The following is a 55,793-nucleotide window of genomic DNA, read 5'->3' on the forward strand; positions in this document are numbered from 1 at the left end:
TCGGGGCGCGTCATCTCAGGCACCTCGCTGGAGCTTGGCGCGGATGGACTCGATGCGGGACCGGAGGTCGGGCTGCTCCTTGGAGGCCGGCTCGTTCTTCTCCTTGAGCTTGGGGAACGAACGGACCTGCGCGGCGAACTGCTGAAGGACGTCGAGGATGTCGCCGAGGGTCGCGTAGCCCTCGGGGAAGCGGAAGGAGAGCGTGGTGGTGACCCACAGGACCGCGTCGTCCAGGCGCCGGAGTTCGTCCTCGGTCAGGTAGTCCGGGGTGGCGTCGGAGGGGCGAAGCTCTCCGGCCTGGTGGAACGTCCCGGTCCGGGGGTTGCGGTAGTCCCGCTTGTAACGCTCGCCGCCGACCTGAGGGCGCGTCTGGCGAATGGCCGCCGGGGTCAGGCCGAAGAGGATCTCGTAGAGGGCCGTGCGCACGTCCCGGAAGTCCTCCCGGTCTCCTCCGGCCTCCCAGATGGCGTGCCGGATCTTCCGGTAGTCGCGGATCTCCAGCTTCCGTACGAGGACCAGGTCATCGACGGTCTGCACCATCTGCTGGGGCATCTCCTGGAGCTGGGCCAGCGGGGCGTCGGCGTTGACGACGAAGCCCTCGCGCTCGATCTGCTCCAAGAGGTCGTAGACCTGGTCTCTGTACTCGGCGGCCTTCGGGAGGTCGGAGCGTGAGACCAAGTGGTAACAGCCCCGCCTGTAGATGACCCTCATGGTCTGAGGTCCACCGGCGGTGGGGATGGTCTCCTGACCGACGTAGAGGGGAGGTGCGGATGACCTCCCCTTCATGGATTCCTGGGCCTTCTTCAGGCTCTCCACGAACTTGGCGGTACTCGTCCGGTAACCCAGACCCTCGCGGAGGTCGGCGGCCACGATGAAGCTGGCCTGGTGCTGGGTGCTGAACCCAGTTCGGAGGACGGTGTCCGGGAAGATCTCCTGGATCGCCCGGAAGATGCTCGGGAGCTGAACGACGCTCACGTGAGCCCTTTCGACTCAACGCATGAGGGAGGTCCCCATGCAGGGCCTCCAGCGGAGTCGTATCGCCTCGGTGGCGACGAAATGAATATAGCACGGAAAGGGCTCGTAATACATTCTCCCGCGAGATCTATCGCCGTGCGATGTCACTCTAGGAATTCCTGTAGTAACTATCTCTCCAACAATTCCCGGGGTAATTCAGCGGTTGGCGGACGGGCTATCCGCGTGCGTACCATGACCGTAGACGCAACGAGGCCCCCGGGGCTGGTAACCCCAGGGGCCGCGTCAGAGGGCCGTTTTTAAATTCGGCCTTCGGTTGGTCCGGGAGGTCCTCCACCTCTCCGAGACCGGCACTCCGTCCACGTCCAAGAGACCGGAGCACCAATGAAGTTGTCCCCCGATTCTAGCGTCCAGGACGCCTTGGGTCGAATCGCTCCCCAGGAATTCCCGGAGCGATTCCTTCCCATCCTCGATGTCCTTGCCGAGCACCCGGACTCCGTCCAGGAGTGCCGCATGGCTTTCGCGCTCCTCCAAGGGCCCGTCAAGGGCATCCGGGCCCTCTCGATCGTCTCGGGCCTCCACCAGGAGCAGGTCTGGGAGATTACGTCCTCGGCCGACGGAGGCCTCTCCCCGTACGGTCTGGTCAGGACCGTCGAGCGCGGGACGAGTTGGTCCTCCGAGGGCCGGGAGAAGGGTGAGTACGCCCTCGCCGAATCCCCCCGTCTTCCGCACACCAACACCTCTACCTATAAGACCCCCTACCCCCTGGGGGACAAGACCCTGAAGGGTCTTGAGGACCTTGAAGTACACCGTGTGCGGTTCGCGGGGGGATTCTTCGACGAGCGGGTCATGGCCCTGGCAGACCCGGGCCTGGACCTGTGGCGTCGGGCGAAGACCGAGCTGGGCTCCGAGGGTTGGCGGGTCGGGATGATCCTGGGCTTCCAGACGGTGACCCTGACGGCGAAGGCCTGGACTGCTCTGGTCGGCGATGAGAAGAAGGCCGCTCGGCTGGCCAAGAAGCTCGTGGACCACGCAGTCCTCACGAAGGCCGGGAAGGCCAGGGCCACGGTGTACACCCTGGATTGGTCGGTACCGCTCCAGGTCGTGGAGACCATGGGCCGGGAGGATCTGCGGTGCCGGGCCCGAGCGCTTCAGAAGAGGCACGCCGAGGAGCAGGAGCGTATCCAGCGCCCGGCCTCCTTCGAGGAGATCGAGGTCCGCCGTCGGAGCCGGAACTCCGCCACGTACGCCTCGTACCTCCAGGACGCCCTTGGCGAGGCGAAGGGCCCCGGGCACCGCAAGGACCTGGAGAAGCTCCTCCACACCTTCGCGGGCGCCTCTGAGTCCGACTGGCGCCGGTGGTTCGATGCGGGCCAGTCCCTGACCGAGGACGAGGTCCGAGAGATGGCCGGGCTGCCCAGGCGGGAGGTCGCCAAGCAGCCGACGCCCGAGGAACTGGCGCTCATGGTCCGCCGGGTCACCAAGGAGCCCGAGATGCCGAAGGTTCCCGAGGTCCTTCCGGCCACGCCGGCTCGCGCCGACGACGAGACCGAGGACGACCGTCTGCTCCGCACCCTGTGCGAGGGCGACCCGCGGATCTTCGAGTCGACGTACGGGCGGCTGCCGAACGAGGAGGCCGTCGTGGACGCCAGGACCCAGGCCCGCATCGACAAGGCCCGTAGGCGGCGCAGCAGGAGCACCCTGGCCAGTGCCGTCCTGTGAGTCCCGAGGAGATCCGGCAGGAGGCCTTGGGGCGCCACAGGGCGACCTACTGGGTGGATGATGACCTCTCTATGCATACCAACCAAGGGGGCAGCGATGAGCCGAGACGACTTCGCGGTCATGATGGAGTTCCTCACGGCCCGTCTTCATGAAGACGAGACTGCGGCCAAAGCGCTGAAGCCCGGCAAGAGCCCGGACGTGCAGCGCCTGCGGGACCGGATCCTCGCCGACGTCGAGGCGAAGCGCCGGCTCATGGACTGGGTGACTGAGATGCCGCGAAGGGCAGAGGCCAGCGAGGGGCGCTCTCGCTGGCAGAAGCTCGCCGGAGACGTGTACAGCGAACATTCGCTGCGCCGCCGTAGTCCGGTGATCTGGGAACTCGTCGCGGCATACGCCGATCACCCCAACTTCCACCCCGAGTGGAGATTGTTCGACGGCGAGCCGGTAGAAGACGAGGGCCGCACTGGCACTCAGGTTCCTACCGTCTGATGCTTCCTGAAGCCCGCCAGGAGGCCCTGAGGCGTCACGGACTGACGGAGACCGAGGACGGCTTCGAGTTGACGCTCGCGGGGTTCCAGCAAGCCTCCAAGCGGGCTCTGGCCCTCCGGGAGCAGGGGGACCCGGAGGCGACCTGGATGCTTTCCTTGGGCCCCGAAGATCCGCTGCGCTGGGAGTACTGCCGGTGCATTCAGGTCGACGCATTCACCGGCGATGCGCGGCACTCGTCTTTTTAAATTCCCTCGCCGTGAGTGCTCCGTGAATCCTTGAAGGAATGAATTCGCCGAGTATCGGACAGGTCGCGTCCAGTCACCTAAAACGGCTACCATGTTCAAGGCCGCACGACGAAGGCCCACCTCCAGGGAAGAGGTGGGCCTTCGGCTTTTTAAATATCTCTCGGGAGAGACCGAATCGGGTGCTGTGACACCTGATACTAGGTTTGGGGAAACCTGTGGGCGATCTTAGCCGTGTTCGCACAGTAGAGCTAGACGACGAGACGTGCTACTCGCTGTGGGACGCCATCCGGGTCCTGGGGTACGGGACGATCGGCGCGTACGGAAAGGGGCATCGCAAAGTCCCCCGTGAGATGAAGCAGCGCGTACCGTGGGAGGTATTCGGTGAGACCGGCCCCCGGGCCCGAACCATGACCACGGCCGTGACCAGGGACGGTCTGCGGCGCCTGGTGGCGAATTCTCGTCGGGCCGCCGCCGTGAACCTGGCTCATGAGCTGGACATGGAAGTGGTGTGCGTCCCGACGGCCGAGGCGGAAGCCCTCCGGATCGTCATCGCCGCCCTGAAGCCTGCTCGGGTCTTCGAGGAGTACAGGGTCGGCGATCACGTTGTGGACGCCTACATTCCGGCGCTCAACCTGGTGGTCGAGCGTGACCGTCTGAACGACTCCGGGCGTGACCGGAACGCCGAGTGGTGGCGGAGGACCCTGATCGAGGACCGGCTCGGCTGCTCGTTCGTCGTCTTCGACCCGACGAAGCGGGACTTCAACGTCGGCTCCCTCGTGAACCAGATCTTGATGACGGATTGGCCTGAGGTGGCGAAGCAGTCCACCTAATCCCTCCAAGAATTCCTGGAGAGAATTCGAGGGGACGGGCGAAAGTTGTGCTGTCACCCCTATGGGTGACAGCATTTCCGTATGCCTGTGATACCGAAGCGCCTCGTCGTCATCGACCCGGAGGCCCCTGCGGGCTTCAGGAGGGTCTCCTACGACATGCGGGTGGACAGGGTGCCCTTGAGGTCTCCGGCGATGCGGAAGCTCGTCCAGGGCCTCGTGCGGGACCAGATGGCCTTCGCCGAGCGCGAGCGTCTGGAGGCCTCCTGGGTGGAGCGGCAGTTGGCCACCGCGCCTCCGCTGACGGCCTACCAGGCCAAGATGCTCCGGCGGGTCAAGACGGAGCTGACGAAGGCCGCTCGTAGCCGCACGGATGAGCCGGCCCGCAGGGCGGCCTGAGTACTTCGGAAAAGGCCATGACGCTGTCAGGGGCTACTCGTATCTTCAGACCATGACCACAACTGCCCGCCGCGAGCTGGTGAGCCCAGCCACCCTCAGAGCTGTCCGCTCTCTGGCCACGGACCTGACGGTCCGGATCGTGGCCGAGCTGTGGGAGGCTCACGGGTTCGCGCCCGTCGCGCCCGACGAACTGAAGTATCAGGACACAGGGCAGCGGCGGACCGAGTTCATGCACTATGCGGAGGGTGTGAACTGGTCCGATCCGGATCAGGTTCGACGGGCCCTGTTCGTCTTCGAGGACTTCATCCGTGAGTTCCGCGACCCCAACCAGCCGGGCACTCCGAAGTGGCTGGAGGACATCCGGGTCCGCCTGGAGCGGGACGGGCTTGTGCTCGACGAAAGCGGCAAGATCATGTGGAGCGCGCCGCCTGTTCTGGCCCGCGACTTGAGCGCGCTGACCGACGCCTCGGGCATTTTCGTCGAGCTGGAGCGCATCCGACGCGACCTGACGACCGACCCCCACGGCGCCATCGGAGCGGCCAAGCAGCTCATCGAGGCGACGGCCAAGACGGCTCTGCGTGAGCTGAGCGTGCCCATCGACAAGAACGCTGCGCTGCCCGCGCTCGTCAGCACGGTGCAGAAGGCACTGAAGCTCGATGCCGGTTCGGCTCCCGACGGACCCGACGGCAGCAAGGCTGTGAAGAAGATCCTCTCCGGCTCGGTGAACATCGCCGTCGGCGTTGCCGAGCTGCGCAACCAGGGTTTCGGCAGCGGTCACGGAATGGCGAGTGCACCCTCAGGTCTCGGGGTCCGTCATGCCCGCCTGACGGTGAACGCCGCGGTGACGTGGTGCGAGCTGATCCTCGACACGCTGGCGGACCCGGCCGCTCCGTGGCGCAGGGACAAGGCCTGATCATGGGGAGCGCCAAGAAGGACCTCAAACGGAACAACCACACGGTGCCCAGGTCATACCTGGAGCGGTTCGCCGGTGAGTTCAAGCAGGTGTCCCGCCTCCGGCTGGAGGATGGAGTCTGTAAGGACGAACCCATCAAGCGGTCGACGGTGATCAGGGACTTCTACCTCATGGAGACCGCGGACGGGCAGTGGTCGGACGCAGCGGAGGATGTGTTCGGAGTAATCGAGAACGGTGGCATCCAAGCGATCCGAGCAGCCGTTGACGACCGAATTTGGCCGTTGCCCGATAAGCATCGCGCCGCCCTCTCGGTATGGGTCGCGCTCCAGCACGTAAGGGTCCCAGCCGTCCGGCAGGGCGGCGACGAGGTCGCGGACTTCATGCTCAAACTGAGCGTGGCCGTCAATGGCAAACCGCGAATCCAGCAGCTACTTGCGGAACGCCTGGGGCGGCCCCCGACGGATGAGGAAGTCGAGGCGAAGTGGAAGAAGCTGACGGACTTCGACTCCTACCAGGTGAAGCAGCATCCCAACAAACACTTGAAGCTCATCAACGAGTTGGGCCCCAGGGCGGCTGGGCACTTCTACGACAGTGCTTGGTGGATCTGCCGTTTTGAGAATGAAGCACTGCTCACCACGGACTGCCCCGTGGCCCTGGTCCCGCGAGCTGGCGCGGAGGATGACGGTGTCGGTCTTGCGACAGCCCAGATGTTCCTGGTCCCGCTGGACCGCCGCGCGGGCCTTGTGATCCAGAACTGTTCAGGACCAGATCGTGAGCTTCCAGCAAGTGCGGAGATTGCGCATTCGTTCAACCAGCAGCTCGTACTGAACGCTCACCGGAGCGTGTTCCACCACCCGGACGATCAGCCGTTGACGGGTTTACACATCCCTGGTGTCAGGGTCAGTGAAATCTCGATCGGAGCAGATCTGAAAGAGTTCCTCTCGCCTGATGGGTGGCGAGGCGGCAAGACCTGATCACCTCCACAAGATCTCGACCCGGTCCGGATTCCACACGTTGAAGGGCCGGGTCGCCGGGTGGATCAGGATCTCCCGGATTAGACCCCTGTACACCGACTGCTTCCGGGCAACCGAGTAGTCCTCCCACTCCTTCCGCAGGTCAGCCGCGCTGACCTCGGTGAGGTTGGCCTTGATGCCGTACTGGGCGATCTTCCGACGGGCGTCGGCCATGCGTAGGTTGAGCTTGTCGATCGCGTCCTGGATCTCCCGGGCCGGACGGTCGCCGTCCAGGAGTTCGTCCGCCAACTCCCCCTTGCGTTTCTCCCAACGGGAGAGCTTGGTCTCCAGTTCGGGACGGGGGTCGTCCGGGTCCTCCTCGGCGGAGACCTCGATCTCCTCCAGCCGCTTGAAGAGGAGCTTCTCCACGAGAGGTTCCAGGTCGGGGATCTGGATCGTCCGGCCTCCGCAGCCCCCGCCCTCCTTCTTGCACGTGTAGATGGGCATGTCCTTGTCGCCGCGCTGGCCGGTGCTCATCTTGTGGTGCTGGCGGCCCTCCTCCTTGCACGAGCAGGGTTCGCCCACGACGTGGGGGACCTTGCAGGTGCATCGAGGGAGGCCTGAGAGCGGGTACTTGAGGGCCGTGGAGTCCCGTTCTCCGAACTCCGCCTTGAACTCCTCGGAGCGCTCGTCCAGCAGGGCCCGGAGAGCGTCGCTGTCCTCGGGCTCAATGATCTTCGGCCAGACCGCCTGACCCTTGATCTCGCCCTTGTGCTCCTTGCGGCCCGAGATCCGGGCGGACATGAGCAGGGCCCTCATGGCCTGGTAGGTGAACTCGCCGCCCGTCGTGGTCTTCACACCGTTCTCCTGAGCGTCCAGGACCAGGCTGTACAGCTTCTCTCCCGACAACGCCCTGGCCGCCCAGCGCTTGACGTACGCGGCCTCCTCCTCGTTGAGGATCTCGCCGAGGACCTTCCGCCTCGTGCCCTCGCCGTCGTACAGCCGGGTGTAGCCGAAGGGGCGGTGCCCTCCATTGTGGATCTTCCCGGCCTCGACCAGCTCCTGGATCTTGCGGAGGATGCGCTCCTGCTTGTGCTCGACCTCGTACTTCGCGATGGCGCCGAGCATGCGGGCCACGAGCCGGCCCGTGGGGGTGCTCAGGTCGAGGTCGCCCGCCTTGACGGTCGCGATCTCGGTCTTGTGCTCCTCCACGATGATGATCAGGTCCTCCAGCTCTGCGGGCTGGCGGTACACACGGTCCGGATGCCAGGACACGATGGCGTCGATGTGGCCCGACTCGATGTCGGCCAGCATCCGGATGTAGTCCTTGCGCTTCTTCCTGCGGTCGGCGGCCGTCACGTCGTTGTCGACGTACACCTCCACGACCTTCCAGCCGAGGGAGGCGGCGAGGAGACGGCAGTCGTCCTCCTGGCGCTTCACACCGAGACCGCCGCCCTCACGGTCGTCCGAGATGCGGACGTAGATGCCGACCCGGCGAACACGATCTCTGGCAGAGGACTTCATGCCCTGGATGGTAGGCGAGTTGATGGGTTCGACAGAACTTGTGGCACCACGGCTCTGCCCACCAGGACTTCGCGTTCCTCCGCCGGGTCGCCCCGCGGCTGGCGCTCATCAGCTGCGGCGAGGACAACACCTACGGCCACCCGGCACCCGGCACGGTGGCGGCACTGCGCGCCCGGGGGGCGACGGTGCTGCGCACGGACCGGGACGGGTCGGTGGCGGTCGCCGGTACGGGGAGGGAGCTGCGGGTGGCGGGAGACTGAGGGCATGGATTCAGTTCAGGTCGATGCCTATCTCCGCCGGCTGGGAGCCGAGCACCCCGCGGAGCCCACCGTCGAGGCACTGCGTGCGCTGCACCTGCGTCATCTGCGGACGGTGCCCTTCGAGAACCTCTCCGTCCATCTGGGCGAGGAGATCGTGCTGGAGGAGAAGCGGCTGTGGGACAAGGTCGTGAGTGGGGGAAGGGGCGGGTTCTGTTACGAACTCAACGGGCTCTTCGGGGCGTTGCTCACGGCCCTCGGGTACGAGGTCACGCTGCTGGCGGCGCGGGTGTACGGCGACGGGGGCCGGCTCGGGATCCCGTACGACCACATGGCTCTGCTGGTGCGGACGGCGGACGGGGGCGACCGGCTGGCGGACGTCGGATTCGGGGCGCACAGCCATGATCCGCTCGCGTTCGCGGAGCGGGGTGGGCAGGTGGATCCCGGGGGGACGTTCGAGGTGGTCGAGGCGGGACCGGACCCGGCCGGGGAGAGGGGCGACCTCGACGTACTGCGGGACGGAAAGCCCGTCTACCGGGTGGAACCACGTCCCAGGGTGCTCGACGACTTCGTGTCCGGTGCCTGGTGGCACAGCACCTCGCCCCGGTCGCACTTCCTCCGGTCGCCGGTCTGCTCGCGGCTCACGGAGGACGGGGGCAGGATCACGCTCAGTGGACGCCGGCTCACGACGACGACGGCCGCCGACGGCGTTCGGGAGGCGCACGAGCTGAAGACGGACGAGGAGGTCTTCGCGGCCTACCGTGACCACTTCGGCATCCGCCTCGACGAGCTGCCTCCCGTGCCACCGGTGCCGCCTGTGTCCCGGCTGTGAGAAATGCCGTCCGGTGCGGTGAAACCGGAGCACACAGGTCCACTCCTGCCCACTCCCAGCACATGCGACGGTTTCCCGCGATGTGGCCCCGTGTTGCCTCGAAAGCCACATCGGTGATCGAATGTTTCTCCGTCAACTAGTTTTCCGATGTCGTGCAGAGGGTGTCGCAAATGATCGGCCGCTTGCTGGGAAGCCGAACGAAGCGGATGCAACGGACGGGTCCCCTGGCGGCGGTGCGTACCCCGCCGGACGCGGGGGTGCTGAGCTGCCGCATCCTGGATCCCGTCAACGATCCGGTGCCGAACGCGGAGTTCGCGGTCAGCGACGCCATGGGGCGCAAGGTGGTCGGCGGCGGTGCGGATCCCTTCGGGTCGTTCGTGGCGACGGTGCCCGCGGGGGAGTACCGGCTCGCCGTGTCCGCCGAGGGCTACACCCCGTACCGGGCCTCCGTGACGGTCGTCGAGGACACGCTGGCCTCGCTCGGGGACGTGACGCTCCAGGTGGCCCAGCCGCCGGAGCTGCCCGCGCCGGGTGACTGGGAGATCGAGCCGGCGCACTCCTCCGTCGCCTTCACCGCGCGGCACATCGGGCTGGCCCGGATCCACGGCCGGTTCAACTCCTTCGCGGGCGCGGTGCGCATCGCCGACGACATGGAGCAGTCGGCGATGCACGTCGTGATCGACGCCGCCTCCATCGACACCAACGTGAAGATGCGCGACGACCACCTGCGGTCGGCCGACTTCCTGGACGTGCAGCGCTACCCGACCCTGGAGTTCTACAGCGACCGGTTCACGCACCGCGGCGGCAACCGCTGGGCAGTCACCGGGGCGCTGTCCCTGCACGGCGTGACGCGCACGGTCACCCTGGACACCGAGTACCTCGGACTCGGCAACGGCATGGAGGGCGAGACGCGGGCGGCCTGCCGCGCCACCACCGAGCTGCACCGCGACGACTTCACGGTGAGCTGGCAGACGATGCTGGCCCGCGGCATCGCCGTGGTCGGCCCCAGCATCCGCATCGACCTCGACGTGCAGACCGTACCCAAGGGCTGACCGTGCCCGGGGCTGACCGACAATGGCACCCGTGAGCGACGTGAGACATGTACTGGTGCTGCCCGACCGCGACGCCGCGGAGGAGGCCGCCCAGGCGCTCGGGGAGCGGTTCGGGACCGACGAGGAACCGCGGATCCTGAGGGACGCCCTGGCCGGCGAGGACGACGCCGAGGACGCCCAGTGGCTCGTCCTCCTGCACGACGAGCCAGAAGCGCTGGACCCGGGTGAACTGGACGCGTTCGCCGGGGAGTGGGAGGGCTGGCGCGAGGAGCCGTAGCGCCCGTCCCGGGGCAGCCCGAGCGGCGGCAGCCCGTCCGGCGTTGTCAGTCGTGCGTGCGATGCTTGTCCCGATGGCCAGGAAGACTGCGAACGACGACCCTCTCGCCCCGGTGACCCTTGCCGTGGGCCAGGAGGACCTCCTGCTCGACCGAGCCGTGCAGGAGGTGGTGGCCGCCGCCAAGGCCGCCGACGCCGACACGGACGTACGCGACCTCACCCCCGACCAGCTGCAGCCCGGCACCCTCGCCGAGCTCACCAGCCCCTCGCTCTTCGCCGAGCGCAAAGTCGTGGTCGTACGCAATGCGCAGGACCTGTCCGCCGACACGGTCAAGGACGTCAAGGCCTACCTCGGCGCCCCCGCCGAGGAGATCACCCTCGTCCTGCTGCACGCGGGCGGCGCCAAGGGCAAGGGCGTGCTCGACGCCGGCCGCAAGGCGGGGGCGCGCGAGGTGGCCTGCCCGAAGATGACCAAGCCCGCCGACCGGCTGGCCTTCGTGCGCGCGGAGTTCCGCACGGCCGGACGGTCGGCCACGCCCGAGGCCTGTCAGGCCCTGGTCGACGCGATCGGCAGCGACCTCAGGGAGCTGGCCTCGGCGGTGTCCCAGCTGACCGCCGACGTCGAGGGGACCATCGACGAGGCGGTCGTCGGGCGGTACTACACCGGGCGGGCGGAGGCCTCCAGCTTCACGGTCGCCGACCGGGCGGTCGAGGGACGCGCGGCGGAGGCGCTGGAGGCGCTGCGCTGGTCGCTGGCGACCGGAGTGGCGCCGGTGCTGATCACCAGCGCGCTCGCGCAGGGCGTGCGGGCCATCGGCAAGCTGTCCTCCGCCCGCGGCGGGCGCCCCGCCGACCTCGCCCGCGAGCTGGGCATGCCGCCCTGGAAGATCGACCGCGTCCGGCAGCAGATGCGCGGCTGGACACCGGACGGCGTCTCCGTGGCCCTGCGCGCGGTGGCCGAGGCCGACGCGGGGGTGAAGGGCGGCGGGGACGATCCCGAGTACGCCCTGGAGAAGGCCGTGGTGATCATCGCCCGGGCGGCGCGTTCACGGGGCCGGTCGTAGGCCCACCGCCCACCGCCTTCGGCCCCGCACCGGCACCCGCATCCGCACCCGCACCCCGCACCCGCATCCACACCCCGCCCCCGCGACACACCGAAGGCCCCGGCGTCCGTCCTGGGGAAGGACGGCCACCGGGGCCTTCGGATCAAGCTCGCGGATCCATGCCCGCGTGGCGAACGCAGGCCGCGCACGGATCCTGGGTGCCGGACGGGAGCGGATGAGAGAGGGCCCGCTCTGGGTCCTTCCGGCGTTCACACCAGATAAAGCCAGATAAGGGGTCAGCCCTTGAGAGCGCCGACCTTCTGCGCCAGCGCCGACTTCTTGTTGGCGGCCTGGTTCTTGTGGATGACGCCCTTGGAGACGGCCTTGTCGAGCTCGCGCGAAGCGACGCGCTGGAACTCGGTGGCCTTCTCCACGTCACCCGCGGCGGCGGCCTCGCGGGCCTTGCGGATCGCGGTCTTCAGAGAGGACTTGACCGACTTGTTGCGCAGCCGGGCCTTCTCGTTGGTCTTGTTCCGCTTGATCTGGGACTTGATGTTCGCCACGAATGAGCCTTTGCAGGTTCAGGCACGAGGCCGCGAGGGTCCCGTGCCGGTGATTTCTTGAAGGAGTGCCTCGCGCTGAGAGGGCAAGAGACACAGCCACCCACACTACCAGCGGGTCGCGGAGGGTCCCAAACCCATACCGGCTCCCCACCCGTGGGACCATGGAGGCTACGTATCGATCCGACCCGAGACCCGAGACCGCAGACACTGCGGACGCCTCAAGAATCAGGACCCTGCGTGCCCGCGATCCCCAGCCATGTGCCCGAGCCGAGCCGTACCGACCCGGCGCTGATCCGCAACTTCTGCATCATCGCGCACATCGACCACGGCAAGTCCACGCTCGCCGACCGGATGCTCCAGCTGACCGGTGTGGTCGAGCAGCGGCAGATGCGCGCCCAGTACCTCGACCGCATGGACATCGAGCGCGAGCGCGGCATCACGATCAAGTCCCAGGCGGTGCGGTTGCCGTGGGCCCCGACCCACGACAAGGGCGCCACGCACATCCTCAACATGATCGACACCCCGGGGCACGTCGACTTCACCTACGAGGTGTCGCGGTCGCTGGCCGCGTGCGAGGGCACCATCCTCCTCGTCGACGCCGCCCAGGGCATCGAGGCCCAGACCCTCGCCAACCTGTACCTGGCGATGGAGAACGACCTCACGATCATCCCCGTCCTGAACAAGATCGACCTGCCGGCCGCGCAGCCCGAGAAGTTCGCCGAGGAGCTGGCCAACCTGGTCGGCTGCGACCCCGACGACGTGCTCAAGGTCTCCGCCAAGACCGGCCTCGGCGTCGACGTGCTGCTCGACAAGGTCGTCGCCGAGGTCCCGGCCCCGGTCGGCGTCAAGGACGCCCCCGCCCGCGCGATGATCTTCGACTCCGTCTACGACTCCTACCGCGGCGTCGTGACGTACGTCCGTGTCATCGACGGCCAGCTCAACAAGCGCGAGCGGATCCGGATGATGTCCACCGGCGCCACCCACGAGCTGCTGGAGATCGGCACCAACTCGCCCGAGATGCTCTCCGCCGACGGCCTCGGCGTCGGCGAGGTGGGGTACCTGATCACCGGCGTGAAGGACGTCCGCCAGTCCAAGGTCGGCGACACCGTCACCAGCCAGCACAAGGGTGCCGAGGACGCGCTCGGCGGCTACAAGGACCCCAGGCCCATGGTCTTCTCCGGCCTGTATCCGCTGGACGGCTCCGACTACCCCGAGCTGCGCGAGGCGCTGGACAAGCTCCAGCTCAACGACGCCGCCCTGGTCTACGAGCCGGAGACCTCCGCCGCCCTCGGCTTCGGCTTCCGCGTCGGCTTCCTCGGCCTGCTCCACCTCGACGTGATCCGCGAGCGGCTGGAGCGCGAGTTCGGCCTCGACCTCATCGCCACCGCGCCCAACGTGGTCTACCGCGTGATCATGGAGGACGGCACCGAGCACACCGTCACCAACCCGAGCGAATTCCCCGAGGGCAAGATCAACGAGGTGTACGAGCCGGTCGTGCGGGCCACGATCCTCGCGCCGACCGAGTTCATCGGCTCGATCATGGAGCTGTGCCAGACCCGGCGCGGCACCCTGCTCGGCATGGACTACCTCTCCGAGGACCGGGTGGAGATCCGCTACACCCTCCCGCTCGCGGAGATCGTCTTCGACTTCTTCGACCAGCTGAAGTCGAAGACGCGCGGTTACGCGTCCCTCGACTACGAGCCCACGGGCGAGCAGACCTCCAGCCTGGTCAAGGTCGACATCCTGCTGCACGGCGACAAGGTGGACGCCTTCTCGGCGATCACCCACAAGGACGCGGCGTACGCGTACGGCGTGCGACTGGTCGCCAAGCTGCGGGAGCTGATCCCGCGGCAGGCCTTCGAGGTGCCCATCCAGGCCGCCATCGGCTCCCGGGTCATCGCCCGCGAGACCATCCGCGCCATCCGCAAGGACGTCCTCGCCAAGTGCTACGGCGGTGACATCTCCCGCAAGCGGAAGCTGCTGGAGAAGCAGAAGGAAGGCAAGAAGCGGATGAAGATGGTGGGTTCGGTGGAGGTTCCGCAGGAGGCCTTCATCGCCGTCCTGTCCAGCGACGACAGCGCGGGGTCGGGCAAGGGCAAGAAGTAACCGCCGCACCGCATGCCAAGTCCGGGCAAAACGGACGCCGAGGGGCTCGTCGTACGAAAGTGCGGCGGGTCCCTTCGCATGTCACGGGCGCGCATCTGTAGGAAGTGACAGGGCGCGGGCTCTTACGCGGGGGCCGGTCGCCCTTTACCCTGATGCCTGCCCCGTAGTTACTCGTGAGTTAAACAAGTGATCGGACAACGGTCCGCGTCACCGCCTCACCACCGTTGAACACCGCCCGAGAGTGAACCAGCCACACCTGAGCCAGCCGCAACGAGCCAGCCGCACCGTCGCGGGCCCGGAGGATGTCGTGAGCGACACACAGACACTGATCGAGAACCGTCCGCCCTCCGTGGCGGGACTCTTCCTGGAGCGGGTGGCCGCCACGCCGGACGCCGAGGCGTACCGCTACCCGGTGCCGCCGGCCTCGGGCGAGGGCCCCGACGACTGGAAGTCGCTGACCTGGACGCAGGCCGCCGAGCGGGTCTACGCGATCGCGGCCGGGCTGATCGAGCTGGGCGTGCAGCCCGAGCAGCGCGTGGCCCTGGCCTCCGCGACCCGGCTGGAGTGGATCCTCGCCGACCTCGGCATCATGTGCGCGGGCGCGGCGACCACCACCGTCTACCCGCAGACCAACGCCGACGAATCGGCGTACATCCTCTCCGACTCCGAGAGCCGGGTGCTGATCGCGGAGGACGCCGCGCAGCTGGCCAAGGCGAAGGAGAAGAAGGCGGAGCTGCCCGACCTCACCCACGTGGTCGTGGTCGACGCGACCGGCGCGGACACCTCCGAGGACTGGGTCCTCACCCTCGACGAGCTGGAGCGCCGGGGCGCGGCCCGCCTGGAGAAGGACCCGCAGCTGATCAAGGAGCGGGTCGGCGCGCTCACCAAGGACCAGCTCGCCACCCTCATCTACACCTCCGGCACCACCGGCCGGCCCAAGGGCGTACGGCTCCCGCACGACTGCTGGTCGTACATGGCCAAGGCGATCGCCGCGACCGGCCTGGTCACCAAGGACGACGTGCAGTACCTGTGGCTGCCGCTCGCGCACGTCTTCGGCAAGGTGCTGACCTCCGGCCAGATCGAGGCCGGTCACGTCACCGCCGTCGACGGCCGGGTCGACAAGATCATCGAGAACCTGCCGGTGGTCCGGCCGACCTACATGGCGGCCGTGCCCCGCATCTTCGAGAAGGTCTACAACGGCGTCGCCGCCAAGGCCCGCGCGGGCGGCGGGGCCAAGTACAAGATCTTCCAGTGGGCCGCCGGGATCGCCCGCGAGTACGCCAAGGTCACCCAGGACAACTTCAAGCGCACCGGCACCGCGAGCGCCCCGGCCGGCCTGCGCACCAGGCACGCCGTAGCCGACCGGCTCGTCTACGCCAAGATCCGCGAGGCCTTCGGCGGCCACCTGCGTGCCTGTGTGTCGGGCTCGGCCGCCCTCGCGCCCGAGATCGGCTACTTCTTCGCCGGGGCCGGCATCCACATCCTGGAGGGCTACGGCCTCACCGAGTCCTCCGCCGCCTCCTTCGTCAACCCCGGCGAGGCCTACCGCACCGGCACCGTCGGCAAGCCGCTGCCCGGCACCGAGGTGCGCATCGCGGACGACGGCGAGATCCTGCTGCGCGGCCCGGGCATCATGGAGGGCTACCACAAGCTGCCCGAGAAGACCGCCGAGGTCCTGGAGCCCGACGGCTGGTTCCACACCGGCGACATCGGCGAGCTGTCGCCCGACGGCTACCTGCGCATCACCGACCGCAAGAAGGACCTCATCAAGACGTCCGGCGGCAAGTACATCGCGCCGGCCGAGGTCGAGGGCCAGTTCAAGGCGGTCTGCCCCTACGTCTCCAACATCCTGGTGCACGGCGCCGACCGGAACTTCTGCACCGCGCTCATCGCCCTCGACGAGATCGCGATCACGGAGTGGGCCAAGGAGAACGGCCTGGAGGGCAAGCCGTACGCCGAGATCGTCGCGGCGCCCGCGACCGTCGAGATGGTCGACGGCTACGTCAAGCAGCTCAACGAGGGCCTCCAGCGCTGGCAGACCATCAAGAAGTTCCGCCTGCTGCCCCGCGACCTCGACGTCGAGCACGGCGAGATCACCCCGAGCCTGAAGCTGAAGCGGCCGGTGGTGGAGCGGGAGTACAAGAACCTGATCGAGGAGATGTACGAGGGCTCGCGCGAGGCGTAGGCCCACTACCGCCCAGAAACCGCGGGTGTTCGGAGACGTCCGGTTTCCGACCGGCTTCCGGCCGTCTTCGAACGTTCGCCTAGCACGGTTCTCACCCGTGGCGGCCCACTTCGGTAACTCCGTGCTTATGGGCGTGGCCGGTCTGTCACTCTGTCGGCATCGACTGCGAGGAATTCGCACGAACTGCCCGGGGAGACGTCCATGGGGGCCATTCCGACGCAGCGGGAGACCGCCTCCCGCGCCAGCGCGGTGCCCGCACACACCGCCGAGGCATCCGCCGAGGGCTTCGAGGAGTGCGCGCGGGCGCGCGTGACCCTGCTCGGCAGCTCCCTCGCGCCGGGCGCCGCCCGCGCGATGGTGCGGGCGGCGCTCGCCGACTGGTCCGCGCTCGGCCTGCCCGGCACGGAGCAGCTGACCGAGCACCTCACCGCCGACGCCCTGGTCGTCGTCAGCGAGCTGGTCACCAATGCCGTGGTGCACGCCGGCACCGACGTCGAGGTGGGCCTCCAGGTGGAGGGGACCGGCACGCTGGTCGTCGAGGCCACGGACCAGCACCCGTCCCGCGCGCCCAGGAGTGCCGACCCCGAGACGCCGCACGACTCCGCCGAGTACGGGCGCGGCCTGCGGCTGGTCGCCGCGCTCGCGGAGGCCTGGGGGATCACCTACCGCCCGGGCATCAAGACGGTGTGGGCGCGGTTGTCGGCCGTGGGCACGGACGACGCCGGGCAGACCGAGGCGTACGCCTCGGGGAGCGTGGCGCGATACACCGACTCGCCGGGTGCGTGGCCGCCGGGGGAGGGACGGGACGGCCAGGACGGAAGCCCCGGCGGCCAGTACGACGGTCGGGACGGCCACGACGGCGGGCGGTCCCGGGGCGGCCCGCGGGCACTGGACGCCCCGCCGCCCGGCCCGGACCGCTGGGCGGCGGACCCCGGCCCCGATGCGAACCCCGGCCCCGAAGCGAACCCCGGCCCCGGGACGGACCCGGGTACCGGCGTGGATCCGGACGCCGGCGTGGACGCGAGCAGCGGTCGACGGGACGGCCCTGGCCGCCGGGCGGAGCCGCCGCGGTGGCCGGACCTGCCGGGCGGCATGACCGGCACCGCCCGGCGCGGCATCCGCGACCGGGAGTGGCTGGGCCGCGGCGCCCTGTCCTTCCTCGCCGAGGCCTCCGACCTGCTGGCCGGGCAGCTCGACGAGGACCTGGTCGCCTCCCTCACCGGCCAGCTGATCGTGCCCCGGCTCGCCGACTGGTGCGGGGTGTGGCTGGAGGACGAGTCCCTGGGCCGCGGCGCCTGGACCGACGACACCGGGGCGGCCGTCGGCGCCCGGCTGGCCCGCGTGTGGCACTCGGGCGAGGGACAGCTCGACGAACTGCGTGCCGCCCTCGAGAAGGACCCGCCCCGCCCGCGCGACCCGTGGCGCTCCGGCCCCGTCGGCCACCCCTGGCCCGGCGACGCGCTCGGCCCGGACGGCACGCACGGCACCGCGCTCGCCTACCGTCTGGTCGCCGGCGGCAGGCCGCTGGGCACCCTGGTCATCGGACGGGCCGACACCCCGGGCGCCCCCGACACCCCGGGCGCCCCCGACACGCCGGGCGCCACCGGTTTCCCCGACGAGATCACCGGCCTGGTCGAGGACCTCAGCCGCCGGGTGGCGCTCGCCATCGGCGCCGCCCGCCAGTACGCCCGGCAGGCCACCATCAGCGCCGTACTCCAGCGTGGCCTGCTGCCCGGCGCCGTAGCGGAGATCCCCGGCGTGCGCAGCGCCCTCGTCTACGAACCGCGTGACAAGGGCGGCCCCAGCGGCGACTTCTACGACCTCTTCCCGGCCGGCGACGGCCGCTGGTGCTTCGCCGTGGGCGACGTCCAGGGCAAGGGCCCCGAGGCCGCCGTCGTCATCGGGCTCGCCCGGCCCTGGCTGCGGCTGCTGGCCCGCGAGCAGTACGGCGTCCCCGACGTCCTCGACCGCCTCAACCAACTCCTCCTCGACGACGCCACCGAGGCCGCCGACGCCGCCGCCCGCGCGCTGGTCGCCGCCGGAGGCCCACCGGTTGCCCCGGGCGACGGACCGCAGACCCGCTTCCTCTCCCTGCTCTACGGCGAGCTGGTCCCCTTCGACGGCGGCGTCCGCTGCACCCTCGCGTCCGCCGGACACCCCCTGCCGCTGCTCCTCGGGCCCGACGGCACGGTGTCCGCCGTCGCGTGCCCGCAGACCCTGCTCGGCGTCGTCGAGGACGCCACGTACGTCAGCGAGACCTTCGAGCTGCGGTCCGGCGACACCCTGCTGTGCGTCACCGACGGGATCACGGAGCGGCGCAGCGGCTCCCGCCAGTTCGACGACGGCGACGGGCTCGCCGCGGCGCTGGCCGGGTGCGCGGGCCTGGACGCCGGGCTGGTCGCCGAGCGCATCAGGCGTCTGGTGCACGAGTTCGGGCCGCGGCCCCCGGAGGACGACCTGGCGCTGCTGGTGCTCCAGGCGGAGTGAACGGGCGGAGCGAACGGGAGGGCTGAACGGGGCGGGCAGGGGTTCCGGCCGGGTGCGGGACAATGGAACGCATGCCCTCCGCACTCCCCGACGGCGAGCCCGTCCCCGCCGACGGCGCCCTGCCCGCGTCCGCGCTCGCCGGGGCCGCCGACCGCCCCCTCGGCTTCTACCTGCACGTGCCGTACTGCGCGACCCGCTGCGGCTACTGCGACTTCAACACCTACACCGCCACCGAGCTGCGCGGCACCGGCGGCGTCCTCGCCTCCCGCGACAACTACGCCGACACGCTCGTCGACGAGGTACGCCTGGCCCGCAAGGTGCTCGGCGACGACCCCCGCGAAGTCCGCACGGTCTTCGTCGGCGGCGGTACGCCCACCCTGCTGGCCGCCGGTGACCTGGTGCGGATGCTGGGCGCGATCCGCGACGAGTTCGGCCTGGCGCCGGACGCGGAGATCACCACGGAGGCCAACCCGGAGTCGGTCGACCCGGCGTATCTCGCCACCCTCCGCGAGGGCGGCTTCAACCGGATCTCCTTCGGCATGCAGAGCGCCAAGCAGCACGTCCTGAAGATCCTGGACCGCACCCACACCCCCGGCCGCCCCGAAGCCTGTGTCGCCGAGGCCCGCGCGGCCGGCTTCGACCACGTCAACCTCGACCTGATCTACGGCACCCCCGGCGAGTCCGACGACGACTGGCGGGCCTCTCTGGACGCCGCGCTCGGCGCCGGACCCGACCACGTCTCGGCGTACGCCCTGATCGTCGAGGAGGGCACCCAGCTCGCCCGGCGGATCCGGCGCGGCGAGGTCCCGATGACCGACGACGACGTGCACGCCGACCGGTACCTGATCGCCGAGGAGACCCTGTCCGCGGCGGGCTACGACTGGTACGAGGTGTCCAACTGGGCCACCTCCGACGCCGGACGCTGCCTGCACAACGAGCTGTACTGGCGGGGCGCCGACTGGTGGGGCGCGGGACCGGGCGCGCACTCCCACGTGGGGGGCGTGCGGTGGTGGAACGTGAAGCACCCGGGGGCGTACGCGGGGGCGCTGGCGGCGGGGAAGTCGCCGGGGGCGGGCCGGGAGATCCTCACGGACGAGGACCGGCGGGTCGAGCGCATCCTGCTGGAGCTGCGGCTCCGGGAGGGCGTGCCCCTGTCGCTGCTGCGGGAGGCGGGGCTCGCGGCGTCGCGGCGGGCACTGTCGGAGGGGCTGCTCCAGGAGGGGCCGTACGAGGCGGGGAGCGCGGTGCTGACGCTGCGCGGGCGGCTGCTGGCGGACGCGGTGGTGCGGGACCTGGTGGACTGATCACTCGGGGGAGTGAATCGGTGCGGAACGCGGGTTCGGCCCCTAACCTGATCCATAGGCTGCCGCCGACAGCACGCGGCGAATGTGGAGGGCCACGGAGATGACAGCTGTGGACGAACGTGGAGTCGCGGAGTTCTTCGCGGGGTTCGAGCCACCCGAGGGGCTCAAGGTGGAGCTTCTCCGGGGAGAAATCGTGATGATGGCCAGCCCCGATCTGGTGCACAACCGGATCGTGACTTCGCTGATGGATCAGATTCCGCACCGGCGGTGGGAACGGCTTCAGACCCAGGACGTCGACGTTGTCGACGAGGCCAGCGAGCCTGTACCCGACCTGGTGGTCATGGAAGTCGGCGTTGGCCCGGACTCTGGGCGTCTTCTGCCGTCACAGATGATCACGATGGTCGTGGAAGTGGTCTCGAAGACCAGCGTCGACCGAGACTATGGCGTCAAACGCTTGATCTATGCTGCGGGTGAAGTGCCCACCTACCTGATCATCGACCCCGTCATGGCCCAGTGTGTTCTGTACTCGGAGCCGGTCGGGCGAGGTGAGGGGGCTGACTACCAGGTGCAGCGGATCACTCAGTTCGGGACACCGCTGCCGCTGGAACAGTTGGGCGTGGAGTTGAACACCACCATGTTCGGTACCTACAAGGGCGTCAAGCCTCATCACCGTCCGTAACGAAATCGATCAGCTCCTCCACCCGCCCCAGCAGCTCCGGCTCCAGGTCCTTGTACGACCCCACCCGCGCCAGGATCGCCTGCCACACCGCGCCCGTGTTCTCCGAGGGCCAGCCCAGTGCCCGGCACACCCCCGTCTTCCAGTCCTGACCGCGAGGCACCCGGGGCCAGCCCTCGATCCCCACCGACGCCGGCTTCACCGCCTCCCAGATGTCGATGTACGGGTGGCCCACGACCAGCGCGTGCTCGCTCGTCACCGCCTCCGCGATCCGCCACTCCTTCGAACCCGGCACCAGGTGGTCCACCAGGACGCCCAGCCGCGCGTCAGGGCCCGGGGCGAAGTCGGCGACGATCGACGGCAGGTCGTCCACACCGCCCAGGTACTCCACGACGACGCCCTCGATCCGCAGGTCGTCGCCCCAGACCTTCTCGACCAGCTCGGCGTCGTGCCGCCCCTCGACATAGATGCGCCCGGCGCGCGCCACCCGCGCCCGTGCGCCGGGGACGGCGACCGAACCGGACGCGGTACGGGAGGGGGCGGACCGCGCCGGACCGGAGGAGGACGACGGCCGCACCAGCGTCACCACGAGGCCCTCCAGCAGGAACCCGCGCGGCTCCAGCGGGAACACCCGGTGCTTGCCGAAGCGGTCCTCCAGGGTCACCGTGCCCGCCTCGCAGCGGATCACCGCGCCGCAGAACCCGGTGCCGGGCTCCTCGACCACCAGGCCGGGATCGGCGGGCACCTCGGGAACGGGCTGCGGTTTCTTCCACGGAGGGGTCAGGTCGGCGGAGTACTGGCGCATTCTGCCGACGATACGAGGAACGCCCGCGCGGTGATCAGCGCGACACGCCGAACCGGGCGGCCAGCGCGTCGCGTTGGGCCCGGACGAACCCCGCGTCCACCACCGTTCCGTGACCGGGGACGTACAGCGCGTCGTCGCCGCCCACCGCCAGCAGCCGGTCCAGCGCGGCAGGCCAGCGCGACGGTACGGCGTCGGGCCCCGCCTGCGGCGCGCCGGACTCCTCGACCAGGTCCCCGCAGAACAGGACGTTGGGGGAGCCCGGCACCAGCACCGCCAGGTCGTGACCGGTGTGCCCCGGGCCCACGTCGGCGAGCAGGACCCGCCGTCCACCGCCCAGGTCGAGCGCGTGCTCGCCCCGCACCTCGTGCAGAACGGGAACGAGCGCCTCGGCCGCCTCCCGCGCCGCCCGCGCGTCCAGCCCCTCCGCCACCGCGTCCGCGCGCAGCGCCTGCCGCCCCTGTCCGCCCGGCGCGAACAGCGCGCCCGTGCCCGCTGCCCCGTACGCGCCGTACACCTCCGCGTCCGGGAACGCCGCCGCGCCGAAGACGTGGTCGAAGTGCGGGTGGGTCAGCGCGAGATGTGTCACACGGCGGCCGGCGAGTCGCCGCGCCCCCTCGCGCAACCGGGCGCCCTCGTCCAGGCTCGACCCCGCGTCCACCATCAGCGCCGCGTCCGCGCCGAGCACCAGCCCCGCCGTGCAGTCCCACCCCGGCAGCCGGCAGCGTCCCACCCCGTCCGCCAGCCGCTCCCAGCCCAGCTCTTCCCAAGTCACCGTCACGGCGACGACGCTAACGGCTTGGTCCCGGCCTTGCCGGGGGCGTACCCCACGGCCGTACACTGGGCCGGGGAAGTCTGGCACTCGCGAGCCATGAGTGCCAGGACAGACAGGTAAGACAGGCCGAAACGGGCGGACGACAGCTGGAGGTGCGCGCCGAATGCTCAGTGAACGCAGGCTGAAGGTGCTGCGCGCCATCGTCCAGGACTACGTCGGCACCGAGGAACCGGTCGGTTCCAAGGCCCTCACCGAGCGGCACAACCTCGGCGTCTCCCCGGCCACCGTGCGCAATGACATGGCGGCCCTGGAGGACGAGGGGTTCATCGCCCAGCCGCACACCAGCGCGGGGCGCATCCCGACCGACAAGGGCTACCGGCTCTTCGTCGACAAGCTGGCGGGCGTCAAGCCGATGACCGCGCCCGAGCGGCGTGCCATCCAGAACTTCCTGGAGGGCGCCGTCGACCTCGACGACGTCGTGGCCCGCACGGTGCGGCTGCTGGCGCAGCTCACCCGGCAGGTCGCCGTCGTGCAGTATCCGTCGCTGACGCGCTCGACCGTGCGGCACGTGGAGCTGCTCGCGCTCGCGCCCGCGCGCCTGAAGCTCGTGCTGATCACGGACACCGGGCGGGTCGAGCAGCGGATGGTCGACTGCCCGGCGCCGTTCGGCGAGGCGTCGCTGGCCGATCTGCGGGCGCGGCTCAACAGCCGGGTCGCGGGGCGCCGTTTCACGGATGTGCCGGCTCTGGTGGAAGATCTGGCGGAGCCCTTCGAGGCCGAGGATCGCGGTACGGTCTCCACCGTGCTCTCCACTCTCCTGGAGACGCTGGTCGAGGAGAACGAGGAGCGGCTGATGATCGGCGGCACCGCCAATCTGACCCGCTTCGGGCACGACTTCCCCTTGGTGATCCGGCCGGTGCTGGAGGCGCTGGAGGAGCAGGTCGTGCTCCTCAAGCTGCTCGGCGAGGCGAAGGATCCGGGCGTGACCGTACGGATCGGTCATGAGAACGCCCACGAGGGACTCAACTCAACGTCCGTCGTGTCGGTCGGCTACGGTTCGGGCGGCGAGGCGGTTGCCAAGCTCGGCGTGGTCGGACCGACCCGCATGGACTACCCGGGAACGATGGGAGCGGTACGCGCAGTGGCACGGTACGTCGGACAGATCCTGGCGGAGTCGTAGGTGGCCACGGACTACTACGCCGTACTCGGCGTGCGCCGTGACGCTTCCCAGGACGAGATCAAGAAGGCGTTCCGGAGGCTCGCCCGCGAGCTGCATCCGGACGTCAACCCCGATCCGAAGACCCAGGAGCGGTTCAAGGAGATCAACGCCGCCTACGAGGTGTTGTCGGACCCGCAGAAGAAGCAGGTCTACGACCTCGGCGGCGACCCCCTCTCGCAGGCCGCCGGCGGCGGCGCGGGCGGCTTCGGCGCGGGCGGCTTCGGGAACTTCTCGGACATCATGGACGCGTTCTTCGGTACGGCGTCGCAGCGCGGGCCGCGCTCGCGCACCCGCCGCGGCCAGGACGCGATGATCCGCATCGAGGTCGAGCTGGACGAGGCCGCCTTCGGTACGACCAAGGACATCCAGGTCGACACCGCGGTCGTCTGCAACACCTGCAACGGCGAGGGCGCGGCGCCCGGCACCAGTGCCCAGACCTGCGACATGTGCCGCGGCCGCGGCGAGGTCTCGCAGGTCACCCGGTCCTTCCTGGGCCAGGTCATGACCTCGCGCCCCTGCCCCCAGTGCCAGGGCTTCGGCACCGTGGTCCCGACCCCGTGCCCCGAGTGCGCGGGCGACGGCCGGGTCCGCTCCCGGCGCACCCTGACCGTGAAGATCCCGGCCGGTGTCGACAACGGCACCCGGATCCAGCTCGCGGGCGAGGGCGAGGTCGGCCCCGGCGGCGGCCCCGCCGGCGACCTGTACGTCGAGATCCACGAGCTGCCCCACTCCACCTTCCAGCGCCGCGGCGACGACCTGCACTGCACGGTCACCATCCCGATGACGGCGGCGGCCCTCGGCACGAAGGTGCCGCTGGAGACCCTGGACGGCATGGAGGAGGTCGACATCCGCCCGGGCACCCAGTCCGGCCAGTCGATCCCGAAGCACGGCCGGGGCGTCACCCACCTGCGCGGCGGCGGCCGCGGCGACCTCATCGTGCACGTCGAGGTCACCACCCCGGGCAAGCTCGACCCCGAACAGGAACGCCTCCTGCGCGAGCTGGCCAAGCTCCGCGGCGAGGAACGCCCCACGGGGCAGTTCCAGCCGGGGCAGCAGGGGCTGTTCTCGCGGTTGAAGGACGCGTTCAACGGGCGCTGAGCGGCCACCGGCACGACCTGTCGCCAGGAGTGTTCCGATGCGGATGCTCCTGGCGTATGCCAACGGAAGCCCGGATTCGGACTTGTGTGGAGGACGTGACAACATGCCGTCATGTCCTCCGCACTGACCGATCTCTTCCCTTACCCGATCGTGCAGGCGCCCATGGCGGGCGGCGTCTCCGTGCCGCGGCTCGCGGCCGCGGTGTCCGAGGCGGGCGGGCTGGGCTTCCTGGCCGCCGGGTACAAGACCGCGGACGGGATGTACCAGGAGATCAAACAGCTGAGGGGGCTCACGAGCCGTCCCTTCGGCGTCAACCTCTTCCTCCCGCAGCCGGAGACGGCCGATCCCGCCGCCGTCGACGTCTACGCCCACCAGCTGGCCGGCGAGGCCGCCTGGTACGAGACCGAGCTGGGCGACCCGGACTGCGGCCGGGACGACGGCTACGACACCAAGCTCGCCGTACTGCTGGACAACCCCGTACCGGTGGTGTCCTTCCACTTCGGCGTCCCCAGCCGCGAGGTCGTCGACTCCCTGCACCGCGTGGGCACCTTCGCCCTGGTCGGCGCGACCACCGCGGACGAGGCCCGGGCCGTCGAGCAGTCCGGCGCCGACGCGGTGATCGCCCAGGGTGCCGAGGCCGGCGGCCACCAGGGCACCCACCGGGACAACCTGGAGACCGGCGGCGCCGGCACCGGACTGCTGTCGCTGGTCGCCCAGGTCCGGGAGGCGGTGAGCCTGCCGATCGTCGCCGCCGGCGGCATCATGCGCGGCGGCCAGATCGCCGCGGTCCTCGCGGCCGGCGCGAGCGCGGCCCAGCTGGGCACCGCCTTCCTCGCCACCCCCGAGTCCGGCGCGCACGACGTGCACAAGCAGGCGCTGACCAACCCGCTCTTCGTCCGCACCGAACTCACCCGTGCCTTTTCCGGCCGCCCCGCCCGTGCCCTGGTCAACCGCTTCCTGCGCGAGCACGGCCGCTACGCCCCCGCCGCCTACCCCGAGGTGCACCACCTCACCTCGCCGGTGCGCAAGGCGGCGGCGAAGACGGGCGACGCGCAGGGCATGGCGCTCTGGGCGGGACAGGGCCACCGGATGGCCCGGGAGCTGCCCGCGGGACAGCTGGTGGAGGTGCTTGCGGCCGAACTCGCCGACGTCGGGACAGCGTTGTCGGGGTTGTCGGGCTATGCGACGGGGGGCGGCGCCCGATGACGGCACCGGTGTTCGTGGTCGACTCCCTGCGGCCGCAGGACCTGTCCGCGGGGGAGTACGTCCTCGACGGCCCCGAAGGACGCCACGCCGTCTCCGTGAAGCGGCTGCGGGCGGGTGAGGACGTCGTCCTCACCGACGGGCGCGGCCACTGGGCCGAGGGCTCGGTGAAGGCCGCCGAGGGCAAGGACCGCCTGGTCGTCATCGTCCCGGGCGGCGTGCGCGACGAGCCCGCCGAGCAGCCCCGCATCACCGTCGTCCAGGCCCTGCCCAAGGGCGACCGCGGTGAGCTGGCCGTCGAGACGATGACCGAGGTCGGGGTCGACGCGATCGTGCCCTGGGCGGCGTCCCGGTGCATCACGCAGTGGAAGGGCGAGCGCGGCCTGAAGGCGCTCGGCAAGTGGCGGGCGACGGCCCGGGAGGCGGGCAAGCAGTCCCGCCGGGTCCGCTTCCCCGACGTCGCGGACGCGGCGAGCACCAAGCAGGTTGCCTCACTTCTGGCCGACGCCGACTTCGCCGCCGTCCTCCACGAGAGCGGCGACGTCCCCCTGTCCGACGCCGAACTCCCCGCCACCGGCGACATCGTGCTGGTGGTCGGCCCCGAAGGCGGAGTGTCCCCGGACGAGTTGGCCCTCTTCGCCGAGGCGGGCGCGCACCCCTACCGCCTGGGCCGCAGCGTCCTGCGCACCTCCACCGCGGGCACCGCCGCGACCGCCGTACTCCTCGCCCGCACCGGCCGCTGGTCCTGACGGCGCCGGATCGCCGGGTCCCGACGGTCCCGGTCAGCCGTCGGTGGCGGCGACCACGGCGGGGAACAGCTCCCAGCCGTCCAGCTCCACCGGCCGACCCCCGGGCCCGGGCAGCAGCGCACGCCGCCCGGCCTCCTCGACCAGCGCCCGTACGACCCCGGGTTCGCGCAGGTTGAGCAGGTTGCCGCGGCCGTCCGCCACACAGCCCTCGTACCAGTAGTCGCCCTCGGAGGTGTACCGCCCCGAGTCGGGCGCATCCGCGCGGAAGACGAACCGGACCCGTACCCCGTCCCGGTACAGCGTCAGCGCGTCCCGCCAGACGCCGTCGCGGCCGCGTTTCTGCCGGTGGCTCCACAGCCAGGTGGTGCGTTCGTCCACGACGAGCCTGCGCTGCCTGCGGTCGTTGCCCATGGCGCCCACGGTAGTGAGGAGTGGCCGTATGCGCCCTACCGCCGGCCCCCGGGCGGTGGCAGGCTGCCCTCCATGGGGGCATTGAGGCGGATTTGGCGCATGGCTCCGGTGGTCGTCGGCTCGGCCGTCGCCGTCGGCGGTCTCGTGGCGTGCGAGCCGGGCGGACTCAGCTCCGCGACGGTCGCCTACACGACCGACCAGACCGTGACCCGGGAACTCCAGCGGCAGAAGGCGGAGGTGCGCTGGCTCACCTGCACCGCCTCCTACGGCGACCAGGGCACCACGGCCTCGGCGAGCGAGAACCCGGTCGCCTCCGTGCACTGCGAGGGCAGGACCGACGACGGCAAGGACATCACCGTCGACGGCAAGGTCACCCGGGTCGTCAACGGCGCCTGTGTGCGCGGCAGCCTGACCGCGAAGGTGGACGGCAAGGAGTGGTTCCGGGTGAAGGGGCTGGGCAACTGCGACGCCACGAGCGCCCCGCCCGCGAACCGGCCCTCCCAGAACGGGCCGGGGCCCACCGTGACCGTCACCCGGACCATCTGGTGCCCGGACGATCCGCACTGCCGGCCGGTGGAGGGCAAGTAGCCGGACGGGCCGGGTCCTCGGCCGGGAAGTGATCCAAACCTCTGTCGGCGGGCCGTGCCCCTGCATAGGGTATGGGGGTGACTCAGCCCGCAGCGCCTGCCTACCTCCGCTTTCCGCACCCGCACGGCGAGTTGGTCGCCTTCACCGCCGAGGACGACGTGTGGCTCGCCCCGCTCGACGGCGGCCGGGCCTGGCGGGTCAGCGCCGACAACGTGCCGGTGAACCACCCGCGCATCTCGCCCGACGGCACCACGGTCGCCTGGACCTCCACCCGTGACGGCGCCCCCGAGGTGCACGTCGCGCCCGTCGACGGCGGCCCCGCCAAGCGCCTCACCCACTGGGGCAGCATCAGGACCCAGGTCCGCGGCTGGACCGCCGACGGCCGCGTCCTCGCCCTCAGCACCTACGGCCAGGCCAGCCTGCGCCGCAGCTGGGCCCGCGCCGTCCCGCTCGACGGCGGACCCGCGACCACCCTGCCCTACGGGCCCGTCGGCGACGTCGCACAGGGCCCGCACACCGTGCTGCTGTCCGCGCCGATGGGCCGCGAGGCCGCCTGGTGGAAGCGCTACCGGGGCGGCACCGCGGGCAAGCTGTGGATCGACCGCGAGGACGACGGCGAGTTCGTCCGCCTGCACGACGGTCTCGACGGCAACATCGAGTACCCCTTCTGGATCGGCGACCGGATCGCCTTCCTCTCCGACCACGAGGGCACCGGCGCCCTCTACTCCTCCCTCGCGGACGGCTCCGACCTGCGCCGGCACACACCGGTCGACGGCTTCTACGCCCGGCACGCGGCGACCGACGGCACCCGCGTCGTCTACTCCTGTGCCGGTGAACTGTGGACCCTGGACGACCTCGACGGCGCCGAACCGCGCCGCCTGGACATCCGGCTCGGCGGTGCCCGCGTCGACCTCCAGCCGTACCCGGTCAACGCCGCCCGCTGGTTCGGCTCCGCGTCCCCCGACCACACCGCGCGCGGCAGCGCCGTCGCCGTACGCGGCGGCGTGCACTGGGTCACCCACCGCTCCGGACCGGCGCGCGCGCTCGCGGCCACGCCCGGCGTGCGCACCCGGCTGCCGCGCACCTTCCGCGCCGACGGCGAGGAGTGGGTGGTGTGGGTGACGGACGCCGAGGGCGACGACGCCCTGGAGTTCGCGCCCGCCACCGGACTCGCCCCCGGCGCCACCGCACGGCGCCTGGCCGCCGGGCAGCTCGGCCGGGTGCTGCACCTCGCCGTGGCCCCCGACGGCAGCCGCGTCGCCGTCGCCTCGCACGACGGGCGGGTCCTGCTCGTCGAGCGGGAGAGCGGCGAGGTCCGCGAGGTCGACCGCAGCGAGGACGGCGACGCCTCCGGCCTGGTCTTCTCGCCCGACTCCTCCTGGCTCGCCTGGTCCCACCCCGGCCCGGAGCCGCTGCGTCAGCTCAAGCTCGCCAACACCACCGACCTGTCGGTGAGCGAGGCGACGCCGCTGCGCTTCAAGGACTACTCGCCGGCCTTCACCCTGGACGGCAAGCACCTCGCCTTCCTCTCCACCCGCTCCTTCGACCCGGTCTACGACGAGCACGTCTTCGACCTGGCCTTCGTCGAGGGCGCCCGGCCCTACCTGATCACCCTCGCCGCGACCACGCCCTCGCCCTTCGGCCCGCAGCGGCACGGCCGTCCCTTCGAGACGCCGGACCGCGAGGAGACCCCCGACAGCGAGGGCACGCCCACCACCCGGATCGACATCGAGGGCCTCGCCGACCGCATCGTGCCCTTCCCGGTGGAGGCCGCCCGCTACTCCCGGCTGCGCGCCGCCAAGGACGGCGTCCTGTGGCTGCGCCACCCGCTCACCGGCGTCCTCGGCGCCTCCCGCGCCAACCCCGAGGACCCCGACCCGAACACCGAGCTGGAGCGCTACGACCTCGCCCAGCAGCGCGTCGAGCACCTCGGCGGCGACGCCGACCACTTCGAGGTCAGCGGCGACGGCAAGCGGGTGCTGCTGTGGACCGACGGCCGGCTCAAGGTCGTACCCAGCGACCGGCGTGCCTCCGGCGACGAGGACAGCGACACCAACATCACCGTCGACCTGGGCCGGGTCCGGCAGAGGGTCGAACCGGCCGCCGAGTGGCGGCAGATGTTCGACGAGACCGGCCGCATCATGCGCGACCACTACTGGCGGGCCGACATGAACGGCGTCGACTGGGACGGCGTCCTGGACCGCTACCGGCCCGTCCTGGACCGCGTCGCCACCCACGACGACCTGGTCGACCTCCTGTGGGAGGTGCACGGCGAACTGGGCACCTCGCACGCCTACGTCACCCCGCGCGGCGGCCACGGCTCCGGCGCCCGGCAGGGCCTGCTCGGCGCCGACCTCTCCCGCCACGAGGACGGCGCCTGGCGCATCGACCGTGTCCTGCCGTCCGAGACCTCCGACCCCGACGCCCGCTCCCCGCTCGCCGCACCCGGTGTCGCGGTGCGCGCCGGGGACGCGATCGTCGCGGTGGCGGGACAGGCCGTGGATCCCGTCACCGGTCCGGGCCCGCTGCTCGTCGGCACGGCCGGCAAGCCGGTCGAGCTGACCGTCTCCCCGTCCGGCGGCGGAGAGGTGCGGCACGCCGTCGTCGTCCCGCTCGCCGACGAGGAGCCGCTGCGGTACCACGCCTGGGTCGCCGACCGGCGCGCCTACGTCCACGAGAAGTCCGGCGGCCGGCTCGGCTACCTGCACGTCCCCGACATGCAGGCGCCCGGCTGGGCCCAGATCCACCGCGACCTGCGCGTCGAGGTGGCCCGGGAGGGCCTGGTCGTCGACGTCCGCGAGAACCGCGGCGGACACACCTCCCAGCTGGTCGTGGAGAAGCTGGCCCGGCGCATCGTCGGCTGGGACCTGCCGCGCGGCATGCGGCCGACCAGCTACCCGCAGGACGCGCCCCGCGGGCCGGTCGTCGCGGTCGCCAACGAGTTCTCCGGCTCCGACGGCGACATCGTCAACGCGGCGATCAAGGCGCTTGGCATCGGCCCGGTCGTCGGTGTCCGCACCTGGGGCGGCGTCATCGGCATCGACAGCCGCTACCGGCTGGTGGACGGGACGCTGATCACGCAGCCGAAGTACGCGTTCTGGCTGGAGGGTTACGGCTGGGGCGTCGAGAACCACGGCGTCGATCCGGACGTCGAGGTCCCCCAACGCCCCCAGGACCACGCGGCGGGCCGCGACCCGCAGTTGGACGAGGCGATCACGCTCGCGCTGGCGGCACTGGAGGAAACCCCGGCAAAGACACCGCCGAGCCTGCCCTAGCCTGCGGCGCGCTGGCTGCGGGCAGTCGTGCCTCCCCCAGTGCCTGAACGGCCTGGGAGGTACCCCCAGGGCGGCACGGGTGGGCGGTGGGGGTACCTCCCGCTCGAGCGAAGCCGAGAGTGGGGGAGGCACCCGGCAAGCGCCGGCGAGCGCACCCACCCGGCGCTCGCCACGGCGCGCGGCGCCCCACCGATCCCGGTGACGGTGTCGCCCCGGGGTGGGGAGCGCGGCCCGGCGGAGCGGGGTGCCGCCCGCGCCCACCCGTGCCGCCCCAGCGGCACGACTGCCCGCAGCTGGAGGGACGGCGGCACGACTGCCCGCAGCTATGGCAGAGATACGATGCCATCCAGGAGATCACCGGCGTGAGGAGAGCCAAGTGGCTGGCGAACCACAGGACGACTGTCTGTTCTGCAAGATCGTCGCAGGGCAGATTCCCGCGACGATCGTCCGCGAGACGGAGACGACCGTCGCGTTCCGGGACATCAACCCCCAGGCCCCCACCCACGTCCTGGTGATCCCCAAGGCCCACCACAAGGACGCCGCCGCCCTCGCCGCCGAGGCCCCGCAGCTCGCCGCCGACGTGCTGCGCGAGACCCAGGCCGTCGCCGACGACGAGAAGCTGGAGAGCTACCGCACCGTCTTCAACACCGGCAGCGGCGCCGGGCAGACCGTCTGGCACGCGCACGCCCACGTGCTCGGCGGCCGCGGCCTCGAATGGCCCCCCGGATAGCGAGGACAGGACCGGACCACCACCCGCCATGTCCGTACGTGAACTCGTCGTCCTCGGCACCGCCAGCCAGGTCCCGACCCGGCACCGCAACCACAACGGCTACCTGCTCCGCTGGGACGGCGAGGGCATCCTGTTCGACCCCGGCGAGGGCACCCAGCGCCAGATGCTGCGCGCCGGGGTCGCCGCCCACGACCTGAACCGGATCTGCGTCACCCACTTCCACGGCGACCACAGCCTCGGCCTCGCCGGGGTCATCCAGCGCATCAACCTCGACCGGGTCCCGCACGAGATCACCGCCCACTACCCGCGCTCCGGGCAGCGCTTCTTCGAACGCCTGCGGTACGCCACCGCCTACCGCGAGACCGTCGCCCTCACCGAGGCCCCGGTCGCCGCCGACGGCCCCCTCGCGGTCACCCCCGCCTACACCCTGGACGCCCGCAGGCTGTCGCACCCCGTCGAGTCCTACGGCTACCGGCTCACCGAGCCCGACGGCCGCCGCATGCTGCCCGAACGCCTCGCCGCGCACGGCATCAAGGGCCCCGACGTCGGCCGCATCCAGCGCGAGGGCTCGCTGAACGGCGTCGCGCTCGACGAGGTCAGCGAGGTCCGCCCCGGCCAGCGGTTCGCGTTCGTCATGGACACCCGGCTGTGCGCGGGCGTGCACGCGCTCGCCGAGGGCGCGGACCTGCTCGTCATCGAGTCCACCTTCCTCGACGAGGACGAGGCCCTCGCCACCGACCACGGCCACCTCACCGCCGGCCAGGCCGCGCGGGTCGCCCGGGACGCGGGCGTACGGCACCTGGTGCTCACCCACTTCAGCCAGCGCTACCCCGATCCAGAGGAGTTCGAGCGGCAGGCGCGCGCGGCCGGTTACGAGGGCGAGCTGACCGTGGCCCGGGACCTCACCCGCGTACCGGTTCCGAAACGCCGGTAAAACGGTCGTACGATGCTCTGATGCCCCTGCCCAAAGCTGAACTGCACCTCCACATCGAAGGCACCCTGGAACCCGAGCTGGCCTTCGCGCTGGCCGCCCGCAACGGCGTGTCCCTGCCGTACGCGGACGAGGACGCGCTGCGCGAGGCGTACCGCTTCGAAGACCTCCAATCCTTCCTGAACCTGTACTACGAACTGATGGCCGTCCTGCGCACCGAGCGGGACTTCGAGGACCTCGCGAACGCCTACCTCGCCCGCGCCGCGGCCCAGGGCGTCCGGCACGCCGAGATCTTCTTCGACCCGCAGGCGCACCTCGCCCGGGGCGTGGAGATGGGCACGGTCGTGGAGGGGCTGTGGCGGGCGCTGGCGAGCAGCCGGGAGAACCACGGGGTCTCCACCCGCCTGATCATGTGCTTCCTGCGCGACGAGTCCGCCGAGTCCGCGATGCGGACGCTGGACGCCGCCAAGCCCTACCTGGACCGCATCACCGGGGTCGGCCTGGACTCGGCCGAGGTCGGCCACCCGCCGGTCAAGTTCCGCGAGGTGTACGAGGCCGCCGCCGCCCTCGGCCTGCGCCGGGTGGCGCACGCGGGCGAGGAGGGGCCGCCCGCGTACGTCGTCGAGGCCCTCGACGTCCTCGGCGTCGAGCGGATCGACCACGGGCTGCGCTCGGTGGAGGATCCGGCGCTGGTCGAGCGGCTGGTGCGCGAGCGCGTCCCGCTCACCCTGTGCCCGCTGTCCAACGTGCGGCTGCGCACGGTCGACACCCTCGCCGACCACCCGCTGCCCGCGATGCTCGACGCGGGCCTGATGTGCACGGTGAACTCCGACGACCCGGCCTACTTCGGCGGCTACGCGGGCGACAACTTCGACGCCGTGCGCCAGGCCCTCGGCCTGACCGGGGAGCGGCTGCGGGAACTGGCCCGCAACTCGTTCCTCGCCTCCTTCCTGGAGGACGACGAGGAACTGCGGGCGCGGTACCTCGCGGAGGTCGACGCGTACGAGTTCCCCGCCGCGTAGCGGTTCCCCCGCGCGGGTCTCAGCCCGGCCCGGACCCCGGCGCGGCCGCCGCCTGCCGGGGTCCCGCCGTGTCGTAGGCGTCCTGGACGGCCACCGCCGGGACCTCCACGTCGATCTCCACGACCGGCTGCTCCACGGCACCGACCTCGGGGACCGCACCGCTCGGCGTTCCCGTGGCGGCGGCGACCAGCGCGGCCGGGGTGCCGCCGCGGCGGCGGATCGCGCCGGGCAGCAGCGGGCGCCCCGCGGTGTGCAGCGCGACGGCGGTCATCGGCGCGGCGACCAGCAGCAGTCCGGCGGCCAGGACCATCCCCATGCCCGCGTAACCGGCCTGCGCCGACAGGACACTGCCGGCCAGCGGCCCGGCCGCCGTGCCCAGCGAGGACGCCGAGCCGACGAGCACCGCCCACCGGCCGCGCGCGTCGAGCGAGGCGGCGAGGCCGATCAGGTACGACAGGACGACCGGGTAGACGGTGTTCCAGGCGATCTCCCCGGTGGCGAAGGCCGTCGGGGTCGTCGCCGACGCGCTCACCGCGATGCAGCCCGCGATGAGCACCGTGCCGGCGCCGACGGGCATCGCCCGCCCCAGCCGCGGCCCGAGCGCACCCGCCACCAGCACGCCCACCAGGCCCGTGCCCAGCGCGACGGCGAAGACGACGCCGAGGGCGGCGTCCCCGAGGCCGGCCTGCGTCAGCCCGATCCGGCCGCTGACGCCCCACAGCGAGTTCTGCGCCAGGGACCAGCACAGCACGGTGATGGCGAGGACGAGTCCCGAACGGCGGTGGGGGAGCGGGGCGGTGGCGTCGGTGCCGGGTGCGGCCGGGGAGGCGGCCGCCGGACCCGGCAGGCGGCCGGTCAGCGGCCACACCGCCAGCGCGGTCAGGGCGATCGCGGCCAGCGGCAGCCCGTGCGCCCGGCCGAGGTGCGGCACCGTCAGGTACACCGCACCGGCCAGCGCTGACACGCTCAGCAGACCCACCGTGGAGGCGCGGTGGGGATCCTTCTCGGCGGCGATCCGGGTGGCGGCGACCGTCATGGCCGTCCCCGATCCCAAACCGCCCACGACCGCGCCCAGGACGACGGCCGGGACGGCGGTGGTGAGCGCGGCGGCGCCGTAGCCGAGGACGGCCAGTACGAGGCCGAGGCGGGCCGATGTCCGGGCGCCGAACCGCTGCACCCGGGAGGCCAGCAGGAAACCCGCGGTCGCCGAACTCAGCAGCAGCGCGCTGCCGACGGCGCCCGCCTGCGTGGTGGACAGCGGAAGGCTGGTGTCGAGTCTGCCGACGGTGGTGGGCAGCAGGTACGGCGGCAGGTACCCGGCCGTGAAAAGGGCGACGAGGGGCCAGGGAGTGGTGCGGGGGGCGAACACGGGCGTTCCCAGGGCATGCGAAAGGGACGATGGGGAGGGAGGGGGCGACGACCCGTCGACCGAGAGGGGGCGCGCGGGCAATTTGTATCAAGCGGAAGGAGCCCCGAAACAGGCGAGTCGATGTGATCTAGGTCACATGTCTGTTTGGGGGTTTCGAAGCTGGGTAGCAGCGAGCGCTAACGCCAGTGGATCGAGCCGCCTCCGGCCGGAACGGTTGCCTCCAGTTTGGCCCTGATCTCCCGCATCACCGTCACGATCCGCGCCTCGTGATCCGGCGTCAGCCGGGCCACCGGCACCGAGCAGCTGACCGCGTCCAGGGCCGGGACGTCGTAGCGCAGCGCGAAGCCGAAACCGACGATGCCGGTCACGCCCTCCTCGCGGTCGACGGAGTACCCGCGCTCCCTGGTCCGGGCGAGATCGGCCGCCAGGGCCTCCCTGCTGGTGTGCGTGTTCGGGGTGAACACCTCGTACGGCCCCTCGGGCAGGTCCGCGTCCGGCCGCTCCGCCAGCAGCGCCTTGCCGAGCGCGCCCACGTGGGCGGGCAGCCGGCGCCCCACCCGGCTGATCGTGCGCAGGTACTCGTGCGACTCCCGGGTCGCCAGGTACGCCACGTCGTGGCCGTCCAGTCGCCCCAGGTGGATGGTCTCGCCGAGCGCCTCGGACGCCTCGTCGAGGTACGGCCGCACCGCCCGCACCCGGGGGTCGGAATCCAGGTAGCTGGTGCCGGTGAGCAGGGCGTGGATGCCGATGCCGTACAGGGAGCCGGTGACGTCGGTGCGGACCCAGCCGCGCGAGATCAGCGTCTGCAGCAGCGCGTACATCGAACTGCGCGGCACGCCCAGCCCGTCCGCCAGCTCCTGGAGCCGGGCCGGGCGGTCCCCGCGGGCGGCCAGCACCTCCAGCAGTTCCACCGTGCGCGCCGCGGACTTCACCTCGCGGACGCCGCCCGGCGTCGCGTCCCCAGTCTCCGACATGCGCCGATCGTAAACGGATGCCCACGACCCATTGACGCCCCACGGTCACCTCTCTAATCTCCATCTCCATACGTAGACGCCATCTACATACGGAGACAGTGGGAGTGATGGAGATGACACGTGTGGGCCCGGACCCCGACCCCGACACCGGTCGGGCAGCCGTCGTCCGGCGGCTGCGCGAAGGCATGGCGGCGAGCGTGCTGTCCTTCCCGCTGACCAGCTTCCACGAGGACGGCTCCTTCGACGCCGACGGATACCGGGCCTACGTCGCCGAACGGCTCGCCGCCGGTCCCGGAGCCCTCTTCCCCGCCTGCGGCACCGGCGAGTTCTTCTCCCTGGACGAGGACGAGTACCGGCAGGCGGTCGCCATCGCCGTCGAGGAGACGGCCGGGAGCGTGCCGGTCGTCGCCGGAACCGGCTACGGCTGGGCGCAGGCCCTGCGGTTCGCGCGCATCGCCGAGGAGGCCGGGGCCGACGCCCTCCTCGTCCTGCCGCACTACCTCACCGCCGCCCCGCAGGACGGCCTGGTCGCCCAGGTGGAGCGGATCGCCGCGGGCACCCGGCTCCCGCTCATCGCCTACCAGCGCGGCCAGGTCGCCTACACCGCCGAGTCCGTCCGGCGCCTCGCCCGCGTCCCCGGTGTGATCGGCCTCAAGGACGGCCACAGCGACCTCGACCGCCTCCAGCGCACGGTCCTCGCCGCCCCCGAGGACTTCCTCTTCTTCAACGGCGCCGCCACCGCCGAGGTCCAGGCCCGTGCCTACGCCGCCGTCGGCGTCCCCGCCTACTCCTCCGCCGTGCACGCCTTCGCCCCCGAGATCGCGAACGCCTTCCTCACCGCCCTGCACGGCGGCGACACCGGCACCGTCGACAAGCTGCTGCGCGACTTCTACGTCCCGCTCGTCGAACTGCGCGACCGCGTCCCCGGGTACGCGGTGTCCCTCGTGAAGGCGGCGGCCCGGCTGCGCGGCTGCCCCGTCGGCCCCGTCCGCGCCCCCCTCACCGACCCGTCGCCCGCCGACCTCGCCGCACTCAAGACCCTGCTCATCACCGGACTCGACCTCGTAGGAGCCGCCCTGTGACCCGCGACCTCACCATCACGGCCGTCCACCTGACGCCGATCCTGGTCGCCGACCCGCCCCTGCTCAACACCCAGGGCGTGCACCAGCCGTACACCCCCCGCCTGATCGTCGAGGTGGAGACCGCCGACGGCGTGACCGGCGTCGGCGAGACCTACGGCGACGCCAAGTACCTGGAGCTGGCCCGCCCGTTCGCCGACAAGCTGGTGGGTCGTCAGGTCTCCGATCTCAACGGCCTGTTCACCCTCGCCGACGAGGTCGCCGTCGACTCCTCCCGGGTCTCCGGCCAGGTCGACGTCGGCGGGCTGCGCGGCGTCCAGACCGCCGACAAGCTGCGCCTGTCCGTCGTCTCGGGTTTCGAGGTCGCCTGCCTCGACGCCCTCGGCAAGGCGCTCGGCCTGCCCGTGCACGCCCTGCTCGGCGGCAAGGTCCGCGACGCCGTGGAGTACAGCGCCTACCTCTTCTACAAGTGGGCCGGCCACCCCGAGGGCGTGGCGGCCGAGCAGGACGACTGGGGCGCCGCCCTCGACCCGGCCGGAGTCGTCGCCCAGGCCCGCGCCTTCACCGAGCGGTACGGCTTCACCTCCTTCAAGCTCAAGGGCGGCGTCTTCCCGCCCGAGGAGGAGATCGCCGCGATCAAGGCGCTCGCCGAGGCGTTCCCCGGCCACCCCCTGCGCCTGGACCCCAACGGCGCCTGGTCCGTGGAGACCTCCCTCAAGGTCGCGGCGGAACTCGGGGACGTCCTGGAGTACCTGGAGGACCCCGCGCTCGGCACCCCGGCCATGGCCGAGGTCGCCGCGAAGACCGGGGTGCCGCTCGCGACCAACATGTGCGTGACGACGTTCGCCGAGATCCAGGAGGCGTTCACCAGGGGCGCCGTCCAGGTCGTGCTCTCCGACCACCACTACTGGGGCGGGCTGCGCAACACCCAGCAACTCGCCGCCGTCTGCCGCACCTTCGGCGTCGGGGTGTCCATGCACTCCAACACCCACCTGGGCATCAGCCTCGCCGCGATGACCCACGTCGCGGCCACCGTGCCCAACCTCCACCACGCCTGCGACTCCCACTACCCCTGGCAGTCCGAGGACGTGCTCACCGAACGGCTCACCTTCGACGGCGGCAGGGTCGCCGTCTCCGACACCCCCGGCCTCGGCGTCGAACTCGACCGCGAGCGCCTGGCGTTCCTGCACCGGCGCTGGCTCGACGACGACGGCACGCTCCGCGACCGCGACGACGCTGCGGCGATGCGGGTCGCCGACCCGGAGTGGGTCACCCCGTCCGTCCCCCGTTGGTGAGTCGCCTGCCCCCTTCCCCTGCCACGACCGGAGCCGCTCGTGTCCGCTGCAGTCCCCGAGGTGCATTCCCCCGCCGTACAGTCCGCCGTCCGCAAGATCTTCCGCCGCGTGGTCCCCCTCTTCTTCGTCATGTTCGTGGCGAACTACATGGACCGCGTCAATCTGGGCTTCGCCCAGGACGAACTCCGCGCCGACGTGGGGCTGTCGGCCGCCGCGTTCGGTCTCGGCGCCGGCATCTTCTTCATCGCGTACGCCATTTTCGAGGTCCCCTCCAACATGCTGATGGAGCGGTTCGGGGCCAAGGTGTGGCTCACCCGCATCATGATCAGCTGGGGTGTCGTCGCCACCGCGATGGCCTTCGTCGACAGCGTGGAGATGTTCTACGCCCTGCGCTTCCTGCTCGGCGTCGCCGAGGCGGGCTTCTTCCCGGCCGTCATCTACTACTTCAGCCGCTGGCTCCCCGACTCCCACCGGGGCCGGGCCACCTCGATCTTCCTGATGGGCTCCGGCACCGCCACCGTCATCGTCGGCCCGATCTCGGGCGCGCTGATGGAGATGCACGGGATCTGGGGCCACGCGGGCTGGCAGTGGATGTTCTTCGTCGAGGGCGTCTTCTCCGTCGTGCTCGGCTTCGTCGTCTACCGCTTCCTCGACTCGGGCGTCGAGCAGGCGACGTGGCTGACCGACGAGGAGAAGTCCGGCCTCGTCGCGGCCATCGACGCCGAGCAGGAGGAACGCGACGCGCGGCGCGGCGGGAAGGCGGCCAGGGTCTCCCGCTGGAAGCTGCTCGCCGACCCCCAGATGCTGCTCTTCCTCTGGATCTACTTCGCGATCAACGTCGCCCTGTACGCGGTGACCTTCTGGCTGCCGTCGATCGTGGACGACATCGGCGGGGTGAGCGACTTCCAGGTGGGGCTGCTGACCGCCGTGCCGTGGCTGTGCGCGCTGGTCGCCCTGTTCGTCAGCGGCCGCGTCTCCGACCGCATCGGCAAGCGCCGGCCCGTGCTGGTGGTCCTGCTCCTGCTCGGCGGCTGCGGCACCCTGCTGGCCGTGTTCGTCTCGCCCTGGGTCGGGCTCGGCGCGCTGTGCCTGGCCGCGATGGGCTTCAAACCGGCCTCCCCGGTCTTCTGGACCATCCCGCAGAGCTATCTCGACGCCCGTGCCGCGGCCCCCGGCATCGCGCTGATCAACTCCATCGGCAACCTCGGCGGGTTCGTCGCCCCCACCGCCTTCGGCATCATCGAGGACACGACCGGCTCGACCAAGGGCGGCCTGGTCGGTCTGACCGTCGTCGGCTTCCTGGCCGCGCTGAGCGTGCTGCTGGTGCGCGGCGGCGGGCGCAACGACCGGGTCCGCACCCGGCCGGCCAGGGCGGCGGCCCCGGCTCCGGAGACCACCCCGGGCGCCGCCCGGACCGCGCACCCGGGACCGGCGACGGCCTGACGCCACGCGGCCGGCGCCACCGCACTGATGGTGGCTTGGTGCACACTGGCGGGGTCCGCACCATGCCAGGGAGCGCACCGTGACAGCGTCCACCGTGTCCACCGACGTGCCCGACGCGACCGACGTTCCGGTCATGCCGGCCGACGAGAGAACGCACCGCCACGTCCCGCCCGAGGGATCGCACCGCCGCCCCCAGGTCGATCCCCTGGCCGCCCTGCGCACCCCGCAGAACCCGCCCTGGGACGTGTATCTGACCGGCACCGTCTTCCTCGACGTGATCTTCACCGGGCTCGACTCCGCCCCGGTGCGCGGGACCGAGTCCTGGGCCCGGGGGATGGGGTCGAGCCCGGGCGGCATCGCCAACATGGCGACCGCGCTGGCCCGCCTCGGCCTGCGCACCTCGCTGGCCGCCGCGTTCGGCGACGACCACTACGGCGACTACTGCTGGGACGCCCTGTCCCGGGGCGAGGGCATCGACCTGACCTCCTCGCGCACCGTGCCCGGCTGGCACTCGCCGGTGACGGTCTCGATGGCGTACGAGGGGGAGCGCACGATGGTCTCCCACGGCCACGAGCCGCCGCCGGAGGAGCCGTCCCCAGACTGCCCGCCCCGCGCGCGTGCCGCCGTCGCCTCCCTCACGCCCGGTGTCCGCGCCCCCTGGATCGCCCAGGCCGCCGCGCGCGGCACCCGCGTCTTCGCCGACGTCGGCTGGGACGACACCGGCGCCTGGGACCTGGCCGCGCTGCCCGACCTGGCGCACTGCGAGGCCTTCCTGCCGAACGCGGAGGAGGCCATGCGCTACACCGGCGCCACCTGCCCGCGGGCCGCCGCGCACGCCCTGACCGAGCACGTGCCGCTCGCGGTGGTGACCCTCGGCGCGGACGGCGCGTACGCCGTCGACCGGCGCACGGGGGAGAGCGCCGAGGTCCCGGCCATCGAGGTCGAGGCCCTGGACCCGACCGGTGCCGGGGACGTGTTCGTCGCCGGGTTCGTCACCGGCACCCTGGCCGGCTGGCCGCTCGCCGACCGCCTGGCCTTCGCCGGACTGACCGCCGCCCTCTCCGTCCAGGAGTTCGGGGGGTCGCTGTCGGCGCCGGGCTGGTGCGAGATCGCCACCTGGTGGCGCAAGGTCCAGTCCCTGGCGGACCAGGACCCGGCCGCCCTCAGCCGCTACGCGTTCCTGGCCGACCTGCTTCCGGACGACCTGCTGGCCCCGTGGCCCCTGCGCCGGGCGGTCCCCACCATCGGCTTCCGCCCCCCGACCCCCTGACCGACCCCGACCGGGGGGTGCTCAGAACCCGAGTCGGCGCAGCTGTTTGGGGTCGCGCTGCCAGTCCTTGGCGACCTTCACGTGCAGGTCCAGGCTGTATCGATGTGCGGCTGCCGCCGCGTGGCCGGGGTGCGGGGCGTTGTGTCGGCGTGCTGACCGGCCGGGCGGCCGCTGGGCGGTCCCGAGTGCTCAGAACCCGAGTCGGCGCAGCTGTTTGGGGTCGCGCTGCCAGTCCTTGGCGACCTTCACGTGCAGGTCCAGGAAGACCGGGGTGCCGAGGAGGGCCTCGATCTGGGTGCGGGACTTGATGCCGACGTCCTTCAGGCGCTTGCCCTTGGGGCCGATGATGATGCCCTTCTGGCTGGGGCGCTCGATGTAGACGTTGGCGTGGATGTCGAGGAGCGGCTTGTCGGCCGGGCGGTCCTCGCGCGGGAGCATTTCCTCGACGACCACCGCGATCGAGTGCGGCAGCTCGTCCCGTACGCCCTCCAGCGCGGCCTCGCGGATCAGCTCCGCGACCATGACCTGCTCGGGCTCGTCGGTCAGGTCGCCCTCGGGATAGAGCGCCGGACCCTCGGGCAGCAGCGGGGTGAGGAGGTCGGCGAGCAGGTCCACCTGCTGGTTCGCCGTGGCGGACACCGGGACGATCTCCGCCCAGGTGATCCCCAGCTCCTTGCCCAGCTGGTCGACCGCGATCAGCTGCTCGGCCAGCGTCTTGGAGTCCACCAGGTCGGTCTTGGTGACGATCGCGACCTTCGGGGTCTTCCTGATCCCCGCCAGCTCCTTGGCGATGAAGCGGTCGCCGGGGCCCAGCTTCTCGTTCGCCGGCAGGCAGAAGCCGATGACGTCCACCTCGGCCCACGTGGTGCGCACCACGTCGTTGAGCCGCTCGCCCAGCAGCGTGCGCGGCTTGTGCAGCCCCGGGGTGTCCACCAGGATCAGCTGGGCGTCCTCGCGGTGCACGATGCCGCGCACCGTGTGCCGGGTGGTCTGCGGGCGGTTGGAGGTGATCGCCACCTTCTGCCCGACCAGAGCGTTCGTCAGGGTGGACTTGCCCGCGTTGGGACGGCCCACGAAGCAGGCGAAGCCGGCCCGGTGAACAGTCTCGGCCGGTTCTTCGGATGACTGGGTACGAACGCTCATGGCGCCCATTGTCCCTGATCCCGGAGCCCCGCCGTACCGGCCACGTGACCGAGCCCGGTGGCACGGCGGTGCGGAGCCGATGTCTATGCTTCCGCTACCGCCACCCCGGGGGGCGTCCGAGAGGAGCCGCACGTGCAGGGTCCGGTTCACGATGCCGCCCTGGCCCACCAGGCCTCCGTGGCCCTACGGATCGGCGGCGCGGTCTTCGCCGCCTGCCCTGACGACGGTCTCCGGTCCCTCTACTACCGCGTGGACGGCGGGTTGAGCGCCGCGTGGCGCCGTCTGCGCGGGTCCGACATCCATGCCGGGGTCGGGCGGGCGGCCGAGGAAGCGAATCGCCTCCTGGGCACGCGGGCTCGGGCACTGCGGCTCCCCGAGGAGTTCCTCAAGGGCTACCAGGACCTCGCCGGCGCCGCGCTCGCCCGTCTTGCCCGGCACGAGGCCCTGACTCGGGACGAGATGTCCGCGCGGGCCGTCGAGACGGTCGGTTTCCTGGAAGCGGGAGTGGACGGCGCGCAGGGCGCGGTGGCCTTCGAACGGTCGTGCCAGGCGGCTGCCGACTCGCTGCTCGAGGGCTGGGACGACGACCCGCTGTCCACCATGAGGGCAGTGCGGCGCGAGACCGGGGTGTGGGCTCTGGCCTACCAGCGTTTCGTCACGCCGGACGCCATGGCCGGGCCCGACACCGCGGACTGATCCGCGGCCCCTGTCAGCCCGCGCTCACCGTGGCCCGTACCGTGCCGTCCGGGCCGGCCACCAGCACCGGGGTCTCCGCGCCGCCCAGGTCCCGGACCGCCGCCCGGTCCTCCTCCGACGCCGACTCCGACTCGGTCACCACGGCCGCCGCCTCCAGGGACTTCGCGCCGGACGCCACCGCCATCGCCACCGCCGTGCGCAGGGCGCTGAGGTGGAGGGAGTCCAGCGCGACGGTCCCGGCGACGTACGTGCGGCCGGTCTCGTCGCGTACGGCCGCGCCCTCGGGGACGCCGTTGCGGGCGCGGGCCGAGCGGGCCAGGGTGACGATCTTGCGGTCCTCGGGGTCGAGGCCGGGAGTCTCGGTGGTCATGGGGCGAGCATACGTAGCTCCGCCGGGTGCCGGGCCGCTCACCCCGCCACCGGGTACATCGCCCCGCGCCGGCCCTCCGGCGAGGCCAGCCACTCCAGCTTCGCCGCCGTGTTCGCCTCCTCCAGCGGCGTGTGCAGCACGATGGTCAGATCGGGGCGGGCGGGGACCTGGAGCGCCGTCGACTCCAGGCTGAGGAGGCCGACCAGCGGGTGGTCCAGCTGCTTGCGGATCTGCCCGGCGTCCTCGATGCCCCGCTCCTCCCACAACGCGGCGAACTCGGAGCTTGCCTCCCTCAGGTCCGCCAGCACCTGCTGGAAGCCTTCGTCGTCCGGGTTGGCCGCGCAGGTGGCGCGGAACTGGGCGACGACCGTGCGCGCGTTGTGCTCCCAGTTGCGGGCGCGGGAGCGGTAGAGGGGGTCGGTGAAGTAGTCGATGATGCAGTTCCACGTCGTCTCGGGCCGCATGCCCAGCACCATCGCCGCCGCGTCGTTGTACATCACGCAGTTGTAGTACCGGTCCATGATGTGCGCCGGATACGGCATCCACGTGTCGATCAGCCGCCGCAGCCCCTCGCACATGTCCCGCTTCGCGGGCTCCACCTCGGCGGCGGGCGGGTTCAGCCCGGCCAGCACGTACAGGTGGCGGCGCTCGGCGTTGCTGAGCCGCAGCACCCGGCCCACCGAGTCCAGCACCTGGGACGAGACGGAGATGTCGCGGCCCTGCTCCAGCCACTGGTACCAGGACGCGCCCACCCCGGCGAGCACGGCCACCTCCTCGCGCCGCAGCCCCGGCGTCCGCCGCCGTGCCCCGCCGTCCGGCAGACCGGCCTCCGCCGGGGACACCCGGGCCCGCCGGCTCATCAGGAACTCCCGCAGCTCACTGCGGCGCCGGTCCCGGCCCGACGACGCCTCCGCTCCCACGATCACGTCCGGCACGTGTCCTGCTCCCCCTGTAGTCGTCCCGCTGCTGCCTGGTGGTGGCACCACCATGACAATCCGTGTCTCCCCACAACTATTCCGGGGGCCCGAGGCTCATGTCCATGGCGATCGACACCACCAACCCGACGTCCACTCCGGCCCCCGGGCCGGCGGGAACGTCCGCTCCCCGGCTCTCGTCCCGCGACCGGCTCGTCCTGTTCGTGCTCTGCGCGGCCCAGTTCATGGTCGCGCTCGACTTCTCCGTCCTGAACGTCGCCCTGCCCGTACTCGGCGCGGACCTCGGCATGAGCACCTCCGCCCTGCAATGGGCGGTCACCGCGTTCGCGCTGCCGTCCGGCGGGTTCCTGCTGCTCTTCGGCCGCATGGGCGACCTCTACGGCCGCCGCAGGCTCTTCCTCGCCGGGCTCGCGCTCTTCGGCGCCGCCTCCCTGCTCGCCACCCTCGCCTGGGACCCGGCCTCCTTCCTCGCCGGACGCGCCCTCCAGGGCCTCGGCGCGGCGGCCATCGTCCCGACCGGCATGTCCCTGCTGACGACGACCTTCCCGGAGGGCCCCGCCCGCGACCGCGCCCTCGGCATCTCCGGCACGCTGCTCTCGCTCGGCTTCACCGTCGGCATGGTGGCCGGCGGCGTCCTGACCGACCTGCTGAGCTGGCGCTCCACGATGGGCCTGCTCGCCCTGTTCGCCCTGCTCGTGCTGCCCCTCGCGCCCCGCCTGCTGCCCGAGTCGCGGACCCCGGAGCGGCCCCGCCTCGACGTCCCCGGCGCGGTCACCGTCACCGGCGGCCTGCTCTCCCTGATCTACGCCCTCACCACGGCCGCCGAGCACGGCTTCGGGCGCGCCGACGTCCTCGCCACCCTCGCCGCGGGCCTGCTGCTCCTGGCCGCCTTCGTGGCCGTCGAGTCCCGCAGCGCGGCGCCCCTCGTCTCCCTGCCGATGCTGCGCCGCCGCACGGTGGCCTGGGGCAACCTGGGCGGCCTCGTCACCTTCTCGATGATGTCGACGGTCGTCTTCGTGCTCACCCTCTACCTCCAGGAGATCCTGCACCTGAGCGCCTTCGAGACCGGTCTCGTCTTCGGGGTGCAGGGCGTGCTGTCGGTGGTGGCCGGTTCCCTCGCCCCGCGCGTCATCGGCCGCTTCGGCGCCCGCCGCACCCTCGTCGGCTCGCTCGCCGGACAGGGCGCGATCGGCCTGTCCCTGCCGGCGCTGGGCGAGGGCGGCTGGTCGGTGGTGCTCGCCACCGCCGCCGTGTCCCTGGCCAGCATGTGCCACCTGGGCGCGATCATCTCCTACGGCCTGACCGTCACCTCCGGCGTCCCGGACGAGGAGCAGGGCCTGGCGACCGGCCTGGTCACCTCCACCCAGCAGGTCGGCATCACCGTCGGCATCCCGCTGCTCGGCGTGCTGGCCACCACCGCCACCGACCTCGGGTCCGGCGTCCGCACGGTGCTGGTCCTGGACGCGGCGATCGTGCTGGCGGCGGCCGTACTGGTCGCGGTGGGGCTGCGAGTGGCCCGGACGGGCTCAGGGACGGTCGAGGCGGAGCCGGTCGGCGCGCGGTAGACCGGCGACGACCAGGTCGTACGAGTCCTCCACGAGCTCCCGGACGACACGGTCCGGGAGCCGTCCTCCGTCCGGCGCGCCGCCCACCGTCACCGTGTTCCAGTGCCGCTTGTTCATGTGCCACCCGGGGACGATCAGCCCCGGGTGGTCGTCGCGCAGCCGGATCGCGTCGTCCGGGTCGCACTTGAGGTTGACGGTGAGCGGGCGCCCGTCCAGCGAGGTCAGCGCGAACATCTTCCCCAGCACCTTGAAGACCGAGATCTCCGGACTGAAGGGCAAGTCCTCCACCGCGGCGTTGAAGGACAGACAGAAGTCGCGCAGTTCCCCGGGGGTCATTCGGACACGGCCTCCTCGGCCGGCTTCGCCGCGCCCACCGGCTCCACCAGCACCGTCACGATCTTGTTCCGGCGGCCCGCGGCGGCCTCCGCCGTCAGCCGCAGCTCACGGCCGTCGGGCAGCTCCACGATCGAGGACGCCCCGGCGATCGGGACGCGGCCCAGCGCCTTGGCGAGCAGGCCGCCCACCGTCTCCACGTCCTCGTCGTCGTACTCGTCCAGGCCGTACAGCTCGCCCAGGTCGCCGATGTCCAGGCGGGCGGTGACCCGGAAACGGTCCCCGCCCAGCTCCTCCACCGGCGGCAGCTCCCGGTCGTACTCGTCGGTGATCTCGCCGACGATCTCCTCCAGGATGTCCTCGATGGTGACGATGCCCGCCGTCCCGCCGTACTCGTCGATGACGACGGCGACGTGGTTGCGCTCCTTCTGCATCTCGCGCAGCAGGTCACCGGCGTTCTTGGTGTCCGGCACGAAGGACGCCGGGCGCATCGCGGTGGAGACGAGGTCGCTCTCCGCGTCCCGGCTGATGTGCGTCCTGCGGACCAGGTCCTTCAGGTAGACGATGCCGACGATGTCGTCCTCGCTGTCGCCGGTCACCGGTATCCGGGAGAAACCGGAGCGCAGGGCGAGGGTGAGGGCCTGCCGGATGGTCTTGTAGCGCTCGATGACCACGAGGTCGGTGCGCGGCACCATGACCTCCCGCACGAGGGTGTCGCCCAGCTCGAACACCGAGTGCACCATGCGGCGCTCCTCGGCCTCGATCAGGGACTCCTTCTCGGCGTAGTCCACCAGCGCCCGCAGCTCCGCCTCCGAGGCGAAGGGGCCCCGGCGGAAGCCCTTGCCGGGGGTGAGCGCGTTGCCGATGAGGATCAGCAGCGACGGGATCGGACCCATGATCCGGGCCAGCGGCAGCAGCACGTACGCCGCCGCGGTCGCCGTGTTCAGCGGGTGCTGGCGCCCGATGGTGCGCGGGGACACCCCGACGGCGACGTACGAGACGAGGACCATCACCGCGATCGCGACGAGCAGGGCCTCGGTGGTGTTGGCGAACTCCTGCAGACAGGCGTACGTGACCAGCGCGGCGGCCGCCATCTCGCAGGCGACGCGGACCAGCAGCGCCACGTTCAGGTAGCGCGTCGGGTCGGCGGCGACCTGGGCGAGCTTCTCCCCGCCCCGGCGCCCGGACCGTACCGCCTCCTCGGCGCGGAAGCTGGAGACCCTCGCGAGCCCCGCCTCCGCGCACGCGGCCAGCCAGGCGACCACCACCAGGGCGACGGCACCGGCGACGAGCGGGAGGCTCATGAGACCGTCGGTGCCGGGGACGGGCCGGTCAGGCCCCGCTCCGCACGCCAGCCGTCCACGATCGCGGCCTGCAGACCGAACATCTCGGCCTTCTCGTCGGGCTCCTCGTGGTCGTACCCGAGCAGGTGCAGCACCCCGTGGACGGTCAGGAGCTGGAGCTCCTCGTCCATGGAGTGCTCCGTCGGCGCCTCGGCGCCCTGCTTGGCGGCGACCTCCGGGCAGAGCACGATGTCGCCGAGCAGCCCCTGCGGCGCCTCCTCCTCGTCCTTGGACGGCGGACGCAGCTCGTCCATCGGGAAGGACATCACGTCGGTGGGACCCGGCAGGTCCATCCACTGGATGTGCAGCTGCTCCATGGCGCCGGCGTCCACGACGATCACCGAGAGCTCGGAGAGCGGGTGGATGCGCATCCGCGCGAGCGCGTAGCGGGCGATGTCGAGGATCGCCTGCTCGTCGACCTCGGTTCCGGACTCGTTGTTGACGTCGATCGACATGGTCGTGCTGGTCTACTTCCCCTTGGCCTTGGCACCGTGTCTCGGTGTCCGGCCGCCGTTGTGGCCGCCGTTCTCGGTGCCGTTCCTGCTGTCGTACTGCTCGTAGGCGTCGACGATACGGCCCACCAGCTTGTGCCGGACGACGTCGTGGGACGTGAGCCGGGAGAAGTGGACGTCCTCGACGCCCTCCAGGATCTCCTGCACCTGCCGCAGACCCGACTTCGTGCCGCCCGGCAGGTCGACCTGCGTCACGTCACCCGTGATCACGATCTTCGACTCGAAGCCGAGCCGGGTGAGGAACATCTTCATCTGCTCGGGGCTGGTGTTCTGCGCCTCGTCCAGGATGATGAACGCGTCGTTCAGCGTACGGCCGCGCATGTACGCCAGCGGCGCGACCTCGATCGTCCCCGCCGCCATCAGCCGCGGGATCGAGTCAGGGTCGAGCATGTCGTGCAGCGCGTCGTACAGCGGGCGCAGATACGGGTCGATCTTCTCGTACAGCGTGCCCGGCAGGAAGCCGAGCCGCTCACCGGCCTCGACCGCCGGGCGGGTCAGGATGATGCGGTTGACCTGCTTGGACTGCAGGGCCTGCACCGCCTTGGCCATCGCCAGGTAGGTCTTGCCGGTGCCCGCCGGGCCGATGCCGAAGACGATGGTGTGCTTGTCGATCGCGTCGACGTACCGCTTCTGGTTCAGCGTCTTGGGGCGGATCGTGCGGCCGCGCGAGGACAGGATGTTCTGCGTGAGCACCTCGGCCGGGGTCTCCCGGCCGTCGCTCTCCCCGTTCTCGCTCGCCTTGAGCATGGCGATCGAGCGTTCCACTGCGTCCTCCGTCATCGGCTGCCCCGTGCGCAGCACCAGCATCATCTCGTCGAACACGCGCTGTACGAGGGCGACCTCATGGGTGTCGCCGACGGCGCTGATCTCATTGCCCCGGACATGGATGTCGGCCGCCGGGAAGGCCTTCTCGATCACGCGCAGGAGGGAGTCTCCGGAGCCCAGTACGGTCACCATCGGGTGCTGGGCGGGGACGGTGATCCGTGCGCTCGCCTGCCCCTGCGCGGGGGTGTGGGCTGAGGGTGTCTGAGTCATGGGCCGGCGCTCTAGGCCTGCTCGTCCTCCTCTGCGGCGTCCGCCGCGTGACGGGTGTGTCTGCTGCCTCCAGCGTACGACTCCCCGCCGACAGCACCGAGGGGTTTATCCGACCGGTACCCGCCGCTGCCCGTCGAGCAGATCCCGGAACCAGCCGTACGACGCCTTGGGCGTGCGCGCGAGCGTCGTGAAGTCCACGTGGACCAGTCCGAAGCGGCGGGCGTACCCCTCGGCCCATTCGAAGTTGTCCAGCAGCGACCACACGAAGTAACCGCGCACGTCCACACCCGCCTCGATCGCCCGGTGCAGGGCGCGCACGTGCCCGTCGAGGTAGGCGATGCGGTCCCGGTCGTCGAGGCCCTCGTAGGAGCAGCCGTTCTCCGTGATCACGACCGGTGGGAGCCGGTCGCCGTAGCGGTCGCGGAAGCCGGTGAGCAGCTCCGTCAGCCCCTCCGGGACGACGGGCCAGCCGAAGTCCGTCACCGCACGCCCCTCGATCCGGCGCACCGAGAAGGGCAGTTCGGCCGGGAGCGTCACCCCGCCGAACTCGATCTCCGCGCCCTGCGGGGCGCCCACCCGCGTCGGCGCGTAGTAGTTCACCCCGTACCAGTCCAGCGGCTCGGCGATGATCTCCAGGTCGGCGTCGACCTCCCCGGGGGAGCCGGGCATCAGCTCCCCGATGCCCTCCGGGTAGCGCCCGGTCAGGAGCGGGTCGGCGAACATCCGGTTCAGCAGGAGGTCGTAGAAGTCCGCCGCCTCCCGGTCGGCCGGGTCGTCCGAGGCGGCCCACGTCGGGCCGTGCGAGTTGGCGATGCCGACGTCCGTGGCGCCGGACGCGCGCAGGGCCCGTACCGCCAGGCCGTGCGCCAGCAGCTGGTGGTGGGCGACCGGGAGGGCGTCGAACAGCAGCTCCCGGCCGGGGGCGTGGACGCCCAGGGCGTGGCCCAGGAGGGTGTGCTCGGCGGGCTCGTTGAGGGTGATCCACTTGCCGACCCGGTCGCCGAGGCGCCCCGCGACGACCGACACGTACTCGGCGAACCGGGCGGCCGTGTCCCGCTCCAGCCAGTCCAGGCCCGCGGGCAGGTCCCAGTGGAAGAGCGTCGGCACCGGCCGCACGCCCGCCGCGCACAGCTCGTCCACCAGGCGGTCGTAGAAGTCCAGGCCGCCGGGGGAGTCCGCCCGGGGCCAGGAGACGGAGAAGCGGTACGCGTCCACGCCGAGGTCCGCGAGCAGGGCGACGTCCTCGCGGTAGCGGTGGTAGTGGTCGCAGGCCACCGCCGCCGTCGAACCGTCCTTCACCCGGCCGGGCTCCGCCGTGAACGCGTCCCACACCGAGGGCCCCCGCAGCCCGGCCGCGCCCTCGATCTGGTGCGCGGACGTGGACACGCCCCACAGGAAGCCGTCCGGGAACCGCGGCATCGGGATCGCCGGCATCGCGTCAGTCGCCATGCGCGGATCATCCGTACCCCCGGTAAGGGAAGTCAACGCCCGTGCGCCCGCCCGGTGTTACGCACCCTCCTTCAGCACCCGCGAGATCAGCGCGCGCTGCTCGTCCGTCAGCCGGGGATCGGCGGCGTACACCGTCCGCCCGTCCACGGTGAGCTGGTAGCTGAACCCGTCCGGCACCCCGACCGGCGGGGTGCTCCGGCCGTCGGCGACCGCCCGCTCGGCCAGGGCGTGCCACTCGTCCGCGTCGGGGCGTCCCTCGGTCTCGACCTCCGCGTGGCGTTCGATGCCCGCGAAGCCTCCTGTGCGCCTCACCTGAATCCGCATGGACCCGTGTCTAGTACGGAACTACAGCGTCCGCACCCCGACCTGCTCCCAGGCCTTGCCGACCGCCTCCAGCTCGTCCCCGTCGCCGTAGCGCTCCCGGGCGGCCTTCACCGTCAGCGTCGCGAAGTCCGCGAACAGCGCGTCCTGGGCCAGCTCGCCGCCGGTCAGCACGTCGTACCAGAGCTGCCCGGCCCGCTCCCAGGCGTGCCCGCCGAGCGCGGTGGCGAGCAGGTAGAAGGCGTGGTTGGGGATGCCGGAGTTGATGTGCACGCCGCCGTTGTCGCGGCCGGTGCGCACGAAGTCGTCCATCGTCGCGGGCTGCGGGTCCTTGCCGAGCACGTCGTCGTCGTAGGCCGTGCCCGGCGCCTTCATGGAGCGCAGCGCCTCGCCCGTCACCCGCGGGGCGAGCAGCCCGGCGCCGATCAGCCAGTCGGCCTCGGTGGCGGTCTGGCCCTGCGCGTACTGCTTGATGAGGGAGCCGAAGACGTCGGAGACCGACTCGTTGAGGGCGCCGGGCTGGCCGTAGTAGGTCAGGTTGGCGGTGTGCTGGGTGACGCCGTGGGTCAGCTCGTGGCCGATCACGTCCAGGGCGATGGTGAAGTCGAGGAAGATCTCCCCGTCCCCGTCGCCGAAGACCATCTGCTCGCCGTTCCAGAAGGCGTTGTTGTACTCGCGGTCGTAGTGCACGGTCGCGTCCAGCGGCAGGCCCGCGCCGTCGATGGAGTCGCGCCGGTAGACCTTGAGGTAGTGCTCGAAGGTGGCGCCGAGGCCCGCGTAGGCGCGGTTCACGGTGGCGTCCTGGCCGGGCTCCTCGCCCTCGGCGCGCACCTCGCTGCCCGGCAGGTCGGTGCCGTGCCGGGCGTCGTAGATCGTGCGCTGCGGCTTCCCGGGCTCCGCGTCCGCGCGCGGGGCCACGGAGGGGGCGCCGACGACCGTGGTCAGGCCGCGGCGGGTGCGTTCGACGGCGTCGCGCTGGATGGTGCGGCGCGCGGGCCCGGCGAGCACGGGGTCCGTGTTGCGGGCGAGCCGGTCGAGGACGTGGGGCGGGACGATTGTGCAGAAGACGGGCTGGAAGCCCCCGTGTGTCGTCATGTCCGGCACTCTCGCACTGAGTGACCGCACTGTCACTACCCGCAACCTCGATCGGTGCACAGCGGCGGGAAGGGGCCCCCGTGGCCCGGCCGAAAGTGGTATACGGCACTTTTTGTCCCCTTTCTCACCTCGGTCCCGCATACTGATACGCACCCGCGTGACCCGCGTGACTCGGCTATGGTGCTGGGCATCATGCGATTCGGGCTGCTTCTCCTTAGCTGCCGCGGCGAGGGCCTGTAGAGGCCGACTCCCTCCCCGCGGAGCTTGGTGGTGCCGTCGGCCGTCCTTCCGGACACGCGGACGACGCGGACACCGCCGAGATCCGCGGACATCACGAGGAGCCCACGCCATCATGGCCAACCGCCAGCAGCCCAGCCCCATGCCGACCGCCAAGTACCGCGGCTACGACCAGGTCGACATCGCTGACCGCACCTGGCCGAACCAGCGGATCACCACCGCTCCCCGCTGGCTCTCCACCGATCTGCGCGACGGCAACCAGGCCCTGATCGACCCCATGTCGCCGGTCCGCAAGCGCGCCATGTTCGACCTGCTGGTCAAGATGGGCTACAAGGAGATCGAGGTCGGCTTCCCGGCCTCCGGCCAGACCGACTTCGACTTCGTACGGTCCATCATCGAGGACCCGCAGGCCATCCCGGACGACGTCACCATCTCCGTACTGACCCAGGCCCGCGAGGACCTGATCGAGCGCACGGTGGAGTCCCTGAAGGGTGCCAGGCGGGCCACCGTCCACCTGTACAACGCGACCGCCCCCGTCTTCCGCCGGGTCGTCTTCCGGGGCTCGAAGGACGACATCAAGCAGATCGCGGTCGACGGCACCCGCCTGGTCATGGAGTACGCCGAGAAACTGCTGGGCCCCGAGACGGAGTTCGGCTACCAGTACAGCCCCGAGATCTTCACCGACACCGAGCTGGACTTCGCCCTGGAGGTCTGCGAGGCGGTGATGGACACCTACCAGCCCGGACCCGGCCGCGAGATCATCCTCAACCTGCCCGCCACGGTGGAGCGTTCCACGCCGTCCACGCACGCCGACCGCTTCGAGTGGATGGGCCGCAACCTGTCCCGCCGCGAGCACGTCTGCCTGTCCGTCCACCCGCACAACGACCGCGGTACGGCCGTGGCGGCGGCCGAGCTGGCGCTGATGGCCGGCGCCGACCGCATCGAGGGCTGCCTGTTCGGGCAGGGCGAGCGCACCGGCAACGTCGACCTGGTCACCCTGGGCATGAACCTGTTCTCCCAGGGCGTCGACCCGCAGATCGACTTCTCCGACATCGACGAGATCCGTCGCACGTGGGAGTACTGCAACCAGATGGAGGTCCACCCGCGCCACCCGTACGTGGGCGACCTGGTCTACACGTCCTTCTCCGGCTCCCACCAGGACGCCATCAAGAAGGGCTTCGACGCCATGGAGGCCGACGCGGCCGCCAAGGGCGTCACCGTCGACGACATCGAGTGGGCGGTCCCCTACCTGCCCATCGACCCCAAGGACGTCGGCCGCTCCTACGAGGCCGTCATCCGCGTCAACTCGCAGTCCGGCAAGGGCGGCATCGCCTACGTCCTGAAGAACGACCACAGCCTGGACCTGCCGCGCCGGATGCAGATCGAGTTCTCGAAGCTCATCCAGGCCAAGACCGACGCCGAGGGCGGCGAGATCACCCCGACCGCCATCTGGGACGTCTTCCAGGACGAGTACCTGCCCAACCCGGACAACCCCTGGGGCCGCATCCAGGTGGCCAACGGGCAGACCACGACCGACCGCGACGGCGTCGACACCCTCACCGTGGACGCCACGGTCGACGGTGCGGAGACCACCCTGGTCGGCACCGGCAACGGGCCGATCTCGGCGTTCTTCCACGCGCTGCAGGGCGTCGGCATCGACGTACGGCTGCTGGACTACCAGGAGCACACGATGAGCGAGGGCGCCTCCGCGCAGGCCGCCTCCTACATCGAGTGCGCGATCGGCGACAAGGTGCTGTGGGGCATCGGAATCGACGCGAACACCACGCGCGCCTCGCTGAAGGCGATCGTCTCCGCCGTCAACCGCGCGGCTCGCTGACCAGCCGAATCGGTGGTTTGGGGTCCCGCTCGCCGGAAAACGGTGGGCGGGACCCCGTCATATACCGGCCATATATCTGTGATGGTCACGGAAAGGTCTCGTCCTGGGTACTGACTCCACGTCGGTGATGTGGCTAACATCACGCCAGCGCGACGATGCTGTCGCGCCGTTATGGAGGTGCGACGTGCTGCCTGGACGGGGACGAAACAGCCGAGCTGCCCGGCTGCCACGCATCCTGGGCACCCGCACCGCGTGGACGCCCGTCGGCGACGGCGAGTTCTTCTGCCCCGGCTGCGGCGGCGACCGCAACTACGCGCGGCTCACCGGCCGCCGCCGCTTCACCCTGCTGGGCGTGCCCGTGCTGCCCCGCGGCGAGTCCGCGCCGACCGTCGAGTGCGCGGCCTGCCGCCGGCACTACGGCACCGACGTCCTCGACCACCCGACCACCACCCGCTTCTCCGCGATGCTCCGCGACGCCGTGCACACCGTCGCCCTCGCGGTCCTGACCGCGGGCGGCACCTGCTCCCGCACCTCGCTGGAGACCGCGACCGTCGCGGTGCGCGCGGCCGGCTTCGAGGACTGCACCGAGGAGCAGCTGGACGCGCTCGTCGAGGCGCTGGAGGCGGACACCGGCCGGGTCCGCGGCGAACCCTGCGTGCCGGGCCTGGCGATAGAACTGCACGAGGCGCTGGACCCGCTGGCCCCGCACCTCGCCGCCGTGGGCCGCGAGTCGATCCTGCTCCAGGGTGCCCGCATCGCCCTGGCGGACGGTCCCTACACCCCCGCCGAGCGCGACGCCCTGGCCACCGTGGGCGCGGCCCTGACCCTCTGCTCCGACGACGTGGCCCGGCTCCTGGACTCGGCGGGCACGCCCTCCTAGCCGGGCGCGAGATCCAGCCGCATGATCTGGCGGTGCACGCCCGGGCCGAAGTAGTCAGGACGCAGGCCGCCGTCGGGCTCCTCTGGGCGGAAGCCCAGTGAACGGTAGAGGAAGATGGCGGCGAGGTTGGCGGGCTCCACCGTGAGGCGGACGACCTGTATGCCGTCCCGGCGCAACCGGCCGAGGGCCTCCCGCATCAGCTCCCGGCCCAGCCCGTGGCGGCGCCGGTCCGGGGTCACGCACAGCCCGAGTATCCAGCTGTCCGCACCCAGCGTCCGGGTGGCGGCCAGCACGTAGCCGCGCAGCCGGCCCGTGCCGTCGTCGAGGACCAGGAAGTGCTCCTCGTACATGTCGAAGAGCTGGCGCAGCAGGAACCCGGGATAGGCGAAGTCCTGGAAGACCTCCTCGTCCAGCCGCCGCAGTTCCGGCAGGTCGGACTCCCGTGCCGTGCGCAGGTCCAGTGGCAGGTCGTCCGGTGGCAGTCCGGGCCGGGTGAGCGGGTCGTGGTGGTCGAGGGAACGTTCCAGCGGTTCGGCGGTCATGCAACCCCCTGGTCTGCGTCAACTCTTGGGCATCCGCGCCGCACACGGACGAGTGAAGGACTCATGTGGCGGCCAGTGTCTGCTTCTGGCTAGAGTGAGCGTCCAACTTCCCTCATGCAAGGGCGAGTTCGGGTGTGCGACCATGCGCCCGACGTGCGCCGGGCGGATGAGGATGGCGTATTCCCGTACTGGTCCGTAGTTGCCGTGTCACTTACCGTGAACAGTACTGGGGATTTGTCCAAATTCGAATGGAACGTGGCAGGGTGACTATGGATCGCAACGCCGACGCGCCTTGGTCGAAGTTCGATCCAGAGGTGTACGTGGACAACAACTACCGGACACCGCTCGAAGTCGATCTGCTGATCGTCCGGTTGATGCGCGACTACTTCACCCGCTGCTTCGAGGGAGCCCCGCCGCGCTCCGCACGCGGCATCGACGTCGG

Annotated in this window: 53 protein-coding genes and 1 pseudogene (2 of these 54 cut by a window edge); 34 read left to right on the forward strand and 20 right to left on the reverse strand. The window is 71.2% G+C overall.

What is annotated here, in order from left to right:
* Together ACFYZ3_RS00340 and ACFYZ3_RS00345 are read right to left on the reverse strand one after the other, a co-directional pair.
* Window positions 1-14 carry the 5' end (the start) of a hypothetical protein gene (locus ACFYZ3_RS00340; protein WP_388512781.1) on the reverse strand. 250 nt of this gene lie to the left of the window's left edge, so the window shows 14 of its 264 coding nt (coding positions 1-14); it begins with the start codon at window positions 12-14; its stop codon lies off the left edge, out of view.
* A 1-nt stretch (window position 15) separates the two neighbouring features.
* Complete coding sequence (locus ACFYZ3_RS00345; RefSeq protein WP_388512784.1) at window positions 16-975, reverse strand: BRO family protein; 960 nt, start codon at window positions 973-975, stop codon at window positions 16-18.
* Between the two features lie 510 nt (window positions 976-1,485).
* On the opposite strand from ACFYZ3_RS00345, the gene ACFYZ3_RS00350 reads away from it, so the two are divergent.
* From ACFYZ3_RS00350 to ACFYZ3_RS00375, 6 genes are all read left to right on the forward strand, one after another.
* The gene (locus ACFYZ3_RS00350) at window positions 1,486-2,694 is read left to right on the forward strand and encodes a hypothetical protein (RefSeq protein WP_388512788.1); all 1,209 of its coding nucleotides are present in this window, start codon (window positions 1,486-1,488) and stop codon (window positions 2,692-2,694) included.
* A 96-nt stretch (window positions 2,695-2,790) separates the two neighbouring features.
* Window positions 2,791-3,183: a DUF6221 family protein gene (locus ACFYZ3_RS00355; RefSeq protein ID WP_388512790.1), complete on the forward strand. Its 393-nt coding sequence runs from the start codon at window positions 2,791-2,793 to the stop codon at window positions 3,181-3,183.
* Between the two features lie 460 nt (window positions 3,184-3,643).
* On the forward strand, window positions 3,644-4,258 hold the full coding sequence (locus ACFYZ3_RS00360) for a hypothetical protein (protein ID WP_388512792.1): 615 nt from the start codon (window positions 3,644-3,646) through the stop codon (window positions 4,256-4,258).
* Between the two features lie 81 nt (window positions 4,259-4,339).
* On the forward strand, window positions 4,340-4,654 hold the full coding sequence (locus tag ACFYZ3_RS00365; protein WP_388512794.1) for a hypothetical protein: 315 nt from the start codon (window positions 4,340-4,342) through the stop codon (window positions 4,652-4,654).
* 52 nt (window positions 4,655-4,706) lie between these two features.
* Window positions 4,707-5,567, forward strand: a complete 861-nt coding sequence (locus ACFYZ3_RS00370) for an abortive infection family protein (RefSeq protein WP_388512796.1) — start codon at window positions 4,707-4,709, stop codon at window positions 5,565-5,567.
* Window positions 5,568-5,569: 2 nt separating this feature from the next.
* On the forward strand, window positions 5,570-6,541 hold the full coding sequence (locus ACFYZ3_RS00375) for a DUF4238 domain-containing protein (protein ID WP_388512798.1): 972 nt from the start codon (window positions 5,570-5,572) through the stop codon (window positions 6,539-6,541).
* On the opposite strand, the gene ACFYZ3_RS00380 is transcribed toward ACFYZ3_RS00375, so the two are convergent.
* Window positions 6,542-8,044: a recombinase family protein gene (locus ACFYZ3_RS00380; RefSeq protein WP_388512801.1), complete on the reverse strand. Its 1,503-nt coding sequence runs from the start codon at window positions 8,042-8,044 to the stop codon at window positions 6,542-6,544. It abuts the gene before it with no gap.
* Window positions 8,045-8,088: 44 nt separating this feature from the next.
* Here ACFYZ3_RS00380 and ACFYZ3_RS00385 point away from each other — a divergent pair.
* The 5 genes and pseudogenes from ACFYZ3_RS00385 to holA all read left to right on the forward strand — a co-directional run.
* Window positions 8,089-8,304 (forward strand): annotated as a pseudogene (locus tag ACFYZ3_RS00385) (hypothetical protein); the annotation flags it as partial.
* 4 nt (window positions 8,305-8,308) lie between these two features.
* Complete coding sequence (locus tag ACFYZ3_RS00390) at window positions 8,309-9,133, forward strand: arylamine N-acetyltransferase (protein WP_388512802.1); 825 nt, start codon at window positions 8,309-8,311, stop codon at window positions 9,131-9,133.
* Between the two features lie 170 nt (window positions 9,134-9,303).
* Window positions 9,304-10,185: a YceI family protein gene (locus ACFYZ3_RS00395; RefSeq protein WP_388512803.1), complete on the forward strand. Its 882-nt coding sequence runs from the start codon at window positions 9,304-9,306 to the stop codon at window positions 10,183-10,185.
* 31 nt (window positions 10,186-10,216) lie between these two features.
* A complete protein-coding gene (locus tag ACFYZ3_RS00400; protein WP_361000568.1) occupies window positions 10,217-10,462 on the forward strand; it encodes a hypothetical protein in 246 nt (81 codons plus the stop codon).
* A gap of 73 nt (window positions 10,463-10,535) precedes the next feature.
* Window positions 10,536-11,525, forward strand: coding sequence for a DNA polymerase III subunit delta (holA, locus tag ACFYZ3_RS00405; protein WP_388512805.1), 990 nt, complete (start codon window positions 10,536-10,538; stop codon window positions 11,523-11,525).
* A gap of 275 nt (window positions 11,526-11,800) precedes the next feature.
* Here the strand turns inward: holA and rpsT are convergent, their stop codons facing one another.
* Entirely contained in the window at window positions 11,801-12,067 is a 267-nt protein-coding gene (rpsT, locus tag ACFYZ3_RS00410; RefSeq protein ID WP_003976241.1) for a 30S ribosomal protein S20, read from the reverse strand.
* A gap of 237 nt (window positions 12,068-12,304) precedes the next feature.
* Between rpsT and lepA the strand changes: the two genes are divergently transcribed.
* From lepA to ACFYZ3_RS00435, 5 genes are all read left to right on the forward strand, one after another.
* Window positions 12,305-14,173, forward strand: coding sequence for a translation elongation factor 4 (gene lepA / locus ACFYZ3_RS00415; protein WP_388512808.1), 1,869 nt, complete (start codon window positions 12,305-12,307; stop codon window positions 14,171-14,173).
* Between the two features lie 307 nt (window positions 14,174-14,480).
* On the forward strand, window positions 14,481-16,358 hold the full coding sequence (locus tag ACFYZ3_RS00420) for an AMP-dependent synthetase/ligase (RefSeq protein WP_388512811.1): 1,878 nt from the start codon (window positions 14,481-14,483) through the stop codon (window positions 16,356-16,358).
* Window positions 16,359-16,559: 201 nt separating this feature from the next.
* The gene (locus tag ACFYZ3_RS00425; protein WP_388512813.1) at window positions 16,560-18,845 is read left to right on the forward strand and encodes a SpoIIE family protein phosphatase; all 2,286 of its coding nucleotides are present in this window, start codon (window positions 16,560-16,562) and stop codon (window positions 18,843-18,845) included.
* A gap of 71 nt (window positions 18,846-18,916) precedes the next feature.
* Window positions 18,917-20,149 (forward strand): radical SAM family heme chaperone HemW, encoded by a 1,233-nt coding sequence (hemW, locus tag ACFYZ3_RS00430; protein ID WP_388512815.1) that lies wholly within the window; start codon window positions 18,917-18,919, stop codon window positions 20,147-20,149.
* A 100-nt stretch (window positions 20,150-20,249) separates the two neighbouring features.
* Complete coding sequence (locus ACFYZ3_RS00435; protein ID WP_164883526.1) at window positions 20,250-20,828, forward strand: Uma2 family endonuclease; 579 nt, start codon at window positions 20,250-20,252, stop codon at window positions 20,826-20,828.
* Here the strand turns inward: ACFYZ3_RS00435 and ACFYZ3_RS00440 are convergent.
* Complete coding sequence (locus ACFYZ3_RS00440) at window positions 20,806-21,630, reverse strand: DUF3097 domain-containing protein (RefSeq protein ID WP_388512817.1); 825 nt, start codon at window positions 21,628-21,630, stop codon at window positions 20,806-20,808. The genes ACFYZ3_RS00435 and ACFYZ3_RS00440 overlap by 23 nt on opposite strands.
* Window positions 21,631-21,664: 34 nt before the next feature.
* A complete protein-coding gene (locus ACFYZ3_RS00445; protein WP_388512820.1) occupies window positions 21,665-22,408 on the reverse strand; it encodes an MBL fold metallo-hydrolase in 744 nt (247 codons plus the stop codon).
* 157 nt (window positions 22,409-22,565) lie between these two features.
* On the opposite strand from ACFYZ3_RS00445, the gene hrcA reads away from it, so the two are divergent.
* From hrcA to ACFYZ3_RS00465, 4 genes are all read left to right on the forward strand, one after another.
* Window positions 22,566-23,582, forward strand: a complete 1,017-nt coding sequence (hrcA, locus tag ACFYZ3_RS00450) for a heat-inducible transcriptional repressor HrcA (protein WP_388512823.1) — start codon at window positions 22,566-22,568, stop codon at window positions 23,580-23,582.
* Window positions 23,583-24,719: a molecular chaperone DnaJ gene (gene dnaJ / locus ACFYZ3_RS00455; RefSeq protein ID WP_003976250.1), complete on the forward strand. Its 1,137-nt coding sequence runs from the start codon at window positions 23,583-23,585 to the stop codon at window positions 24,717-24,719.
* 111 nt (window positions 24,720-24,830) lie between these two features.
* Window positions 24,831-25,925 (forward strand): nitronate monooxygenase, encoded by a 1,095-nt coding sequence (locus tag ACFYZ3_RS00460; RefSeq protein WP_388512825.1) that lies wholly within the window; start codon window positions 24,831-24,833, stop codon window positions 25,923-25,925.
* Window positions 25,922-26,671 carry a 16S rRNA (uracil(1498)-N(3))-methyltransferase gene (locus ACFYZ3_RS00465; protein ID WP_388512827.1) on the forward strand — a complete coding sequence of 250 codons (750 nt, stop codon included), beginning with the start codon at window positions 25,922-25,924 and terminating at the stop codon, window positions 26,669-26,671. The genes ACFYZ3_RS00460 and ACFYZ3_RS00465 overlap by 4 nt, the downstream gene beginning before the upstream one ends.
* 33 nt (window positions 26,672-26,704) lie before the next feature.
* On the opposite strand, the gene ACFYZ3_RS00470 is transcribed toward ACFYZ3_RS00465, so the two are convergent.
* Window positions 26,705-27,082 carry a hypothetical protein gene (locus ACFYZ3_RS00470; protein WP_388512829.1) on the reverse strand — a complete coding sequence of 126 codons (378 nt, stop codon included), beginning with the start codon at window positions 27,080-27,082 and terminating at the stop codon, window positions 26,705-26,707.
* A gap of 99 nt (window positions 27,083-27,181) precedes the next feature.
* On the opposite strand from ACFYZ3_RS00470, the gene ACFYZ3_RS00475 reads away from it, so the two are divergent.
* The 5 genes from ACFYZ3_RS00475 (at window position 27,182) to ACFYZ3_RS00495 (ending at window position 33,628) form a co-directional block, all read left to right on the forward strand.
* Window positions 27,182-27,670, forward strand: coding sequence for a hypothetical protein (locus ACFYZ3_RS00475; RefSeq protein WP_388512833.1), 489 nt, complete (start codon window positions 27,182-27,184; stop codon window positions 27,668-27,670).
* 71 nt (window positions 27,671-27,741) lie between these two features.
* A complete protein-coding gene (locus ACFYZ3_RS00480; protein ID WP_388512835.1) occupies window positions 27,742-30,945 on the forward strand; it encodes a S41 family peptidase in 3,204 nt (1,067 codons plus the stop codon).
* A gap of 376 nt (window positions 30,946-31,321) precedes the next feature.
* The gene (locus ACFYZ3_RS00485; protein ID WP_388512838.1) at window positions 31,322-31,675 is read left to right on the forward strand and encodes a histidine triad nucleotide-binding protein; all 354 of its coding nucleotides are present in this window, start codon (window positions 31,322-31,324) and stop codon (window positions 31,673-31,675) included.
* 28 nt (window positions 31,676-31,703) lie between these two features.
* Window positions 31,704-32,609, forward strand: a complete 906-nt coding sequence (locus ACFYZ3_RS00490; RefSeq protein ID WP_388512841.1) for a ribonuclease Z — start codon at window positions 31,704-31,706, stop codon at window positions 32,607-32,609.
* 20 nt (window positions 32,610-32,629) lie between these two features.
* Window positions 32,630-33,628: an adenosine deaminase gene (locus tag ACFYZ3_RS00495; RefSeq protein WP_388512843.1), complete on the forward strand. Its 999-nt coding sequence runs from the start codon at window positions 32,630-32,632 to the stop codon at window positions 33,626-33,628.
* 19 nt (window positions 33,629-33,647) lie between these two features.
* Here the strand turns inward: ACFYZ3_RS00495 and ACFYZ3_RS00500 are convergent, their stop codons facing one another.
* Together ACFYZ3_RS00500 and ACFYZ3_RS00505 are read right to left on the reverse strand one after the other, a co-directional pair.
* Entirely contained in the window at window positions 33,648-34,997 is a 1,350-nt protein-coding gene (locus tag ACFYZ3_RS00500; protein ID WP_388512845.1) for an MFS transporter, read from the reverse strand.
* Window positions 34,998-35,173: 176 nt separating this feature from the next.
* The gene (locus ACFYZ3_RS00505) at window positions 35,174-35,971 is read right to left on the reverse strand and encodes an IclR family transcriptional regulator (RefSeq protein ID WP_388512847.1); all 798 of its coding nucleotides are present in this window, start codon (window positions 35,969-35,971) and stop codon (window positions 35,174-35,176) included.
* A 113-nt stretch (window positions 35,972-36,084) separates the two neighbouring features.
* Here ACFYZ3_RS00505 and ACFYZ3_RS00510 point away from each other — a divergent pair, with 113 nt between their 5' ends.
* From ACFYZ3_RS00510 to ACFYZ3_RS00525, 4 genes are all read left to right on the forward strand, one after another.
* Window positions 36,085-37,053 carry a 5-dehydro-4-deoxyglucarate dehydratase gene (locus ACFYZ3_RS00510; protein ID WP_388513950.1) on the forward strand — a complete coding sequence of 323 codons (969 nt, stop codon included), beginning with the start codon at window positions 36,085-36,087 and terminating at the stop codon, window positions 37,051-37,053.
* A complete protein-coding gene (locus ACFYZ3_RS00515) occupies window positions 37,050-38,345 on the forward strand; it encodes a glucarate dehydratase family protein (RefSeq protein WP_388512848.1) in 1,296 nt (431 codons plus the stop codon). The genes ACFYZ3_RS00510 and ACFYZ3_RS00515 overlap by 4 nt, the downstream gene beginning before the upstream one ends.
* 60 nt (window positions 38,346-38,405) lie before the next feature.
* Window positions 38,406-39,788 (forward strand): MFS transporter, encoded by a 1,383-nt coding sequence (locus tag ACFYZ3_RS00520; protein ID WP_388513952.1) that lies wholly within the window; start codon window positions 38,406-38,408, stop codon window positions 39,786-39,788.
* Window positions 39,789-39,921: 133 nt separating this feature from the next.
* Window positions 39,922-41,058, forward strand: a complete 1,137-nt coding sequence (locus ACFYZ3_RS00525) for a carbohydrate kinase family protein (protein WP_388513953.1) — start codon at window positions 39,922-39,924, stop codon at window positions 41,056-41,058.
* 189 nt (window positions 41,059-41,247) lie between these two features.
* Here the strand turns inward: ACFYZ3_RS00525 and era are convergent, their stop codons facing one another.
* Window positions 41,248-42,201, reverse strand: a complete 954-nt coding sequence (era, locus tag ACFYZ3_RS00530) for a GTPase Era (RefSeq protein WP_356860700.1) — start codon at window positions 42,199-42,201, stop codon at window positions 41,248-41,250.
* 132 nt (window positions 42,202-42,333) lie between these two features.
* Between era and ACFYZ3_RS00535 the strand changes: the two genes are divergently transcribed.
* Window positions 42,334-42,897, forward strand: coding sequence for a hypothetical protein (locus ACFYZ3_RS00535; protein WP_388512850.1), 564 nt, complete (start codon window positions 42,334-42,336; stop codon window positions 42,895-42,897).
* A gap of 13 nt (window positions 42,898-42,910) precedes the next feature.
* Here ACFYZ3_RS00535 and ACFYZ3_RS00540 read toward each other — a convergent pair whose 3' ends face one another.
* Together ACFYZ3_RS00540 and ACFYZ3_RS00545 are read right to left on the reverse strand one after the other, a co-directional pair.
* On the reverse strand, window positions 42,911-43,267 hold the full coding sequence (locus ACFYZ3_RS00540) for a cytidine deaminase (protein WP_388512853.1): 357 nt from the start codon (window positions 43,265-43,267) through the stop codon (window positions 42,911-42,913).
* Window positions 43,268-43,305: 38 nt separating this feature from the next.
* Window positions 43,306-44,202, reverse strand: a complete 897-nt coding sequence (locus ACFYZ3_RS00545; RefSeq protein WP_388512855.1) for a helix-turn-helix transcriptional regulator — start codon at window positions 44,200-44,202, stop codon at window positions 43,306-43,308.
* 104 nt (window positions 44,203-44,306) lie between these two features.
* Here ACFYZ3_RS00545 and ACFYZ3_RS00550 point away from each other — a divergent pair, with 104 nt between their 5' ends.
* Entirely contained in the window at window positions 44,307-45,767 is a 1,461-nt protein-coding gene (locus ACFYZ3_RS00550) for an MFS transporter (RefSeq protein WP_388512857.1), read from the forward strand.
* On the opposite strand, the gene ACFYZ3_RS00555 is transcribed toward ACFYZ3_RS00550, so the two are convergent.
* From ACFYZ3_RS00555 to ACFYZ3_RS00585, 7 genes are all read right to left on the reverse strand, one after another.
* A complete protein-coding gene (locus tag ACFYZ3_RS00555; RefSeq protein ID WP_388512859.1) occupies window positions 45,729-46,103 on the reverse strand; it encodes an MmcQ/YjbR family DNA-binding protein in 375 nt (124 codons plus the stop codon). The two genes, ACFYZ3_RS00550 and ACFYZ3_RS00555, sit on opposite strands and share 39 nt — an antisense overlap.
* Window positions 46,100-47,404 (reverse strand): hemolysin family protein, encoded by a 1,305-nt coding sequence (locus ACFYZ3_RS00560; RefSeq protein WP_388512861.1) that lies wholly within the window; start codon window positions 47,402-47,404, stop codon window positions 46,100-46,102. The genes ACFYZ3_RS00555 and ACFYZ3_RS00560 overlap by 4 nt, the downstream gene beginning before the upstream one ends.
* The gene (gene ybeY / locus ACFYZ3_RS00565; protein ID WP_087809428.1) at window positions 47,401-47,898 is read right to left on the reverse strand and encodes an rRNA maturation RNase YbeY; all 498 of its coding nucleotides are present in this window, start codon (window positions 47,896-47,898) and stop codon (window positions 47,401-47,403) included. Before ybeY ends, ACFYZ3_RS00560 begins: the two co-directional genes overlap by 4 nt.
* Before the next feature lie 12 nt (window positions 47,899-47,910).
* Window positions 47,911-48,990 (reverse strand): PhoH family protein, encoded by a 1,080-nt coding sequence (locus ACFYZ3_RS00570; RefSeq protein WP_109032990.1) that lies wholly within the window; start codon window positions 48,988-48,990, stop codon window positions 47,911-47,913.
* A gap of 105 nt (window positions 48,991-49,095) precedes the next feature.
* Window positions 49,096-50,439, reverse strand: coding sequence for a GH1 family beta-glucosidase (locus ACFYZ3_RS00575; RefSeq protein WP_388512863.1), 1,344 nt, complete (start codon window positions 50,437-50,439; stop codon window positions 49,096-49,098).
* A gap of 57 nt (window positions 50,440-50,496) precedes the next feature.
* Complete coding sequence (locus ACFYZ3_RS00580) at window positions 50,497-50,763, reverse strand: protealysin inhibitor emfourin (RefSeq protein ID WP_385358114.1); 267 nt, start codon at window positions 50,761-50,763, stop codon at window positions 50,497-50,499.
* A 21-nt stretch (window positions 50,764-50,784) separates the two neighbouring features.
* Window positions 50,785-51,855, reverse strand: a complete 1,071-nt coding sequence (locus tag ACFYZ3_RS00585; RefSeq protein ID WP_388512865.1) for a M4 family metallopeptidase — start codon at window positions 51,853-51,855, stop codon at window positions 50,785-50,787.
* Window positions 51,856-52,207: 352 nt separating this feature from the next.
* Between ACFYZ3_RS00585 and leuA the strand changes: the two genes are divergently transcribed.
* Window positions 52,208-53,929, forward strand: coding sequence for a 2-isopropylmalate synthase (leuA, locus tag ACFYZ3_RS00590; RefSeq protein ID WP_388512867.1), 1,722 nt, complete (start codon window positions 52,208-52,210; stop codon window positions 53,927-53,929).
* Between the two features lie 184 nt (window positions 53,930-54,113).
* Window positions 54,114-54,809, forward strand: a complete 696-nt coding sequence (locus ACFYZ3_RS00595; RefSeq protein ID WP_388512869.1) for a TerB family tellurite resistance protein — start codon at window positions 54,114-54,116, stop codon at window positions 54,807-54,809.
* Here the strand turns inward: ACFYZ3_RS00595 and ACFYZ3_RS00600 are convergent.
* Entirely contained in the window at window positions 54,806-55,351 is a 546-nt protein-coding gene (locus ACFYZ3_RS00600; protein WP_361000659.1) for an N-acetyltransferase, read from the reverse strand. The two genes, ACFYZ3_RS00595 and ACFYZ3_RS00600, sit on opposite strands and share 4 nt — an antisense overlap.
* Window positions 55,352-55,599: 248 nt before the next feature.
* Between ACFYZ3_RS00600 and ACFYZ3_RS00605 the strand changes: the two genes are divergently transcribed.
* A protein-coding gene (locus ACFYZ3_RS00605) for an SCO2525 family SAM-dependent methyltransferase (RefSeq protein WP_388512872.1) crosses the window boundary here: on the forward strand, window positions 55,600-55,793 show its beginning. Its footprint extends 580 nt past the window's final position; 194 of the gene's 774 nt are visible here — the first part of the coding sequence; its start codon is at window positions 55,600-55,602; the stop codon falls past the right edge of the window.

This window comes from Streptomyces sp. NPDC001599 (genome assembly GCF_042893535.1).
Taxonomy (GTDB): Bacteria; Actinomycetota; Actinomycetes; order Streptomycetales; family Streptomycetaceae; genus Streptomyces.

What these genes read in the sequence shown, in the direction of transcription:
- ACFYZ3_RS00350 (WP_388512788.1), top strand. Translation starts at nt 1,486, where the DNA reads ATGGCTTTCGCGCTCCTCCAAGGGCCCGTCAAGGGCATCCGGGCCCTC.
- ACFYZ3_RS00355 (WP_388512790.1), top strand. Translation starts at nt 2,791, where the DNA reads ATGAGCCGAGACGACTTCGCGGTCATGATGGAGTTCCTCACGGCCCGT.
- ACFYZ3_RS00365 (WP_388512794.1), top strand. Translation starts at nt 4,340, where the DNA reads ATGCCTGTGATACCGAAGCGCCTCGTCGTCATCGACCCGGAGGCCCCT.
- ACFYZ3_RS00370 (WP_388512796.1), top strand. Translation starts at nt 4,707, where the DNA reads ATGACCACAACTGCCCGCCGCGAGCTGGTGAGCCCAGCCACCCTCAGA.
- ACFYZ3_RS00375 (WP_388512798.1), top strand. Translation starts at nt 5,570, where the DNA reads ATGGGGAGCGCCAAGAAGGACCTCAAACGGAACAACCACACGGTGCCC.
- ACFYZ3_RS00380 (WP_388512801.1), bottom strand. Translation starts at nt 8,044, where the DNA reads ATGAAGTCCTCTGCCAGAGATCGTGTTCGCCGGGTCGGCATCTACGTC.
- ACFYZ3_RS00390 (WP_388512802.1), top strand. Translation starts at nt 8,309, where the DNA reads ATGGATTCAGTTCAGGTCGATGCCTATCTCCGCCGGCTGGGAGCCGAG.
- ACFYZ3_RS00395 (WP_388512803.1), top strand. Translation starts at nt 9,304, where the DNA reads ATGATCGGCCGCTTGCTGGGAAGCCGAACGAAGCGGATGCAACGGACG.
- holA (WP_388512805.1), top strand. Translation starts at nt 10,536, where the DNA reads ATGGCCAGGAAGACTGCGAACGACGACCCTCTCGCCCCGGTGACCCTT.
- ACFYZ3_RS00425 (WP_388512813.1), top strand. Translation starts at nt 16,560, where the DNA reads ATGGGGGCCATTCCGACGCAGCGGGAGACCGCCTCCCGCGCCAGCGCG.
- hemW (WP_388512815.1), top strand. Translation starts at nt 18,917, where the DNA reads ATGCCCTCCGCACTCCCCGACGGCGAGCCCGTCCCCGCCGACGGCGCC.
- ACFYZ3_RS00435 (WP_164883526.1), top strand. Translation starts at nt 20,250, where the DNA reads ATGACAGCTGTGGACGAACGTGGAGTCGCGGAGTTCTTCGCGGGGTTC.
- ACFYZ3_RS00440 (WP_388512817.1), bottom strand. Translation starts at nt 21,630, where the DNA reads ATGCGCCAGTACTCCGCCGACCTGACCCCTCCGTGGAAGAAACCGCAG.
- hrcA (WP_388512823.1), top strand. Translation starts at nt 22,566, where the DNA reads ATGCTCAGTGAACGCAGGCTGAAGGTGCTGCGCGCCATCGTCCAGGAC.
- ACFYZ3_RS00460 (WP_388512825.1), top strand. Translation starts at nt 24,831, where the DNA reads ATGTCCTCCGCACTGACCGATCTCTTCCCTTACCCGATCGTGCAGGCG.
- ACFYZ3_RS00465 (WP_388512827.1), top strand. Translation starts at nt 25,922, where the DNA reads ATGACGGCACCGGTGTTCGTGGTCGACTCCCTGCGGCCGCAGGACCTG.
- ACFYZ3_RS00470 (WP_388512829.1), bottom strand. Translation starts at nt 27,082, where the DNA reads ATGGGCAACGACCGCAGGCAGCGCAGGCTCGTCGTGGACGAACGCACC.
- ACFYZ3_RS00475 (WP_388512833.1), top strand. Translation starts at nt 27,182, where the DNA reads ATGGCTCCGGTGGTCGTCGGCTCGGCCGTCGCCGTCGGCGGTCTCGTG.
- ACFYZ3_RS00480 (WP_388512835.1), top strand. Translation starts at nt 27,742, where the DNA reads ATGGGGGTGACTCAGCCCGCAGCGCCTGCCTACCTCCGCTTTCCGCAC.
- ACFYZ3_RS00490 (WP_388512841.1), top strand. Translation starts at nt 31,704, where the DNA reads ATGTCCGTACGTGAACTCGTCGTCCTCGGCACCGCCAGCCAGGTCCCG.
- ACFYZ3_RS00495 (WP_388512843.1), top strand. Translation starts at nt 32,630, where the DNA reads ATGCCCCTGCCCAAAGCTGAACTGCACCTCCACATCGAAGGCACCCTG.
- ACFYZ3_RS00505 (WP_388512847.1), bottom strand. Translation starts at nt 35,971, where the DNA reads ATGTCGGAGACTGGGGACGCGACGCCGGGCGGCGTCCGCGAGGTGAAG.
- ACFYZ3_RS00510 (WP_388513950.1), top strand. Translation starts at nt 36,085, where the DNA reads ATGACACGTGTGGGCCCGGACCCCGACCCCGACACCGGTCGGGCAGCC.
- ACFYZ3_RS00525 (WP_388513953.1), top strand. Translation starts at nt 39,922, where the DNA reads ATGCCGGCCGACGAGAGAACGCACCGCCACGTCCCGCCCGAGGGATCG.
- era (WP_356860700.1), bottom strand. Translation starts at nt 42,201, where the DNA reads ATGAGCGTTCGTACCCAGTCATCCGAAGAACCGGCCGAGACTGTTCAC.
- ACFYZ3_RS00540 (WP_388512853.1), bottom strand. Translation starts at nt 43,267, where the DNA reads ATGACCACCGAGACTCCCGGCCTCGACCCCGAGGACCGCAAGATCGTC.
- ACFYZ3_RS00550 (WP_388512857.1), top strand. Translation starts at nt 44,307, where the DNA reads ATGGCGATCGACACCACCAACCCGACGTCCACTCCGGCCCCCGGGCCG.
- ACFYZ3_RS00555 (WP_388512859.1), bottom strand. Translation starts at nt 46,103, where the DNA reads ATGACCCCCGGGGAACTGCGCGACTTCTGTCTGTCCTTCAACGCCGCG.
- ACFYZ3_RS00560 (WP_388512861.1), bottom strand. Translation starts at nt 47,404, where the DNA reads ATGAGCCTCCCGCTCGTCGCCGGTGCCGTCGCCCTGGTGGTGGTCGCC.
- ybeY (WP_087809428.1), bottom strand. Translation starts at nt 47,898, where the DNA reads ATGTCGATCGACGTCAACAACGAGTCCGGAACCGAGGTCGACGAGCAG.
- ACFYZ3_RS00570 (WP_109032990.1), bottom strand. Translation starts at nt 48,990, where the DNA reads ATGACTCAGACACCCTCAGCCCACACCCCCGCGCAGGGGCAGGCGAGC.
- ACFYZ3_RS00575 (WP_388512863.1), bottom strand. Translation starts at nt 50,439, where the DNA reads ATGGCGACTGACGCGATGCCGGCGATCCCGATGCCGCGGTTCCCGGAC.
- ACFYZ3_RS00580 (WP_385358114.1), bottom strand. Translation starts at nt 50,763, where the DNA reads ATGCGGATTCAGGTGAGGCGCACAGGAGGCTTCGCGGGCATCGAACGC.
- ACFYZ3_RS00585 (WP_388512865.1), bottom strand. Translation starts at nt 51,855, where the DNA reads ATGACGACACACGGGGGCTTCCAGCCCGTCTTCTGCACAATCGTCCCG.
- leuA (WP_388512867.1), top strand. Translation starts at nt 52,208, where the DNA reads ATGGCCAACCGCCAGCAGCCCAGCCCCATGCCGACCGCCAAGTACCGC.
- ACFYZ3_RS00600 (WP_361000659.1), bottom strand. Translation starts at nt 55,351, where the DNA reads ATGACCGCCGAACCGCTGGAACGTTCCCTCGACCACCACGACCCGCTC.